The following is a 56,568-nucleotide window of genomic DNA, read 5'->3' as shown; positions in this document are numbered from 1 at the left end:
GCAGACGCCGCTGGTCGGCGGCGGCGGCATCGAGACCTTCATGAACCGCTCCTTCGCGCTGCCTTCGACCGGCATCGGCGTCAGCTCGCCGGAGAGCGTCGCCGACCGTCTGATCATCGCGCCGCCTTACCTTCTGGGCGGCGTCGCCGCGCTCAAGACCAAATATTTCGACCTCAAACTGATGGTCGCCGACCCGCGTAACGCTCTGCAGCCTCGCGTCATCCAACGGCCCTTCGAGCGCGGAATCGGCGCCGGGCTGATGCTGACCGTGCCCGTCGAGATCGGCGGACTCAAGGGCTTCCATACGGTTCGCGTCGCCTACAGCAACGCCAGGGGCTTCGATCTCGAGGATATCGACGAGACCCCGAGGATCGCTCAGCTTAAAGGAATCACCAAAAAGGGCTATCGCTTCGTTTCCTACGCCATTCAGCAATATCTGATGCAGAGCGCTACGGACCCCAAGGTTGGCTGGGGCGTGTTTTCGCTCGCGACTCTGTCGGACGGCAATCCCAACCCGGTCAGATGGAGCGTGGTCGCTGGCCTCGCCGGCAACAATCTGATGACGGGACGCGAAGATGATCGCTGGGGCGTCGGCTACTATCATTATCGACTGAGCCCGCTGCTTCTCTCCGGACTGCAAGCGCGGCGCATTAACCGTCGCAGCGAGAGCGGCGTCGAGGCCTTCTATAATTTCGCGGTGACCAAGTGGCTGCGCCTCTCAGGCGACGTCCAGATCATAGATCCGTGGAATCCGCTGCGGGCGCGGGCGAGCTATCTCGGCCTGCGTCTGCAGACGATATTCTAGTGGCTAAAGTCTGACGATTAAGTCCTTGGAGGGATTCCCGTCGTTCGACGCGCGTGCGAGTCCGCGCGATGCGCGCGGGAATCTCCCTAACCTGTCTTGGGCCGATCGGCGGCCCTCCCTGACGCATGACGACAAAAGGAACGGAACGACCACGCCGTTCGCGGCGCTCAACGCGCTCGATGGCAAAGTGCCGCGACATGCAGCGTCGCCGCCATCAGGAATTTGTCCGCTTCCTCAACGCCATCGAGGCGGAGGCTCCCGCCGGCAAGCTCGTGCATGCGATCCTCGACAATGACGCCGCTCACGAGATCACGCTGCATTTGGGCGGAATTGCCCCAATGCAGATAAATTGATCGATTCCCAAAGTTTAGAGCGCGCCAATGGCTCCAGCGCCACGAACGCTTCACCTCCCACTTGGGGACACGACCACCGGCGCCGTGCAATGGAACGATAATAGTCCTGAGGACCGAACAGATCAGAAATAGTATTAAATCACCGAGACTTATCCTGAATAAGCGAAAGAACTAGACCGTCGCGCCCGATTCGGTTACAAATGACTGTGGATACTGATGCGGTCAGGGAATCGGCTCTTGCAATCTGACGCGGCTGATCGATACGGAGCCATCTTTTCTTTCGTGGCGGAGTTTGGCGCACGCTCTCATGGAGTGACAAAAAACAGCCGGGTCAGGGGCGCGAAGAAATAGATGCGACAGAATTGCGTCCGCCTCGGCGGTGCTACCGTAGAATCCAAACGCGCGAATGGCAGAGCGATCGCTCCCGAAAGGTCAGGCGGGACATCAGGCCTTCCGCGACCAAATCCGCACGGTGAATATTGCGGGCATCTCGTCAAGCAGCTTTTTCCGCCAGAGCCACAAAAGCTCCAATCGCAGCGCGACATTGATGACTATGCACATCAAGCAACTCGGCGACAGGTCGCAATGACGAGCCGAGACGACGGACCTCAACTTGGTATTTTTCTTTGGGGCGCCGCAATGATCATCTTCTGGATTGCGCTTGCGTTTTGGTTTTTTTCTTGAGCGTAGCTCAAGACATGAGCGCACGTCGCTATCGACATCGCAAAGTTTCGGCCGTTGCCTGCGAGATCGGAATTCTTCGAAATCGATCCGTGTCTGTTCCAGTTCTATGGAGTCCACGAGCGCATCTCGGTTGGTTAGCATTGGCCGCCGCCTCTGGCATGTGGGGTTGACCGCGGGACCGGCGCGGCCTTGATTGTCGGCTACGTGCTCGCCCTGATCATCTTACCGGCGCGAGGTGGAGAAGATACGAGTGAGCGCAGATATCAGCCCTTCCGCCTTCTTCAAGGCTGCGTCGCATGCCTTCAGCGAGACGATAGGCTCCTCCCGCGGGGCGCGCCCAGAGCTCGTCGCGCTGCTCTGCGCGCAAGCTTTTGACAGCTTCACGCAAAACGTCGCCCTTCAGGCGGCAGGCGCGCCAGCGCTCGCCTGTCAGGGAGAATGCGCGGCCTGTTGCCGCCTTCGGGTCGTCGCGACGGCGCCGGAAATATTCCTGCTCGCGCGCTTCATTTCCGTCAACGCCGCCGCCTTTCGGCAGCGCGGCATAATGCTCGGTAAGCGCATCGCCGACGCCGATCAGGCCGTTGGCGGCCTGTCTGAAGAACAGCGACTGACCGCCCAGCATGCCTGCCCGCTGATCGAAGGCGAATTATGCCTCGCCTATAAAATTCGTCCGCTTGCTTGCCGCGGTCATGCGGCCTTCGACGAGGCGTTATGCCTTGCGGCGGTGAGAGGCGAAGCCGTTGAAGCGCCGATCTCCACGCCGCATCTCGTTGTCCGCAGCCTCGTTCAGAACGCCCTGATGGCGGCGCTGCGGCGCGCCGGACTGGCTTGGGGACTCTATGAGGTCAACAGAGCTCTCAACTGCGCGCTTTCCGCGCCACATGCGCTCGAACAATGGATATCAGGCGAAGATCCTTTGACGAAGGCGCGAATTCCCGACTTCGACCTTATCGAAGCGGCGGCGATTTTGGATGCCGCCGCCACCGCGTAGCGCGCGACGGCGCCCATCGACTTGCGGGAGATGCTGGAGAAAGGGCGCCAAGGCGCGCGACTTCAGTGCGGCGGCATCCAGATCCAGAGCGGAGGCGGCCCGGGAAAACGGACGTCTTTTGCGATCGTAGCGTCGTCGACATTGTCCGGTTTCAGATAGACATAATAATTATCGACGCGCTGAAATAACTCATTCGTGGGCGTGCTCTCGGGACTGACCAGCATGTTGTTGCTGAAGCGCACATGCATGTAGTGTGGCAATAACTCGGTGAACTTCGCGAGGCGGGCCTCAAAGATGAAGCGGTAGAGCTGCCGGCCAGTGACTTTCAGCACCGCGGCGGTCGCGTCGTCGATCGGCGTGAGCGGCGCTTCCTGCCAGCCGACTCCCACCTGCACGAAACCCTGCACACTCGGCGACATGACGTAAATGGGTTGTTCGGCTTTTGTGTTCTCCAGATAAATCGTCACCTCATAGCGGCCATCGCCGAGCTGCGAAATTGACGCGACGTCGCTCTGCAGGGTGGACGTCGCAAGTTCTTCGAGCGCGGCGAGTCGCTGCCGATCGGCGTCAAGCTCATATTGTTGATAGCGCGCCACCCCGTAATTTGCCGCAGACGCTAAGACGAACATCAGCGCCGCGGCGGCGAAGATGCGTCCCGCTGTCGCCCATAGCGTCTTGCCGAGTTTTTCGAAATCGCGAGCGCCGTCTGCATCGGCGCCGACCGGCGCGGGCGTTTTTAACGCGGACGCTTCGGGGCGCCGGATCGGCGCAGCGACGAAGCCGCGCGGCGCGTCGCTCGGAAGGAGAATTCCTTGCCGCATCTCGAACATGCGATCAGCGCGTTGCGCCAGCGCATGGTTATGCGTGACGAGCGCCACTGCGAAATTTTCTTCTCGTCGCAAATCGTCGAGCAGCGCGAAGATCTCTTCTTCCGTCTCCTCGTCGAGGTCGCTTGTCGGTTCGTCCCCGAGAAGCAATTTCGGTTCGTTGATCAAGGCCCGCGCGATGACGACGCGACGCTGCTCGCCGCCGGACATCTGTCCTGGGAAGGCTGTCATCCGATCGCTCAGGCCGACGCGGGCGAGAAGGCCTTGCGCGCGCGCATAGGCGTATTCTGGCGTCACGTCGTCACCCAGAAGGGCTGGCAAGGCGACGTTGTCGATGGCCCGAAGATTCGGGAGGAGGCTCGGGAACTGAAAGACAAAACCGATGCGCTCCCGCCTGACATCGGCGAGCTGCGCCTCGGACAGATCCCAGATCTCGTCTCCTGCCAGTTGAACGCCGCCCTCGGTCGGCGCCGTCAGCCCGCCGACCATGGCGAGCAGCGTCGATTTACCGGAGCCAGATCGTCCAACGATCGAAACGAACTCGCCTGCGCCAACGACCAAATCGGCAGAGATTACCGCGTCCACGCCAGGATCGCCGCCGTAGCGCTTCCGCAAACCCTTGGCGGAAAGAATCATCGCGCGCTTTCCATTTGGATCATCGCATAGGGTTGGAGACGCCGCGTCCGCCAAGCGGCGACAAAAGCTCCCCCGACGCCGATCGTAACGCCGCAGAGCGCGGCGGCGCCCGCGGCGATCCATATGACTCCGGCAGGCGGGGCGTCGAAAGGCACGCCGAGGGACGAGAAATAAAAGCCGAGAGAACGCGCAAAAACGAAGATCAGCGAGAAACCCGCGCCGATGCCTAACAGGCCGCCAAAGCCTGTGATGAGCCCCGCCTCGATCAGGGTGATCGATATGATCTGCGCCGGCCGCGCGCCCATGGCCCGCAACACGCCGATTTCGCGATAGCGCTCTTGGACGATGGCGGAAAACAACAACGACACGAGAAAGAATATCGCCAGCATCAGCAGGCCTGCGAAAATCGCCACGCCCCAGAAGAGGCTGCCCAGCGATTGACGCGCCGCGGTGAAGATCGGATTGCCCGTGACGATTTTGATTGCCGGGATCTGTCCAATGGCGAAACGCGCTTGCTCCGCCGAGGCGCCGGGCGACAGTTGCAGGAGAAATGCAGAGACACGATCCTGCGCGATTGATGGAAGGCATTCGGCCCGTCCTGCGGCGTGATCATGATGCGTCGCGTCGACCCCTTCCGAAGGCGAAGACGCAGGCGGATGAACAGGGACGTTCGCAGGGCGCGCCCGGATCGCCGCGGCGGCAAGATCGTCGAGCGCGGAGAAAGTGATGAAATAAGATTCGTCGAAGGGGCCCACGCCTGTTCGGCCCAATCGTCCCGTCACGACCAGCGACCGACCGCAAATCGTCAGGGCTTCGCCGGTCTTCAGCGCGACCCGCTCCCCGACAAGCAAGCCCCCTGTCGCAGCCACGGGTTTCTCGCCCACGGGCAACCAAGATTCGACGGTGAAATCGGTCGCCTGATCATAGGCGATCAGATTGATCGCGCGTCCTTCGACGCTCGCGCGGATGAGATGCTGCGCGGCGACCTTCGCCACGCCGGGAACGGCTCTGAGCTTGTCGCCCAGCGCGACATCCAGATCGAGATCCGTCGGCTGTATCGTGAGCAGCGTGCTGGTGATGTTCACCAAGGCGCCATGCGGCACGACAATGAGATCGGCGCCCATCCGCGAAAAGGTCGTCAAGATTCCTTCCCGCAGCGACCAGCCGGTGACGAAGCCGGAAAAGACAACGCCGACGGCGATCATCACCGCCAAGCCGAGCAACAGACTCCGCAGCAGCCGACGTCCGACGTTCTGAGCGCCGAGCCGCACCAGCAGGAAGCGCGAGCGATGGCGTTTCGTCATAGGTGGAACCGTTATCTGCAGTGCGATGCGGCCTGGTTTACGAGACGGGGCCGCGTCGTTGGGAAGCGCGATCGCTTGAGAGGCTCGTCGCCGGACGCAAGCGAGTCGTCTTTGCGGGTTCCGCCGATCCCGTCAGACGGTGGTGCAGCGGCTGTGGATCAATTCCTCATTGTTCCGCGGAACAATAACGCAGTCGTGATGACCGCCAAAGTTCGGGATATAACCAACCGGCTCCAGCGTATCCTGAGTGAAGACGAAGGTTCCTGCTTCGAGCCGCTGGAACCCGCTGAAGATCGCGAGCACATATTTGCCGTCATAGGTGACATGCATCGTCTGCAGGTCAACGCCGACATTCTCGAAGCGCTTGATCGTCGTCCACGTATTGGTGTCGACGACAACGATGGCGCTTTTCGCCGGCTTGCGATGCAGCTCGGAGACAAACATCTTTGAGCCGTCCATCGAATAGGTGATGTGGAACGGGCTCGGCGTCGAGCCAACCCAGTGCGAGTCCTTGAACTCGGCGATCCGCTTCCAGTTGCGCGGATCGCGGTCCGAACAATCGAACACGCCCATGCTGTTTTGCCGGGTGTTGTTCGTCATGGTGAACCATTTGCCGTGCGGTCCAAAGCCGCATTCGTGTCCCGAGGACACGACATTGTCCAGCTTGATGTCCCAAATGCCGTCGGCGATCTTTTTAACCGGAATGTTCTCCTTCGTCGTGCCGTCCGGGGACGAGATGCACGCCACCGGCTCCATCGTCGTGCGGTCGATGACGACGCCGGCGGCGAACATGCGAAGCGTCACCAGCGAGAGCGGATGGATCGGATGGTGGACGCAATTATCGGCGCCGGTGAGCGTCTTCACCGAGTCGCCCGGAAGCTGTCCCGAATAGGCGAGATATTCGCCCATGGGCACCATCTCCCAATCGAGTTTGTTTCCCTTGACGCCGCGATAATCATAGAGCCCGGTGTCAGGCGCCTTTAAGAGACGGGAAACGCGAACGGTGCCTCCCTTGAACCAATTGTCCTCGAGCACGCCGTCGGGCTCGTTTCCACGCCAGTCGAAACGAAAGGCGTCGATCACCGTTGTCTTCTGGTTTCCTGTGGCGCGATTGAAAAAGGCGACGACATCCTTTTGTCCGTCCGCGACCGTGAAGCCAGACGCATCCGGGAAGATGACGGTGTGCACGCCAAGTCCGATTCCCGTGGTCTCGGCGACATTCTCGAGCAAATTCATCTGCTGCCCGTCGAAGCCGACGCGATAGATCTGATTGCCCTGACCCCACAAAGGATCGAGCATTCCATGTTCCCGGATCTGCGTGGGGATGCCATAAATCAGGACGTTCTGCCCACCCTGGGTCGAGTTTACGAATTCGAAGCCTTTGCGCGGATCGGCCGAAGGAAAGGCCGCGAGATGATGAGCGATCGGGCAGCTGTCGCCGTAATTCCAATATTCGATCCAAGCCATTGTCTTGCCGGTCGCAAGATCCTGCACCTGAGCGCCCCCGCCGAGCTTCGTGGGGGTGAGCCAAACGTAGTCGCCAAGCGTGGCAAGACGCGGCGCATTCGCCTCCGCCGCCGACGCTGAGTCTCCCATCAGGCGTGAGAACAGCCCTGTCGCATTGGCGGATCTGCCGCCGAAAATGGTCCCGATGATACCGGCGGCGCCGGCGCGCAGCACCTCTCGACGTTCCACCCGGCCACGCTGATTGAGAGGCCGCACAACTCGCGGCGCGGCGAATTCCGATACCACTTTTCCCGACGGGAAGTTTTGATCGGCAGACATCGGTTTCTCCCTGAGAGCGCAGCAAGCTCGATCCAATCCATTGGATCGATAAGTCAGATAGGTCTGCGATAGAGTTCTTCGTTCGGCAAGCACTTTTGTGCTTCTTAGCCGCGCGAAGAACGATTGTCCCGGCGAGGGTGATTGCAGGTCGTTGGACGACACGTTAAATTGCGAAAGCTCTACTGACCATTATGAATGACTCGGCCCACGAGCTACGCGCCGGGACGATAATCCGATCTTTCGCCGGCGACCCAGGCGGCGGATACCGAAATATCCTTTGGATCGAACGCCACCATGTCGGCGCGATATCCCGGCGCGAGGCGGCCGAGCGAGCGTCCGAGACCCAGAAACTCGGCGGGGTGGCAAGAGGCGCAGCGCAGCGCCCGCTCCAGAGGCAGTCCGAGAAGCCGAACACAGTTGCGAACCGCGCTCGCCATCTCGATCGACGATCCCGCCAGCGCGCCCTCCTGCGTTCGGCAACTGCCGTCGCGGACCACGATCCGCGCGCCAAGGAGATCGAACTCTGCTTTTATCCCGCCGACCGGCGGCATGGCGTCGCTCACCAGCATGGGGCGCCCGACGCCGCGCATCGCCAATCCCAGCATGGCGGGGACGACGTGCTCGCCGTCGACGATGAGCCCGTAAGAGGCGTCGGGCGATTCGAGCGCCGCCGCGACAGGTCCGGGCTCGCGCGCGGAAAGCGGACGCATCGCGTTGAACAAATGCGTGAAGCCCGTCAGGCCCTCGGCCATTGCGGCGCGGGTTTGCTCATAAGTCGCCATCGAATGACCGAGCGAGACCTTCGCGCCCGCAGCGACAAGTTCGGCGATGAAGCCGTCGGGCGCCTCCTCTGGCGCGAGCGTCACGAGCAATACGCCCGCGTGAAACGCGCCGAGCATCTGGCGATGATGCGCTTGTGGACGGCGGATAAACTCTCGCCGATGAACGCCCGGCTTTTGCGGAGACAAAAAAGGGCCCTCGAGATGAATGCCGAGAATGCCGGGTTCGCGCGCCATGACTGCGCTGACGGCGTCAAGCGCCGCTGCCATCGTCTCATCGCGATCAGTGATGAGCGTCGGCAAAAGCGACGTCACGCCGAACTTGCGATGGGCCTTCGCAATCTTCGCCAAAGCGGCGGGCGTCGGATCGGCGTTGAAAAGGACGTCTCCTCCACCGTTGACCTGAATGTCGATAAAGCCCGGCGCGAGCCATGCGCCTTGCGGGACGTTGTAAACTTCAATCGAAGATGGGAGATCCGATCGCCGCGTCAGCGCCGCGATCCGCGTATCTTCAATCACGACGGCAAAGTCGTCATGCTTTTTTTCGCCGTCGAAGACGACGTCCGCGGCTACCGCGCGTCGAGAGCAGCCGTTCATCGCGTGCGCGTGATCTTGCGCAGGTGGCGCGGCTGGTCGGCGTTCTTTCCGCGCATCGCGGCCAAGCGGACGACCATGGCGTAGAAGCTCTGGATCAGACAGATCGCGTCGGTTTCGGGATGTTCAGGGGGCAATGCGGGAAGCCGGTCCGGGGTCTGCTCCTCCGATGAGGTGATAAAGACCGCCGCTCCCTTTGCCCTGAGATCCGCGGCGAGCTGCGTCATGCCCGCGGCGGCGGCGTCCGTCGGCGCAAACATGAGCACGGGATAGTGAGGCGCCACCAGAGCGACCGGGCCGTGGAGGAATTCGGCCGAGGAAAAGCATTCCGCGTGCAGATCCGAGGTTTCCTTCAGTTTCAGGGCGGCCTCGCGCGCGATGGCGAGCGTCGGACCGCGTCCGATCGTGACCAGGCTTTCCGCGCCTGCGATCTTCTCCAGGACGCAGCTCCAGTCGAGGTCGCCGGCGGCGGCGAGGCGATCTGGCAATCCTCTCAGCGCGGTCGCGAGCGGCTTGTCCTCGGCCCAAAAGGCGACCAGTCGGGCAAGCGCCGCCACCGATGCGATGAACGTCTTGGTCGCGGGGATGCTGAGCTCGGGTCCCGCCGCCATCGGCAACACGAATTCGCAGGCCTGCGCCAGCCCGCTCGCCGGGTCATTCGTGATGCAGGCGGTCACGGCCCCGCAAGAGCGCGCCGCAGCGGCCTGTTCGATGATGTCGCTGCTTTCGCCCGACTGTGAAATCGCGAGAAAGAGCTGATCCGCCAGTCGCAGGGGCTGATGATAGATCGTCGTGATGCTGGGCGCGGCGGGCGCCACCACAACGCCGAGGTATCGCTCGATCAGATGCTTGCCGAAGGTCGCGGCGTGCGCCGAACTGCCGCGCGCGCAGGTGACGACGACTTGAGGCGGCTTGCGCCGTAACCGATCCGCCAGAAGTGGGAGAACCTCGGCGAGCCCGTCCCCCTGCCGTCGCACGGCCGCCGGAGCCTCTCGCATATCGGAAATCATCTGCGCGTCGAGGACGGTCATTGGTTTCGGCGTCCGGTCAAACCCATCAGCACAGAGATTGAGCCGGATGCGCGGGAAAGCAAGTTCCAGCGCAGCTCCCGCGTCGGCGCCGACGTCATGAGCTGGCTGATAGGAAGCTTAGCTTGAACTCTCTCCGTCATTGGCCATATGCGGCTTATCAGCTGGAATTGCGCCGATGTGCCCGACGGAGACCGAACGCCAAAGTCCGCGTTATGCCAAGATCGACGTCTGGGAACCGGCCGAGATCCTGGATTCAATGATCGAAGGGCAATTTTCGGCCGTCGCCGCCGTTCGCGCCGCGCGCCCCGCGATCGAGCGGGCGGCGCTTGCGATTGAGCGACGGCTGCGCGGGCCTGGACGGCTCGTTTACGTCGGCGCCGGCACATCCGGTCGTTTGGCTGCCCAGGATGGGGCGGAGCTCATGCCAACCTTCGGCTGGCCGCAAGATCGGCTTCTGCTCCTCATGGCGGGCGGACAAACCGCGCTGCTACACGCTGTTGAAGGCGCCGAAGACCAGGACCATCAGGCGGTCGAACTCGTTCGGCGGCATGAGATTGGGGCGTCCGACGTGACCATCGCGGTGGCCGCAAGCGGCACGACGCCTTTTACGCTCGCCTGTTTGCGCGAGGCAAAAAACAGAGGCTCCCTGACGATCGGCGTCGCGAACAACCGCGGGACGCCGCTGCTCCAGGAGGCAGATCACTCGATTTTTCTCGAAACCGGCGCGGAACCGATCGCCGGCTCGACACGGATGAAGGCGGGAACCGCCCAGCGAATCACGCTTATTCTGCTCTCGTCGCTCGTCATGATCCTGCTCGGACGCGTCTACGACGGCCTCATGGTGGATGTGCAGGCTTCGAACAGGAAACTGGTCCGACGGAGCGAAAAAATCCTGTCGCGGCTGACCGGCCGCGCCGACGAGGAGATCCAAGAGGCCTTGCAGCGCGCCGGCGGGAGCGTGAAGCTCGCCTTTCTGTTGCTGCAGGGCTACGGCCTCGCCAAGGCGGCGGCGGCGCTGGATGAGGCAGAGGGCCATCTGCGCCGCGCCATGAGCTTGATGGTCGAGCGGACGAGGGCGGAGGACCTTCGAGAGACCCAGCCGTATATTCGGGAAGATGCGACGCACGAGTAGGGCGCCAGTTTGAGCGCTCCGCGCTTCAGCCGAATTTCAGCTTCCTTACGCGTTTGATGGACGCCTCGGCGTGGGCCCGCATGGACGCATCCTGCGCGCAGGCCGAGAGCAGCCGGCGAGCGAATTCCGCCGCCTGGTCTTGCTCGTCCTTCATGTTGTTGCCGATGAGGATCAAATCCGCGCCGGCGTGAACCGCCTTCGCGCAGGCCTCGCCCGTCGACATCAGCTTTTGCACGCCCTGCATTTGCAAATCGTCGGTCAGGATGCAGGCGTCCGGCGCCCAGGCGCGCATTTTATTCACCGCGACGGCGGAGAGGCAGACGGGCGTGTCTCTCTCCCATTGATTCACGATGCCATGGCTGAACAGGACCATCGGCACGCGCGAGATCAGCGCCTTGAACACGTTCACCTGCGCGTCGGTCAGGCAATCGGAAAGATCCATGACGTGGTCGTGGGGATTCACCTTCGCGCCGCCGGTTCCGGGAAAGTGCTTCAAGCAAAGTTTCAAATTCACCGAGCCAGCGACTTCCGCCAGCGCCTCCACGCATTCTTTGACAACCTTCGGATCGCTCGAGTAGCTGCGCTGGACGGACCCCACATCGGGGCTGTCGGGGTTGATGTCGAGATCGACGACCGGCGACAGGTTCACATCGATTCCGATCTGTCGCATCTGCGCATAGGAAGGGCGTAAAACATCCCGCCGCTCCGCAGCGGTCAATCGCCCGAACTGGCGGGCGCTGGGCAGCGGAATAAAGCCGCGCTCTTCCTTCAACCGACGGACCTTGCCGCCTTCCTGATCGATGAAAATGAGCGGACGCGAGGGGAGAGCGTGAAGGCCCTCGCAAAGCTCCTCGAGCTGAGCGGGGCTATAGACGTTCCGCTCGTATTTCTGATCTGTACAGTCATAGTCGAAAAGAATGACCCCGCCCAAACCGAAGCTACGGGCAAAATCCCGCAGCCAGCCAGGGATGAGCGGGTCGCGAAAACCCAAGATGAACAGTTCGCCGATCGGCTCCATGAGCGTAAAATGGTAATGGTGAGAGGACTGTCAAAGAGCGTCGCGCGACGCCATCCGCCTCGATGTTGCGCTGATCAGCTGATGTCAGACTCACTCTCATGGTCGGAACATCCATCCCAGGGCGTGGGCGACGAACGCCGAGATAGTCAGCCTCAGTCCTTCATTAGATAAACTAAAGCCACCAAAACCGCTTGCGTTGTTGCCAGTAAGGGTCGAACCGATCCCATACCCGACGCCTATACCAATGGTATATACGGACCCGGAGACGAGCCCCCCTTGGTATACCCTGCCGTTCCAAGAGCCTGCATATTCTTATAGTTTACCAGACAATTTGGGGGGCACATTACACTATTGGAACAACCCAACTGGTTGATCCGAAGATGGGGCAACCAATTGGTGATTCGATCCGGTGGGAAGTTCACGGTGCTTCGTGGCCCACGCAGATATATGCGGCTGCGAACTTTTCCGACTTTGCAGATTTCGGCTTCGGCGACTTTAGCGGCTTCGGCGATTTAGGCTTTGGTGTCTCGGGCGTAAGCTTCGACCAGGCGTCTTACGGCGACTATGGTTATTATGGCTCGTACTGGGATATGTCGATCGACGGGTGGGACTACGCGGACGACTATTCCTGGTATGAGCCAGTTGTCCTCGACCTCGATGGCGACGGAGTCGAGATCAACCCGCTGACGTCTTCCAACACCTTCTTCGACACGAAAGGCGACGGCTATCAGCATCGCACCGCCTGGGCCGGCGCCGGCGACGCTGTGCTGGCCTTCGACGCCAACAATGACGGCGTCATCAATCAGAAGAACGAGATCGTCTTCACCGAATGGGACCCGACGGCCGCCTCCGACATGCAGGCGCTGCTCAATGTCTTCGACACTAATCACAACGGCAAGCTCGATGCGGGAGACGATAAGTTCTCCCAGTTCAAGCTTGTCGTCACGAATCCCGACGGCACGCAAACCGTCCAGACCCTGGCGCAGGCGGGGATCGCCTCGATCGATCTGAAAGAGAATAATTACAACCAGACCTTTATCGACGGCTCCTCGATCGACGGCCAAACGATTTTCACCCGCGCCAATGGAACGACGGGAACCGCCGCGACGGTGACGCTCGTCTCCGAAGACGCCGGACACGTGCTGCAGACAACGACGACGACGGACGCCAATGGCGCGGTGATGGTCGACAATAAGGCGCTCAACCCGGACGGCTCGCTGGCGAGCGAAACGATTTCCGTGACCTCGGCGAACGGCCTGTCCCGCACGCTGTCGCGGGATGTCGACGGCGACGGCGTCATCGATCTCATTCAGACAGAAACAACCGTCGTCAACGCCGACGGCTCCAAACTCACGACGCTGACCGACAAGACCGGCGGCGGCGTCAATCTCGACAATCCCGCCACCAGGGTGAAAAAATCCCGTTTTACTTTCTCGAAAGCCGCTTGACGGCGTAAGCGGAGCAGTTAGAATTTCTAGGAATCGCAAACGCCAATAAGGGCGAGACGTTAGCTTTAGTCGTTTTGAATGTAAATGCCTCCGAATGGCGGATGAGGAGAGTCGATGAATTCTTTGCCTTCGTTTGAATTCGAGAGGCTGCGGCAAGCGCAGTTTCCTTCGCGTCGCGTTTCGCGAGAACCTCTGTTGTTCAGGAAACTCTGTCGGCGGATGAGCCAAAAGGGTCCGCCGTGACGATGGCGGAACAGCGCGAAAAGCTATCTGACGCGGATATTATTGGTCTTGTGACCGGTGCCTCCTTGGCGGCGACAGTTCCTCTCGCGGCTTTAATGAAAGCGCTTGTCCAAAGTGGCGCCGTCGACAAGGAAGCGCTCAAGCGGAGCCTCGAGGAAGAAACAAATCTCGACAGTTTTCCTCCACATCTGAAAGCGATGCTGGAACCGATCTGGACTCCTCTGCTGAAGATCTTCGATGACATAGACAGTCCAAATGCTTCCCATTGAGAGGAACGACCGCGCTGACATCGAACCACTTTGGGCCGTTCGTGCGAACGCCAAGCTTTGCGCCTTGCGATGGCCTAATATTTTGCTGTTCACAACGGGCGGCTTCTGGTTATTTCTGGCAATTTCTGGAGGAGCGAGACTGGAGCTGGCGATACTAGCGGGAATCATAGCATTATTATACCTGCTGTCACTATTGATGTTCTATTTTATACAGGGGATAAACTACATTTATGTTGGAAGTCGCCATGGTATATCTACTTGCCTTTGCAGGCGGGATGGCCAAGATCTGTTCGTAGTTAAACACTCTATGGAAAGCTATGATTACGATCTCATGACGTCTGTTAAGATATTTGAACTAGCGAGCGGTATTGCGATATCAATTGGGCAGGCATCTGCCGTAGCTAGGGAGGGATTATCGGGATTTCTTCGCGAGTCTCCGTCTAGCCCGCTATGTATCTACGATAATCCATATAAAGGTCTCGTATTTGAGTTGGACAAAACGGGCGTATGGATAAGTAAATCTGGTTTAGCAGCACAAGATGTTAGCATAGACCTGAGCGTGGTTCGCAGGTTTATTGCGTTAAAGTCAAATAGAATCAAGTATGTGCCATTCGTTTTTCTGCGAGAAACGATTTTTTGCTATAAAGAGCATGCGGAGATGATCGTTGAACGCATTTTGAGTTCTGATCGTAGCGTTGAGTTACAAAAATCTGGAGAGACGATATGACCAGTATTTGGGGCTCAGTCTCCGTAGCGGTTACAACCGGCGCTTCCGCAGGTATGGCCGGGGCACTCTATAGTGGCGTACACGCGGGGGTGGACCCAACTCACAAGCATCGGTGGCGCGATCTATTGCGTACTCGGCCATCGGAGTAACTGGAGGTTACATAATAGGGCTCGGCCTCGGAAGCCTTGGAGGGCCTTTGAGCGCTGTGGGTGTCGCCGAAGTATTCGGTGCCGTCGGAGGTGCCATCGGGGAATTTATCGCTGTTCTTCAAGACAATAACTTCAGTCCCGAGTCGCGTGCGGAAGCGTTTGGGGCCGCAATGCTGAACCTGGTATTTGGGGGTATTGGCGGAAAAGGGGCAGCTTTCTTAGGAGAGCAACTGCTTGGCCAGGATGCTCGTTCCGCCTCAGAGCTTCTTGGGACGATCGCCGGCAATATTGTAAGTGAAGCAGCTCGACAAAAGCCGGACGAAGACTCGGGCAAGTCTCTCCAAATCAACGATACAGTGGGAGCTAGGGGATCTAATGTCTCCCTTTCTAGTAGCCTAGGTGAAAGCACCACCGATATCGGACAATTCTTCGAGTCCGTCGGCCAAGACATGGGCTCATTGTTTAGCGATATTGGAAGCGGCTTCGGTGATTTATTTTCCGGCCTGAGCGACTTTAGTCTCTTTTCCGATTTCTCCTCAGGTTTTGGAGATTTCGGCCTCGGAGATTTCAGTTCCGGCGACTTTAGCGCCAGCTTCTATGACGGGTCTTACGGCGACTATGGTTATTACGGCTATGACGGCACTTACTACGCCGATTACGGCGACTATGATTATTACCCCTACGGGGCCGATTACCCTGTCGTCCTCGATCTCAATGGCGATGGGGTCAAAATCAATCCGCTGACGTCTTCCAACACATTCTTCGACATGGCGGGCGATGGCTATCAGCATCGCACCGCCTGGGCCGGCGCCGGCGACGCGGTGCTCGCCTTCGACGCCAATAATGACGGCGTCATCAATCAGAAGAACGAAATCGTCTTCACCGAATGGGACCCGACGGCCGCCTCCGACATTCAGGCGCTGCTTAATGTCTTCGACACCAATCACAAACGGCAAGCTCGATTCGGGCGACCAGAAATTCTCGCAGTTCAAGCTCGTCGTCACTAACGCCAATGGCACGCAAACGGTCGAGACACTGGCGCAGGCGGGCGTCGCCTCCATCGATCTGAAAGAGAACAACTACAGCCAAACTTTCATCGACGGCTCGTCGATCGACGGCCAGACCACCTTCACGCGGACGAATGGAACGACAGGAACCGCCGCGACAGTCGCGCTCATCTACGACGCGGCCGGCAATGCGCTGCAAACGACGACCAGCACGGCGGCGAATGGCGCGGTGACGGTCGACAACAAGGCGCTTAATCCGGACGGTTCGCTGGCGAGCGAGACGATCTCCGTGACCTCGGCGGATGGCTTGTCGCGCACGCTTTCGCAGGATGTCGATGGCGACGGCGTCATCGACCTCGTTCAGAGCGAGACGACGATCGTCAACGCCGACGGCTCCAAACTCACGACGCTGATCGACAAGACCGGCGGCGGCGTCAATATCGACAAGATCGTCACGACGACAAGCGCCGATGGAAAGTCGATCACCTTCCAGCGCGATATGGATGCGAGCGGAACCTTCGAGCAGACGGAGACTCTGGTCACCGCCGCCGACGGCTCGAAGAGCAACATCATTTCGATATTCGCCGATAATGGCGCGCTGATTACGAAAACGAGCCATGCGACGAGCGCCAATGGGCTGACCCGAACCGATCAAGTCGATGAAAATGGCGACGCTGTCTGGGACACGGCGTCGACCGACGCAACGGTTAATAATGCTGACGGCAGCCGCACGGAAACCGTGACGGTAACGAACGCCAATGGCTCGCTGCGCGCCAAGACGACGGTCCAGACGAGCGCCGACGGACACACCAAGACAACCCAGTCCGATCTCGACGGCAATGGGACGACCGATCTGACGACCGGTCAGGTCGTGACGTCAAACGCCGACGGTTCCTATTGGACGACCACGACGGATCGCAACAACAACAATTCGTTGAGAGACCAGACGAAGACGTTGCTCTCCGCGGATAATCTGTCGAAAACGACCTACATCGACGTCAATGGCGACGGTTTCTTCGAGCGGACTTCAACCGATGTGACCGTCGTCGCCGCCAATGGCGATCGCACGCAAACGACGACGCTTCTCAACGCCGATGGAACCAAGCGGGCTCAAACCATCGTCGTGAAGGGCGCCGACGGCCGCTCCCGGACCATTCAGTCCGACACGAATGGCGACAACGTCTTCGATTCGGTCGAGACGATCGCGATTGCAGCGAACGGTTCAAGCGTCGATACGATTTCAACTTACAGTCCAAGAAACAGCCTGATCGACAAGACTGTCGTGACGACGAGCGCCGATGGGCTGACGCGCACTTCACAGTTTGACGCGGACGCCAACGGGACATGGGATACGACCACGACCGAGGCGACGGTCAAGAACGCCAATGGCTCTTCGACGCAGACCACGACAGTGACGAATGCGAACGGATCGCTGCGCGGGAAATCCGTCGTATCGACGAGCGCCGACGGCCTGTCGATCTCGACACAGGCCGATCTCGACGGCGACGGCGCCTATGATGCGACCACGACCGATGTGCGGACCGTCGCGGCGGACAACAGCCATGTGCAAACCGTCAGCACAAACAACGCCGATGGCTCCTTGCGCGACAAAACGATCACAACAGTTACGGCGGATCGTCACACGACCACGATCAACGTCGATATTGACGGCGATAGCGTCAATGATCAAACAGAGACCGTTCAGCTTCAGTCAAACGCCGCCGTCGTCGATACGGTTTCGAATTTCCAGGCGGACGGCTCGTTGAAAAACACGCGCCAATCGACGGTCAGTGCAGATGGGCTGTCCAGCGAGGTCGTCTATAGCCAAATGACCCTTCATAGCGATCTGACGTGGCAGTTCATTTGGCCGTGGGGATGGTTTCCCGTCTACAACAACTACACGTCGCTCGACGCCGTTAGAACGGTAACCGATGTGACGACTCTCAATCTGGACGGGAGTCGAACACAAGCCTTTACTCAGTATAATGGCGCGATTACCGGAGCCGTTCTGGAACAGATCGTCACGACAACGAGCGCCAACGGGCTTACAATTTCTAAGCAATGGACTGGATGGAACGGCGCTACAGCCATAAATCAAACGTCGAGCGACATTACCACTTATTAATGCCGATGGATCGACGACTCGTATCATCATGGATCAATCGCCGAACGGCGGCGGGGCGCCGACTCTGCTCGACAAGGCGGTCGCGACGGTCAGCGCTTCCAAGCTGGTCACGAATTACCAGCTCGACGTCAATGGGGATGGGAGCTTCGATACGGCCGATGTTTTGACGATCGGCGTCGATGGCGCGAGCGTCGAAACGACGACGACGAAGAACCTCGATGGATCGCTGCGGGAAAAAGAGATCGTCGCCGTCAGCGCGGATGGCCTCAAGGCTAATGCGGTCCGCGATAGGAATGGCGACGGCGCCTATGATCATTTTGAAAATTCGCGGCAGGAGCTTAGCGGCGCGACGAGCCAAGTCGTTTGGGAAACCAAGACCGGCGGCGCGCTGACTGGCCGAATCGTTACGCTTGGAAGCGCCAATGGACTGTCGAGAGCCGAGGCGGTTGACGCGAATGGCGACGGCGCACTCGATTGGTCGCAGCAGAGCTTCACGCGCTTGAACGCCGACGGCAGCGAAACATTCACCCTTTCGGACCTGAACGCCAATGGCACGCTTCGCGGTCGGATCGTCACGACCGTTAGCGCGAACGGCCTGTCCAAGACCTCACAGATTGATCTAAATGGATTGGGCAATGCGGTCGAGACGGAGACCGACGTCACCGTCTTGAACGCCGACGGCACGACGACCCGCACGGTTACCGACCTCTATGCGGACAATTCCTTGAAGGGCAAATCGGTATTTACCGCGAGCGCCAACGGAAAATCCGCGACGACGACGATCGACATCGACGGTGACAATGTCACCGATAAGACAATCTCTGTGTCCGAAGGCGTCGACGGCGTAAAGGTCAGTACGGTCACCTTTCAGGACGGCTCGACGGTGACGACGACGACAAGCTTCGATGGCATGACCACGACGCTGACCACCTCGGGCGGCGTAACGCAGACCCGAACGGAGCTTGGCGACGGAACCGGGAGCTACATCTGGAGTTCGACAGATTCCCAAGGTAACTCCCTTGGCTCCTCCTCCCACACGATCGATGAAAATTCCATAGACCTGTATTCTTATTACGAGGCTGCGACCTCCTACTCAGGGACTTTTCGGATCGAGACCTCAGCATTGGATGACTATCTTGCCAAAGCCGAACGTCTCTATGACGCGGCCTTTGATCGCGACATGCTCGCCAATGAGAAGGAAGTGATCGGCAAGTATATCAATTCAACGACGAACGCGTTCGACGCCACCCAGCTGGCGAATGACCTGATGAACTCCACCGAGTTCTCGACGCGCTATGGCGGGGTCAGCAATCTGCAATTTGTGGAGCAAGCTTATCTAAACGCGCTTAATCGCAGCCCGTCCGCCGCCGAGCTTTCAGATTATCTGAAGCAGCTCAATGCCGGAACGCTGACCCGCGCAGACGTGATGCTCGCGATTTCCGAAAGCGCCGAGCATGCGGATGTCGGGAATATCCATGCGACGACCAATAATTCGGTTCAGTCGATGGCGTCGCTGTCGCTCGATCATACTGTTGATCTGCAGCAGGCGAAGGACATGATCACGCGCGTCTATCAGACCACTTTCGGTCGAGACCCGACATCGAGCGAGTTGGAAAGCGGCGCGCAACAAATCGCTACCGGATCTGCGACGGAAGCCCAGATCGCCGCGGGTTTCGTGGCTTCGGGATGGGTTTGGACGTGGTGGCCGTATTTTGGGTACAGCACGCCGAGTTCGATGGAGCAGGTGTATGGAGCCTTGTCGAACGCGGATTTCGTCACGCAACTGTTCCAGAATTCCTTCGGCCGAAACCCGACGGCGTCCGAGAGCGCCGATTGGGTGGCGATGCTGGATGCCGGCACGGTCAGCCGCGGAGACATGATTTACGCGCTCGCCGAAAGCCAGGACCATCTCGCCTATATCGGCTCCCAGGCCGGTCAGGCGGTGACCGCATCCAACCAGACGCTGAACTACGCCGAGAACGCAATCGTCCGGATCACCGGCGGCGGCAATACGATCATTGCGTCGAGCGGCGACGTCTTGACCGTCGGCGGCAATGACGCGAATGGCGCAACCAACACAGTCAACATGTCTAACGGCTCCGCAAGCCTGCGCGCCAGCTCACGTATGGATGTCGTTGGCTCGAACAATGTCGTGACCGCCGCGGTTGGAAGCACGCTGGGCGTCAATGGCGACGATAATTTAGTGTCCGCAGGCGGCGACGTTATCTCGATCAATGGCGGCGCGGGCAATGTGGTGAACGGCTCCGCGAATACAATTGCCGTTGCTGCGAACCTCGGCGCAAATCTCGTCGGCGACGGCAACACGATCAACGCCCAATCCGGAGCGAAAATCACGATTTCGACGAACGGACAGAATGGCGCCGGGGACATTGTGAACATGTCGAATGGCTCGCTCACCATGGCGGGCGGATCGAAAGCCACGATCAATGGTTCTGGCAACGACGTGACGTTGGAATTGGGAGAAAATCTCACGCTTTCGGGCAATAACAACGAGATTGTCTTAGGCGCCGGCAACGACGTCGTGACCGATTTTGGTTCGTCAGAGACTTTCGTGTTCAAGGCGAATTTTGGACAGGACACGCTCACGGGCTTCGACAGCACGGACCACATGCATATCGATAGCGCAATCTTCTCGGACTGGGCGCACCTCATCGGGGGCGCGCAACAAGTCGGCGCCGACACGATTATCACGGCGAGTGCGACAGATACGATCACGTTGAAGAATGTGGCGGTCTCGAGCCTGAGCCAGGGTCAGTTCCAGTTCGTCTAGCCGCGAACCATCCCGCCGCAAAGTTCGCCAGCCTTGCTGGGTGAACGTCTTCCTTGGCGAGGCCGGGATTGGCGTCGAGCGGCGTCTCCATGGCGTGTCCATGGCGCCGCCCCGCTCCGTCGCGCCTCCCAGCGTCCCCCCGCCGGGAGCGGGAGCCTTTCCTTTGCCCGCGCGCCGTGCGACAAGCCGGCGGAGCCCCCGCGGTCGGCCGGCCCGCCGCAGGTCGTCCATTTCGCCTTGCTCGTAGGGTCCGGGTCGCGCGCCCATGTCGGTCAGACATCCGATCATCTCCATCACCGGCTCGTCCGGCGCCGGCACCAGTTCGGTCAAGGCGACGTTCGAACAGATTTTCCGCCGCGAGCGCATCGAGGTCGCCTATGTCGAGGGCGACAGCTTCCATCGTTACGATCGCGGGGAGATGAAGGCCAAGCTCACCGAGGCGCATGCGGTGGGAAATCAAAATTTCAGCCATTTTGGCCCTCACGCCAATCTGCTGCCCGAGCTCGAGACGCTCTTTCGCGAATACGGCGAGACGGGCTCCGGCCGCTACCGCCATTACGCCCATGACGAAAACGAAGCGGTGAGGCTTGGCGTGCCGCCCGGGACGTTTACCGATTGGGTGGAGCTGCCGGCCGATACCGACGTGCTGTTCTATGAAGGGCTGCACGGCGCGGTCGTCACCGATGACGTTAATGTCGCGCGCTACGCGGATCTCAAGATCGGCGTCGTGCCGGTGATCAATCTGGAATGGACCCAGAAGCTGCATCGCGACCGGCATTCGCGCGGCTACACGACCGAGGCGGTCACCGAGACGATTCTGCGGCGCATGCATGATTATGTGCATTATATTTGCCCCCAGTTCTCGGAAACGGACATAAATTTCCAGCGCGCGCCAACGGTCGACACCTCGAATCCCTTCGTCGCCCGTTCGATTCCGACGCCCGACGAATCGATCGTCGTCATTCGCTTTCGCGATCCGCGAGGGGTGGACTTCCCCTATCTTGTGGCGATGATCGCGGGAAGCTGGATGTCGCGCGCCAATTCCATCGTCATTCCAGGCAATAAGCTTGATCTCGCAATGCAGCTGATCCTTACTCCGAGGATCCTCGAACTGGTCAGACGCAGGAAAGGCGTGACGTGAGCGACACTATATTGACGGCGGCCAAGGAGACCTCCGCGGCGGCGGCTGGCGCAAAATCCGATCCGACGCGCTACGCCAACGCCATTCGCGCCTTGGCGATGGACGCGGTCGAAAAGGCGAAATCCGGCCATCCCGGCATGCCGATGGGTATGGCCGACGTCGCGACCGTGCTTTTCCAGCGCTTCATGAAGTTTGACGCCGCTCGGCCGGACTGGCCGGACCGCGACCGTTTCGTGCTGTCCGCCGGCCACGGGTCGATGCTGCTTTACGCGCTGCTCTATCTGCTCGGCTATCCGGGCATGGGCCGCAAAGAGCTCGAAAACTTCCGCCAGCTCGGTTCTCCGACCGCGGGCCATCCCGAATATGGCCACGCCGCCGGCATCGAGACGACCACCGGTCCCCTCGGCCAGGGGCTCGCGACCGCGGTCGGCATGGCGATCGCCGAGCGCCTCTCGGCGACGCGCTTCGGCGACGATCTCGTCGATCACTTCACCTATGTGATCGCCGGCGACGGCTGCCTGATGGAAGGCGTCAGCCATGAGGCGATCGACCTCGCCGGACATCTGAAGCTCTCAAAGCTCATCCTCTTCTGGGATGACAACTCGATCTCGATCGACGGACCCACGAGCCTCGCGACGTCGACGGACCAGATCGCGCGTTTCGCCGCCGCCGGCTGGCATGTCGCCCATGTCGACGGCCACGATCCCGAGGCGGTGGCGCAGGCGATCGCCGCCGCGCAGGCCGATCCGCGGCCTTCGCTCATCGGCTGCCGCACGCTCATCGGCTATGGCGCGCCGACCAAGCAGGGCAAGGAAAGCTGCCACGGCGCGCCGCTCGGGGCGGCGGAGATCGACGCCGCGCGTGAAGCGCTCGTCTGGCCGCACGCGCCTTTCGAGCTGCCCGACGACGTGCTGGAGGCCTGGCGCGCGGCGGGGCGCCGCGGCGCCAAGGCGCGCGAAGCCTGGGAGGCGCGACGCGCCGCGTCCTCGAAGGGCGCCGCCTTCGACGCCTTCATGAAAGCCGACGTCGCGGCGCAGGTCGCCAGTCCGCTCGCCGAGTTTCGCGCCACGCTCGCCGCCGAAAAGCCGAAAATCGCCACGCGCAAATCCTCGGAAATGACGCTTGGCGTCATCAACGCCGCGACGCAGGCGACGATCGGCGGCTCGGCCGACCTGACCCATTCGAATTTCACCATCACCAAGGGCATGGGCGAGGTCGCGCCGGACGATTTTTCCGGCCGCTACATCCACTACGGCGTGCGCGAATTCGGCATGGCGGCGGCGATGAACGGGATCGCGCTACATGGCGGATTCGTGCCCTATGGCGGCACCTTCCTGGTGTTCTCCGATTACGCGCGCGGCGCGATCCGCCTCTCGGCGCTCATGGGTCTGCGCGTCATTTATGTGCTCACCCATGATTCGATCGGTCTTGGCGAGGACGGGCCGACGCATCAGCCGGTCGAACATCTGGCGGCGTTGCGCGCCATGCCGAATCTCCACGTCTTCCGCCCGGCCGACGCGATCGAGACCGCCGAATGCTGGGAGCTGGCGCTGGCCAGCCGCCACACGCCGTCGGTCTTGAGCCTGTCGCGACAGAATCTGCCGACGCTCGAGCGGCCGATTGGCGAAAACCTTTCCGCCAAGGGCGCCTATTTGCTGCGCGAAGCTGCCGGAAAGCGCGACCTCACGCTGCTCGCCACGGGATCCGAGGTTGAAATCGCCCTCGCCGCCGCCGACATTCTGGACACGCAAGGACTGAAGGCCGCCGTGGTCTCCATGCCGTGCTGGGAGCTCTTCGAGGCTCAGTCCGAGGCCTATCGCGCCGAAATGCTGGGCGACGCCCCGCGCGTCGCGGTCGAGGCGGCGGTTCGGCTCGGCTGGGACCGCTGGATCGGCGCGCGCGGCGCCTTCATCGGCATGAGCGGCTTTGGCGCGAGCGGGCCCGCCGGCGAGCTGTATAAGCATTTCGGCGTCACGGCGGAGGCTGTGGCTGAGGCGGCCCGTACGCTAGTTAAGACGTAAGAGATAGCGGAGGCGACAATGGCTCTCATCACCCTGCGGCAACTGCTCGATCACGCCGCCGAGCACGACTACGGCGTTCCGGCGTTCAACATCAACAATATGGAGCAGGGGCTCGCCGTGATGGAGGCGGCCGCGTCGGTCGACGCGCCGGTCATCATCCAGGCCTCGCGCGGCGCGCGCGCCTACGCCAACGACATTATGCTCGCCAAGATGATCGAGGCGCTCGCGGCGATCTGGCCGGACACGCCGCTCGTCATGCATCTCGACCATGGCAACGCCGAAGCGACCTGCGCCAGCGCCATCCGCTTCGGCTTCACCTCGGTGATGATGGACGGCTCGCTGAAGGCCGACGGCAAGACCCCCGCCGATTATGATTACAATGTGCGCGTCACCCGGAGCGTCGTCGATATGGCGCATTGGGTCGGCGCTTCCGTCGAGGGCGAACTCGGCGTGCTCGGTTCGCTCGAGAGCGGCATGGGCGAAAAGGAAGACGGCCACGGCGCCGAGGGCAAGCTCTCGCACGACCAGCTCCTGACCGATCCGGCGCAGGCCGAGGATTTCGTCGCCCGCACCAAGGTCGACGCGCTGGCGATCGCCATGGGCACCTCCCACGGCGCCTATAAATTCTCGCGCAAGCCGGACGGCGCGATCCTGGCGATGAAGGTCGTCGAGGAAATCCATCGCCGCCTGCCCAGCACGCATCTCGTGATGCATGGCTCGTCGTCGGTGCCGCAGGACTTGCAGGACGCCTTCAACGCCGCCGGCGGCGAGATGCCGCAGACCTGGGGCGTGCCGGTCGCCGAGATTCAGCGCGGCATCAAATATGGCGTGCGCAAGATCAACATCGACACCGACAATCGCATCGCCATGACCGCGGCGATCCGCGGCGTTCTCGGCAAGAACAAGGGCGAGTTCGATCCGCGAAAATATTTGAAGCCGGCGATGGAGGCGATGCGCGCCGTCTGCAAGCAGCGCTACGAGGAATTCGGCACGGCGGGGCAGGCGTCGAAAATCAAGCCGATCCCGCTCTCGGAAATGGCCAAGCGCTACGCCAGCGGCGCGCTCGATCCGCAGTTCGCCGGCAAGAAGGCGGCGGAGTAGGCTTGCGCCGCCGCTCTCGGCGAGGGCCAAGACCGTGAAGACCAAGGGCGCATCGCAGATGCATCCTTGGCCAACATGTCAAAGCCAGGCGCGACGATTCAACTTTCCCCAACGGATGGGTTTGGAGGAACAGCCTTCTCAGGCGCGCTCCGCGACAAGCAGCAGCGAGGCGGGCGTCCGCGCCGACGGCGCTTTGGGCTCCAGGATTCGTTTCAACGCCCACTTCCGCGAAATTGCCTCGACCCAAGAGCCGAGCGTTCGAGCAAAGTAAGGCATGGGAGTCCATCCGGCGTCGCCAAATCCGTCAAAGCGCTCGACGCGCCATCCGTCTTCATAGGGCGGCGCCAGCGCGACCGAATGAAGCGTTTGTATGAGCAACCGGGCTTTGGAATTTGAGATCGACGCGAGTGCATCGAGCAGCGCCTCCGCCTTATCGTCAAGCAGCGAAAAATTGCAGATGACCGTATCAAAATCTTTTCCGGCCCTCGCGGGCGTCTCGGTAAGCTCTGCGTAGCTTAGAACGAGGTAGCTCGCCCGACCTTTCTCGCGTGCGCGCGCGACGAGTTCGGCCGAAGCATCGACGCCAATGATCTCGATGGCCTCTCGATGCAATTCCCGGCAAAGCCACCCCTCGCCACAACCGACGTCAAGCAGCTTTCCGAGCCGACCGGCGCGCGCCGCGCGGAGGATCGCGGCGTCGGTCGCATCGCGACGGCTCGCGATCATTTGACCGCGCACGGCCGCCGTCCACCTTTCGGCGTTTTCGGACCAGCTGGCGACCTGCGACTGTCTCGGATCCGTCATCGAAGCGCTCCCTAAACCGCCGCTTCAGCTTTACGATTCACTGTATCGCCCCAGAATATCGCCGCGGCCGTTTTTCGTCGCGCCGCGCCGGCCCGATCATGCTAATGATCGGACAACCCCAATCAAGCAGCCGCCATGTCCGACATTCTCATTGCGCCCTCGATTCTCTCGGCCGACTTCGCGCGGCTGGGAGAGGAGACGCGGGCGATGGCCGACGCCGGAGCCGATTGGATACATCTCGACGTGATGGACGGGCATTTTGTGCCCAACATCACCTTCGGGCCAAGCGTCGTCGCGGCGCTGCGGCCGGTGACGACCCTGACGTTTGATGTGCATCTGATGATTTCGCCGGTCGACCCCTATATCGCCGCTTTCGCCGAAGCGGGCTCCGACGTCATCACCGTCCACGCCGAGAACGGGCCGCATCTCCACCGCTCGCTGCAGGCGATCCGCGCGCTCGGCAAGAAGGCCGGCGTGTCGCTCAATCCGGCGACGCATGAAAGCGCGCTGCAATATGTGCTGGACGATATCGATCTCATCCTGGTGATGAGCGTCAATCCGGGTTTCGGCGGCCAGAGCTTTATTCCTTCGCAGCTCGACAAAATCCGCGCCATACGCGAGATGATCGGACGACGCGCGATCCGTCTCGAGGTCGACGGCGGCGTGACGCCGCTGACGGCGCCGCAGGTCGTCGAAGCCGGCGCCGATGTTCTCGTCGCGGGCTCGGCCGCTTTCCGCGGCGGGCAGCTCTGCTATGCCGACAATATCGCGGCGCTGCGGCGGGCTGCGGCGAGCGCCGGCGCGATCGCCGTGTGAGCGGCTTCGCCGCGCCGCCCGGCAGTTGATTGTCGCGGCGGGGCGCGCTATCGCCTCACCTGCGCATTGGGGCGTCGCCAAGTGGTAAGGCAGCGGATTTTGATTCCGCCATACGGAGGTTCGAATCCTCCCGCCCCAGCCAATAATTTCGATGAGTTATGTTTCTGCCAAGCGCTGTGGCGCCGATTGCCGATTGTGCGTCGCTTCAACGCCGCCGGCCTGGAAGGCCCAGTCAATCATTGGACGGACGGCCCGAAGCCGCGCTGTCGGCGGCGCATTGTCCGAGTTGGCCAAAATCGTCGAGACTGGATCGCGAGCGGGATGGCGTCGTGCGCTGGCCCGAACCGGAGAACACGGATATCTGATCATGGCGCTCGGGTGCTCGCCTTACGCCTTTTGCATCAATGCAACAATGCGGGCATTTCCGCTACGAGATGGTCTATGGCGCATCTGACGCGCACAGGCATCTGAGGACCCTGCGGCCAGAGCAGCATGACGTCATAGGTCGGACGGTTGGCTTGCGGCAGGACTTCGATCAGTTCTCCGTCCTCGACTGCGCCTTTCACCAGCCATGACGGGAGTTGCGCCAAGCCGAATCCCGAAATTGCCGCCTCCGCCAAGGCGTCAAGATCGTCGAACCGCACGCGCCCTGCCGCGCCGACAACATGGATTTGGCCTTGCTCGCCGGCAAGGCGCCATTGGCGCGCGCCGTCAGCATGGCCATAAAGCAGAAGTTCGTGTGCTTCGAGATCGTCGCGCGTTTCCGGCGCGCCGCGTCGGGCCAGATAGGATGGAGCCGCGCAAATCTTCATATGCTGTTCGCCGATGCTGCGGCCGGCGACGCTGCTTGAATCGATGGTCGCGCCGATGCGCACGGCCAGATCGTAGCCTTCATCGATCAGGTCGATCGGCCGATCCGCAAAGGACATCGACATTCTGAGTTGAGGGTGGGCCGCGGCGAATTTCAGGAGCAGAGGCGCGACGACGTGGCGGCCCAGGGTGAGAGGGGCCGTAACCCGCAACGTTCCTCTCGGTTCGCGACGGCCCGACGCCAAGGCTTTACGGGCGGCCTCAAACTCCGCCAACGCACGGTGCGCATAATCATAATAGAGCTGCCCATCGTCTGTCAGACTTTGGCTGCGCGTTGTGCGGTGGAAGAGGCGAACGCCCAACTGTGTTTCCAGGCGCGCGACTGCCTTGCCGACCGACGAACGCGACAGGTTAAGCTTTCGGCCAGCTCCAGAGAAATTGCCGGCTTCCGCGCATGCCAGAAAGATCGGCGTGAGAGCGAGAGAATCCATTGCTGCGCCCCGATTGGTTCAGAATCAGATACAGTATGTGGGCGTATGAGAGCAACTGTATCGGCAGGGGAGCGTCTATTGTCGCTGCGCCGCCAATACAGGAGAGCCAAATGAAGGCTTGGATAATCGAATCCGTCGGCCGCGAGCGGCTGCAAGTCGCCGAAATTCAGCAACCGGAGCCAGGACCCGGGGAGGTTCTGATTCGTGTCGCGAATGTGTCCTTGAACTATCGCGACCTTCTTGTCCTTGACGGAAAGATGGGCGATGGCCGGGCCTTTCCCTTCGTGCCCGGATCCGATCTCGCTGGCGCCGTGGTGTCGTGCGGCGACGGAGTGACACGCTTTCGTTGCGGCGATCGCGTGATGTCAACCTATGTGCCTGGCTGGGTTGAGGGTCGGCGATTGGGCTCGGCGGCGCAGCCGAACGGCATGACTCTAGGCGGGCCGCTTCCCGGCGTTCTTGCTGAATTCGTGGCGCTTCCCGAAGATTGGCTGGTTCGCTCGCCAGACAGCCTGTCGGACCCAGAGGCGAGCACATTGCCGATTGCCGGCGTCACAGCTTGGTTCTCGCTCGTCCAGGAGGGGAGGCTCTGCGCTGGCCAGACTGTGCTCGTGCAGGGCACGGGAGGTGTCGCCCTGTTTGGCGTTCAGGTCGCGAAAGCGCACGGCGCGAAAGTGATTGTCACCTCAAGTGACGAGGGCAAGCTCACGCAAGCCAAGGCGCTTGGAGCCGATTTCGGCATCCGCCGCGACAGCGATTGGGTGAAGGGGGTGATCGACGCGACGGACGGTCATGGCGCCGATCACATTCTGGAGATTGCCGGAGGCCCCAACCTAGGAAAATCGGTCGAGGCGGCTGCGGTTGGCGGCCAGATCGCGGTCATCGGGATCATTGAGGGGCTTGAGCTTGCAGCGCCAGCGTTCCCGCTCCTGCTCAAACAAGTCGTCGTTCGCGGAATTTTCGTCGGCCACCGGCGCGCGGCTGAAGATTTCGCGAAGGCGATTGACGCCATCGGTCTCAAGCCGGTGATCGACCGGCGCTATCCGCTGGCGGCGCTTCCCGATGCGCTTGCGCATCTCGAGCGAGGTCCGTTCGGGAAAGTTGTCATCGACGTCTCGGAGTAAATGGCCATATTTCTTATTCTTCTCAGCTACACGAAGCCCCTTGATGAAGTCGATCGCTGGCTCGACGATCACAAGGCATGGGTGAAGCAAGGCTTCGACGATGGGGTTTTCGTCCTGTCTGGAGGGCAACGGCCGCGCGTCGGCGGCGCGATCATCGCCGTCGGCGACACCCGGGAACAGGTGGAAACCCGCGCAGCCCAGGATCCTTTCATTGATCGAGGCGTCGCTACGGCGCAGGTGATCGAAGTCAGGCCATCGACGGTAGACGAGCGCGTTAGCCTACTGCGGGATGGGTAACGAGACTAGTCGTGCAATCAATCAACGCGCCTGAGGTTTGGCATCCCGCCATTCCATGGAAAAGATCGCACCATCAAATCCCGCGTTGGGCGCCAAACTCAAGCTTTGATGGAGCGAGGCGGCAATCTCGCTATTCGTCGTGCTGGGATTCCTATAATTTTGATATGACCACCCCCAAGCGCCGGGCGGGTCATCGCGCCATGACGGTCCGCTTCAAACGCCGTTGTTCAAACACACGATTCTTGACGACCCGGCAGCACTCAAGAGGACTGTATTCGTTACGCGCGGAGCAGTATTCTCGTAGAATTGGCCCGTTTGCGAAAACAACTGTGGGAAATTCAACGCGCGCCTTTGCGTGTTGAAATCGTCCAGTCGGGCGACGAAGCCTGGGGAGAGCGCTCGCTTCGGTACAACAATGTCGCGCGGCTCGCATCATCATTGGCGGCGCCCGCTGGTCAGCAGGTTGATATTGCACTAACATTTCGACTTGGCCTCCCCGGGAAAGACCGATCGATGATAACTATCAAAAGATTACGACGGACAAGGCTTCAATGACGCAGCTGGGGCGGAAAGCGAATTTCGGACTTAAGGCCGCCCATGAGGAACGGGCGCGACGCAATGAACTTGCGCTGCGCCTAGCGCTACACACGGTTCCCATGATCAGCTTTGAGTGGGACGTCGTGCGGGATATCGTGCGGCGGTTTGATCCGTTTGACTCCGACATGTCCGCGAGCACAGGCATGTTCAGCCGGTTTGCCGCAGTCCGGGATGCCGTCCATCCAGAAGATCGAGCGCGATTTTGCGCAGATATCGAAGCAGCGCTGCTCGGCGAGACTGAACGGTTTGAGACCGAAATCCGAATTCTTGGTCCAGATGGAATAGTAACGTGGTTCCGCGAACGAGGGGTCGTCGAGCGAGACCAGCGTGGGCGTCCGCTTCGCATGATCGGGGTCGCCCACGATGTCACCGCGCAGCGCGGCAAGCCTTCATTGGAAGCGGCGTCCGCCCGCATGGCCGCGAACGTAACCCCGTCGCTCAGAGCTCTCGTGATTGATGAAAATCGTGACGCCGCTGACGCGCTTGCGCTGCTGCTCGGAACAGTCGGGGCCCGTGTCCGGCTTGCTTACAGCGGCGCGGGCGGCCTTGCCGCGCTGAATGAATTTAAGCCGCCACTGGTGTTTCTTGATATAGCCATGCCCTATTTGGATGTCGTTGATCTGATCCGTCGCATTCATGTCCCCGAAGGCGACAGAATCTCTCTCGTCGCCCTCAGCGCTTCGCGCGCCGAGCGCAGGGTTCAGCTCATTAAAGATGTCGGCTTCGACGGCCTATTGACTAAGCCGGTCCGATTTGAAGCGCTTCTCGATTTAATGGAGGAGTTGTCTTGCCATGAGACGAAGCGAGGCTAAGGCGCGACCCCAAACCTGGAGATCAGCGGCATTGCTGGCGTTCCTCCCCAAGCCTTGAGCCGACCGGACGTCTTCAAAGCGATCGGTCCCGCTCGGCTGGCGGCGCCGAGCCACGCCGGGCGAATTGGTTAACGGCGCGGATTTAGCTATATTGGCGGAAGCAGCCGAGGACGGGGATCGCCAATGCCTTCCAAATTCCGTCATATCCTGATTATATTTGCCTCAGCAGCGGCTGGGGCAGGCCTTGCCGGATGCGTCAGCACGCAGACGCCTTCGACCCTGAGCGCCTCCGCCGTCGCGCCCACGCCTCGCACCGATCCTGCCGGGCCGCCAGGGCGCATCGACGCAGTCGCCGTCCAGGGCGGCAATCTCTACGGCGAGATGAAGGACGCCGGCTTCATCGTTCCAGCCGTCAGACCCGGCCTCGTCGATGCAGCATTCCATCGCGCCAACGTCGCCTACTCGACCAGAGAAACTCCAGGGACGATCGTGGTCGATCCCGCCGGGCACTATCTCTATTACGTGGAGGCGGGTGGCCGGGCGACCCGCTACGGCATCGGCGTCGGACGCGACGGGTTCGCCTGGTCAGGGGAAGCGACGATCAAGAGTAAGCAGGAATGGCCGGACTGGTATCCGCCGAAAGAAATGATCGAACGCAGGCCCGACCTTAAGCGGCAGTTGGTTGAGCTGCAAAGCGGTCTTGGCATGCATGGCGGTCCCGGCAATCCGTTAGGAGCCCGCGCGATGTATCTCTGGCAAGGGGACCGAGATACGCTCTTTCGCATCCACGGCACGAATGAGCCATGGACAATCGGGAAGAGCCAATCGTCTGGCTGCATCCGGATGATCAATCAGGACGCGATGGATCTCTATCAAAAAACCGCCGCTGGAACCCGCGTCGTCGTTCTTCCCGCCAAAGTGGCGCGCCGATGAGAGCCTCCCCGGCTAAAGCCATTCCAGCCAGCCGAATGCGGATGGGATTTCGAGGGCGCCCCTGGTGATCGCGCGCGTTACCCCGCTATCTGTCTGGCGCTCATGCTCGCAACGGCATTCCCCTCGGCTGGCGAACCCCGCTCATCCCGCCAGGGCCGGATAATCCGTGTAACCCTCGGGACCCTTCGTATAGAAGGTCGCCGGTTGGGGTTTATTCAGAGCGGCATGCCTGCGAAGACGCTCGGGCAGGTCCGGGTTGGCGATGTAGAGCTTGCCAAACGCCACCGCGTCGGCGTCGCCCCCGAGGATCGCGGCTTCGGCGGCTTGAGCATCATAGCCCTCATTGACGATATAGGCGCCGCCGAATTCCTCCTTGAGCACGCGCCCGAGCGCGTTGGATCCGGCATGTTCGCGGGCGCAGATGAAGGCGACGCCCCGCTTGCCGAGTTCACGCGCGACATATCCGAAGGTCGCCTCTGGGTCGGAATCGCCCATAGAGTGGGAATCGCCGCGCGGCGCCAGATGCATGCCCACGCGGCCTGGTCCCCAGACGGCGATAGCGGCGTCGGTCGCTTCAAGCATGAGGCGCGCGCGGTTTTCGACCGGGCCGCCATAGCGATCTGTTCGCCTGTTCGCGCTGTCCTGGAGAAACTGGTCGAGCAGATAGCCATTGGCGCCGTGCAACTCGACGCCGTCGAAGCCGGCCGACTTGGCATTTTCAGCGGCGCGCCGATAGGCCTCGACGATTTCCGCGATCTCGGGAAGCGTCAGGGCGCGGGGAATCGGATAGGGCTGGTAGGGGCGCAACAGGCTCACATGTCCGGCCGGCGCGATCGCGCTTGGCGCGACAGGAGATGCGCCGTTGAGATAGATGGGATGCGACACGCGCCCGATATGCCAGAGCTGCAGCATGATCCGTCCGCCAGAATCGTGAACCGCCGCCGTGATCCGCCTCCATCCTTCGGTCTGCGCCTCCGACCAAATCCCTGGCGTGTCGGGATAGCCGACGCCCATCGGCGTGATGGATGTCGCTTCGGTGAGGATGAGGCCGGCGGAAGCGCGCTGCACATAATAGTCCCTCATGAGCGCGTTGGGGACGCGCCCCTCGCTGGCGCGGCAGCGGGTGAGAGGCGCCATGATGATACGGTTCGGCAATTCCATCTCGCCGAGACGCACGGGCTGAAACAAGATCGACATTCGGATGCTCTGCCTACGGGAGGACGTATTTTGATCGGAAGGGGTTCACTTGCTCGGCGCCGCGCGCCGATCTTTACAAACGTCAAACATCGTCCCAGCCTTCTGTTTTGAACCGCTGAGACAAGCTTGAAAGGTTCTACGGGATTTTCCGATACTGACAATGCCACGCGAGGTGTTTGATCTGGCGAACACCGAGAGACTGGAGCGAAAGATGAGCACGACCCCTCTCAGCGACTGGACTCTCGCCGCATTCAAACAAAGGGAGGAAGAGCGTCGTCGAGAAGAAAATCTTCGTGGGAGAGAGCAGGTTGACGCGGCTCCGTTCGCGCCAGCCGAGGCGGCGCCGCGTGAGAACGAGATGCTGCGCAGCGAGTGGACGATCGCTGCTTTGCAAAAAAGATTTGCCGCTTTGGAGCAAAGACTCGCCGCTGTGGAACAAAGAGAAGAAGAGCGCCGGCGTTCTGAACGCGTCGAGGCCGCGGCGCGCGCCCGGCGAGAGGAAGAGCAGGAACAGGTCGTTTTGGGCGCCGCGAACGACGCAGCTCCGGATCAGAGTCATGCGCATTGGAATGCGATCGAACAACCGCAATTTGTCCAGGCAGCGTTTGAACCGCCAGAGGCAGGAACGATCTCGCGCGCCCACGAGCAAGTATTTGAGCAAATTGCTCCCGAGATTGTAAGAGACAGTCAAGGACACAAAAGTCTGTTAGAAGTCCGTCCGGCGCGCAGTCGCGGGACGATCGTGTACAGGTTCGTTTCCGTCGGCATCACGGCTTTGATCGCCGCAGCGATAGGTTTCGGGATCGCCATCTTCACGGTGCCGATCGAGAAAGCGACGCAATTCCATACCAACGTTAATCGCGCGCTCGCCGGTTTGCACCACAAATACCGAGTCGAGCGGCGGACGCCTCCCACTCCTCCACCCGATCAGGGACGTTCGTCATCCCCTGGCGGATCTCGCTGAGATGGGCAAGGAGAGAAGATAAAGGAGGATCGCGTCAGCGTGCGAATTTCGCGCCGTCTTAGTCGGCCGCTTGGAGCAATGCAGCTTCAAGCGCGGCGTCGAGATATCGGCCGACCTCAGTCACGCGTTCATCGTCGAACTGCCCGAAGAGCGACGACGGCTGGTCATATTCAAAGACCGACCTCCCATCTTCATCTTCGAACAGCACGACACGTAGCGGCGCATAGAGAGCTGCGGCGAGACGGTGACGCGTCATTTTGGAGGCGGTTAAGGGATTGCCAATCTCGTATTGAATCGCGTTGCTGCGTCCTCCAGCGATTTGCAATAACGCGCCATGGTCCCGGACAAGGAAGATCGATAGCTCGGGCCCGGCGTCTCCGTAAACTTTGGCCGCTTGCTCGTCGCCCTGGTTTAATTGTTCGACGATTTGCGCATCGAGCTCCGGCAGCGCAGCTTCGAGTTTTTCACGAACCTGCCCAAACGTGTTTGCCGAGCGAATCTTGATGTGCTTGATGGCGACTGTTTTTGCCGTGACCTCTGCTTTCGTCATCATGCCTTCTCCTGCTTCGTGATGCGTTGCAGTTGGAATACCAACATCATCAAATTTGGAGGCTGAATTAACCCGGTCCGCCGTCTAAGTTCCGAAAGGATGCGTGCTGGCATTCGCCCTGCCACGCTCGGAGCGGAGCCAATGCCTAAAACCTACGACGCCATCGTCATCGGCGCAGGACAGAACGGTCTCACTTGCGCCTGCTATCTCGCCAGAGCAGGGCTTTCGGTGCTGGTTCTCGAGCAATATGGCGCCATCGGCGGCATGACCATTTCCGAAGAACTCACGCTGCCGGGCTTCCAATCCGATGTGCACGCAACCGGTTACCAACTCGCCAATATCTCGCCGGTTCCGGCGGAACTCGACTTGGCGGCGCATGGGGTCGAGCTGATAGAACCCGAGCGGGTCTATGCGCATGCATTTCCCGACGGGCGCGCCATCGTCGTCGAACGCGACTTGGAGCGCACCATCGCAGCGCTTGAGCCCTGGTCGCAGCGTGACGCCGCCGCCTGTCGGCGTCTTTTCGAACTCTTCGGCCGTGAGCGCGCAAATCTCGTGCAAAGCATGTTTGATGCGCCGCTGACCTTCGCGGCGACCGCTCAGGCGCTTGCGTCGACGCCGGGCGGGATGGCCCGCGAGCGCTTCTCGCTGCAGAGCGTGCGCTCATGGGCGAACGAAACCTTCGAAACCGAAGTGGTGCGTAGCCTCTTTGGGGCTTTTGGCCTATTCGTCGGTTCCGCTCCAGACGACGCCGGCGGCGCGGAAATCGCGTGGCTCTTCGGCGCATTGTTGCAGCAGACCGGCAACAATCTGGTGCGCGGAGGCATGCATCAGGTCAGCCGCGCCTTGGCGTGCGCGCTCGCCGAACATGGCGGCGAGACCCGCACCAGCGCGAGCGTCGATCGAATTCTTGTCGATGACGGTCTCGCGCGCGGCGTGCGGCTTGCGACGGGAGAAGAGATCGACGCAAGGCAGGTCGTTGTCTCCTGCGCCGATCCCGGTCAGCTGGTGAGCCGCTTCCTGGGCGCTGAGGCGGTGGGCGCAGAGATCGCAGACGCGATGGCGACCTATGAATGGGGCGACGCGACCATGGTGATGTATGTCGCGCTCGACCGACCCGTCGAATTCGCCGCCGGACCCGAGTTGCGGCAGGCTGCGCATGTCCATCTCAGCCCGCCTTCGATCGGCGCGATGGCGGAGGCGGTCAATCAATGCCGCGCGGGACAGCTTCCCAATGCGCCATTGGTCGTCGCCTGGAACGAATCGACCATCGATCCCAGTCGCGCGCCGGAAGGGAAGGCGCTCATGAAATTTGTCGTGCTCGGAACGCCCTGGAAGATCTCCGGCGATGCGACCGGCAAAATCGCGGCGCGCGACTGGGATGCGGCGAAGGAGCCTTATGCCGCGCATCTCCTCGAATCGATCGAGCGCGCCTATCTGCCAGGATTGCGCCGGCACATCCTCAAATGCGCCGTTCATTCGCCGGTAGATATGAATCGCAAGCTGAGTAGCGCCGTAAGGGGCACGATCAGCCATGGGGCCATGCTTCCCTATCAGAAGGGCTCGATGCGTCCGGTTCCAGGCCTGGGGCAATACCGCACCCCTGTTGCGAACGTCTATCTCGGCGATTCCGGATGCCATCCTGGCGCCGGCGTCTCCATGGCGCCGGGCCACAACGCCGCGAAGACAATTCTCGCGGATCTTGGCCTTGGGTAATCCGCGAGAAATTATCCTGGCATCTATCTCGTGCAGCGTTCGGACAGAAACTTCGCGTCGATCGTAAAGCCCGAGCGACTGCCCTTGGCGGTCATCCTCGACTGCGCGCGATACCAGTTTTGGAAGTTGCCGGTGAACAGCAGACTCGTGACGTCGCGCGCATCCTTCGGGCCGCATTCGATCGTGACGATGATCTGATCATTCGCGTGCGTAACGGAAGGCTTCGCGCAACTTTCATCCTGGGCGCCGATGATGCTGTCGCCCTCTTCGATGCAGACGTCATTGGTCTGCAACCCGATCTCCGCCGAGATCGTCGAAATGCGCCATAGGCCCGGCCTGCGCTTTGGTAATTCAGCGTCGCTCGCCACGGCAGGCGAATGCGCGCCCGCCAAAAACAAGAGAGCGACGACGAGACCGGGGAAAACAATTTGCGCGCGTTGCATCTTCATTCCTTATCTCGAAAGCGGATGGCGATCTACGTTCTACCGGCGCCGTGACCGAAGGCTGCCGCTATTTCCCTGCGTGCCCAGGAGATTGTCCTGTTGCGTCTTTGCGCCGCCGTACATAGCTTTGCAAAGCCATATGCCGGGGATTCGAATGATGAGGTCGCCCAATCTGAAGTGGATCGGTCGCGACCTTTTAATTGCCGCGAGCGCGCTACTTTTCGTCGCCGCGCCCCTGCGCGCCTTAGCTGCGGAGATTACTCGCGCAGAGATCGAACAAAAGCTCGCCGAAGCGCATGGTGAGCCGATCGATCTTTCAAATCTCGATCTCTCAGGCGTCGATCTGTCCGGCCTTAACCTGCACGGCGCAGACTTCTTTTCCACCAAGCTCGCGGGCGCAAAGCTTGCAAAGGCCGATCTGTCAGCGGCGAATTTCACGCGCGCCGATTTGCAGAACGCCGACTTCTCGGGCGCTCAGATGAAAGCCGCGACGCTTTATGCCGCGCTTCTCGACGGCGCGAATTTTGACGGCGCCGATCTCTCGAACGCGCGCATCATTGGCGGCGGCAAGGGCGTGAACTTCCACAATGCGAAGCTGATCGGCGCGGATCTCGGCGCCGATCCCGCCAATCAAGGTATGGTTCCCGTGCGCGCCGAACTCCCCGACGCCAATTTCGACGGGGCGGACCTTACGCGAGCCAATCTCACGCATGCGGTTCTTACTGGCGCCAATTTCACCGCGGCGATCGTCACCGGCGCACGTTTCGACTACGCCGTCCTCGACGGCTCGAATCTTTCCCTCGGGCGCTGACGCCTGCGGCGTCGTGCCGAAATGTCCTGTTCCGTCCGGGAATATCTCCGCGAGACGCAAAGAGAAGGTTGCATTAAGTGCGCCGTATCCGACAACAACGCGTCCGCATCATGAGCGCCAAAGGTCCGCTATCGTATCTGGCGATGCCAATCGCTCTGCTCGCATTCTGCCTGATCGGTCCTGCAGTCGACGCGGGCGATATCGAACGCGGCCGCTATCTCGTGGACGCGCTAGCCGCCTGCGATAACTGCCATACGCCGCGCGGCGCCGCGGGCTACGATCTCTCCAATCGCTTTAGCGGCGGCGCGCAGACATTTTCCGACAAATCCTATGTTGTGCGAGGTCAAAACATCTCTCCAGATAGAGAGACTGGCGTCGGGGCATGGACCGACGAAGAATTGCGCGCCGCGATCGTCGACGGCATTGGCCGCAATGGTCGCCTTGCGCCCGTCATGCCGTCGGACTCATATAAGCCGCTAACGCCGAGCGATCTTGACGCGATCATCGCTTTTCTGCGCTCGGCGACGCCGATCCGCGCGCCGCTTCAGTCGCCACAGCAGCGCAGCGGCGAATGGGCGCCTCGTCTGATGCCCGGAGCGGCGGCGACCTTCGATGAGACGTCTCTTGCCGACAAAAACACGCGGGGCCTCTATGTCGCGTCGCTCGCCCGCTGCATGTCTTGCCACAGCGAGGAAATCGACGGCGCGCCTGATTATCAAAATCGTCTCGGCGCGGGCGGAAAGACCTTCCGCAACGCCGCCGGCGTCGTCGTCGCCTCCAACATCACGTCGCATCCGGTAAAGGGCGTCGGCGCCTGGTCGGACGATGACTTGAAGCGCGCGATCACACAAGGCGTGGCGCGTGATGGCGCGCCGCTGAGGCCGCCGATGTCGACGCTCTCCAAGGCGCATTTTTCGAAAATGTCGCCCGATGATCTCAACGCGCTCGTCGCCTGGATACGGACGATTCCGCCAAAAGAATGAGCTAACGCGGCTTCGACGCCGCGTCACGGATCGCCTCGGCGAGTTCGCCTTCGAAAAGCATCGCCGAACCGAAATGCGTCTCGATATCGAAGGGCCGCTTCTGATTCATGTCGAGCGAAGCGCTATGCATGGCGATCAGACGGCCGTCTTCGGTGAACAGGCCGGAACCCGAGCCGCCATAGCCGTCATTGCAGTCGTGACGCACGCGACGAGCGTGACCTTCGGTAGGTTCGTCGACGCGATAAACATCGCACGACTCAGTGGTGGCCGCGAGGCGGGAATTGGAATGTCCGGCCGGCGAGACCATCACGACCTTGAAGCGCGCGCCCGTGGCGATATCGCTCGCGTCCGGCGCGGGCTGCGGTTTCACGGTTTCAGGCGTTGGCTGAAGCAGGCGCAGCAAGGCCCAATCGTCTGTGATGTGCAGGGCTTTCGATTCGACGGATGCGCCGATGCGCAGGCTGTCCTCATTGAAATAGTAATCGCCGCCCGCGATCCTGAAGAAGCAGTTCGTCACCGGATGCGTTGGGGCGAGACGCCGGTCGACGAAATTATGCGCGTTCATCACGACGAGGTCATGTGAACCGACGAGCCAGGCAGCCGCCGCGCGCTCCAGCGTTCCGAAATCGGAGTAGCACATGAGCACGCCGGCGCCGGCAAAGCGACTGGCGTCAGCCTCGGTCATCGCTTGCCGCCTATCGTCGGGGTAAAGCGCGGCGTGGGCTGTTTGCGGGCCGATGCGCGCAAGCGTCGCGCCGAGCAGCATGAGCATGATCAGGGCCGCCGGAAGAGCGGACGAGCGCAGATTCGCCGGAGTGAACAGGCGATGGCGGCGCGCAGGCGAATACATTGGCGCGAGAGGTTTTGGCATTCGATGCTTCTGATGCGGAGGAGATGATCGCCCTTCAACAAAATCTGTGCGCGATTTTGCGTCAAGCGCCACGACGTCGGGAAGCATAGGTAACAGACATGCCAATCTTTCCCGAGACACATTACCGATAAATCGTGAAGACTCGGCCTTGCGCTTAAACTTATATGCCGGCGGATCGTCTCTCGAATTTGCGCGCGAACGCGCAGCGAGAATAAGCGACCGTCAATGAACCATGGCGGCTTGCATTTTGCCGTCTATTTGCGGGGCGACGTCGCCATCGAAGACGCCGTAAAGGCGTCCGGGCGAGGTTGCAGGAGGACTCGTCGATGAGGAAATTGCTGAATTCCGTGTCCCTGTTGTCCGTGCTGATCGCGGCGCCGATCGTGACGATGTCCGCTGCGACTGCCGAGGATAAGCTCGAAGCTCTGACGAAGAGCGAAGACAACTGGGCCATGCAGGGCAAGAACTACAGCTCCAACCACTACAGCACGCTGACCCAGGTCAACGCCGATAACGTCAAGAACCTCAAGGTCGCCTGGTCGTTCTCGACCGGTCTGCTCAGCGGTCACGAAGGTTCGCCGATCGTCATCGACGGCAAAATGTATGTTCACACGTCTTTCCCCAATAATACGTTCGCGCTCAACCTCGACGATCCGACTCGCATTCTCTGGCAGCATAAGCCCAAGCAGAACGCCGCGGCGCGCGCCGTCGCCTGTTGCGACATCGTCAATCGTGGTCTCGCCTACTGGCCCGGCGACGGCAAGGCGCCCGCGCTGATCGTGAAGACGCTGCTCGACGGCCATGTCGTCGCGCTGAACGCCAACACCGGCGAGGAATACTGGAAAATTGAAAACTCCGATTTCAAGGTCGGCTCGACGCTGACCGTCGCGCCGCACATCTATAAGGACATTGTGCTCATCGGCAGCTCGGGCGCGGAACTGGGCGTGCGCGGCTATATGACCGCCTATGACGTGCGCACCGGCGAGCAGAAGTGGCGCGCCTATGCGACCGGTCCAGATTCGGATGTGCTGATCGGCGACGACTTCAACAAGGCCAATCCGCACTACGGCCAGAAGGGCCTCGGCACGGCGACCTGGGAAGGCGACGCCTGGAAGATCGGCGGCGGCACCAATTGGGGCTGGTTCGCTTACGATTCGGGCACCAACCTCGTCTACTACGGCAGCGGCAATCCGGCGCCGTGGAACGAGACCATGCGTCCTGGCGACAACAAGTGGACGATGACCATTTGGGGCCGCGATCTCAATACGGGCGAGGCGAAGTTCGGCTATCAGAAGACGCCGCACGACGAATGGGACTACGCCGGCATCAACTTCATGATGCTCAGCGAGCAGAAGGACAAGGACGGCAAGCTGCGCAAGCTGCTGACCCATCCCGACCGCAACGGCATCGTCTACACGCTGGATCGTACCGACGGCACGCTGGTCTCCGCCGACAAGATCGACGACACGGTCAATGTGTTCAAGAAGGTGGATCTGAAGAGCGGCCTGCCGGTGCGCGATCCGGAATATGGCACGCGGATGGACCATCTCGCCAAGGACATCTGTCCCTCGGCGATGGGCTATCACAACCAGGGCCTCGACTCCTATGATCCCAACAAGGAGCTGTTCTTCCTCGGCGTGAACCACATCTGCATGGACTGGGAGCCCTTCATGCTTCCCTATCGCGCGGGTCAGTTCTTCGTCGGCGCGACGCTGAACATGTTCCCGGGTCCGAAGGGCGATCGTCAGAAGGCTGAAGGCCTCGGCCAGATCAAGGCCTACAACGCCATCACCGGCAAGTTCAAATGGGAGAAGATGGAGCGCTTCGCCGTTTGGGGCGGCACCGCCGCCACCGCCGGCAATGTCGTCTTCTACGGAACGCTCGACGGCTTCATCAAGGCCCGTCACAGCGACACCGGCGAACTGCTGTGGAAGTTCAAGCTTCCGTCCGGCGTCATCGGCCATCCGATCGTCTATCAGCACAAGGGCGTCGAATATCTCGCCATCTTGTATGGCGTCGGCGGTTGGCCGGGCGTTGGCCTCGTGTTCGATCTCCAGGATCCGACGGCCGGTCTCGGCGCGGTCGGCGCCTTCAAGCAGCTCGCCAACTACACGCAGATGGGCGGCGGCGTGATGGTGTTCTCGCTCGACGGCAAAGGCCCCTATGACGATCTGAGCGTGGGCGAATACAAGGCGAATTAATCGCCGCTCGTTCCATCGATCTCATCCGCCTGAGGCGGTTACGAGACGCCTGTTCGGACGCGCCCATGCATCCGAACAGGCGATCGAAATGATCACGGAAAGAAAACCATGTCGCGATTCACTCGCTTGCCCGTGGGCGCATGCTGCGCGCTCGTCATCGCTCTTGCGGCCATGAGCGCAGAAGGCGCTTCGCTCGGCGTTTCCGGCGACGCAGTCTCGAACGCCGCGACCGCTTCGACGGCAGAGCCGTCAGATCCCAATACGCTTCGCATCTGCGCGGCGAAGAACCAGCCGCCGCTCTCGATGGAAGACGGCTCGGGACTTGAGAACAAGATCGGCGCTGCGCTCGCCGACGCCATGAAACGCAAGGCGCAATTCGTCTGGTCGCAGCGGCCGGCGATTTATCTCGTGCGCGATTCTCTCGACAAGAAGCTCTGCGACGTCGTCATCGGCCTTGATACCGGCGATCCGCGCGTCGCGACGTCGAAGCCTTACTATCGGACCGGTTATGTCTTCGTCAGCCGCGCCGATCGCGACCTCGACATCAAATCCTGGTCCGATCCACGCTTGAAGAAGCTCGGCCACATCGCCGTCGCCTTCGGCTCTCCGGGCGAAACGCTGCTCAAGGACATGGGCCAATATGAAGATAACATGGCCTATCTCTATTCGCTGGTGAATTTCAAATCGGCGCGCAACCAATACACGCAGATTGATCCAGCCCGCATGGTCGGGGAGGTGGTCAGCGGCGCCGCCGATGTGGCGGTCGGCTTCGCCCCCGACGTCGCGCGCTACGTCAAGGCGTCATCGGCGCCGCTGCGGATGACGCTGATCGAAGACGATGCGGCGAAGAGCAATGGCGAAAAAGTGCCGCAGCGATTCGATCAATCGGTCGCGGTGCGGCGCGATGACAAAGCCTTGCTGGCCGAAATCGATCGGGCGCTCGTCGCCGCTCGGCCAAAGATCGACGAAATCCTCAAAGCGGAAGGCGTTCCTCTTCTTCCCGTCACCCAATGATGCGCCGCGCGCAAACGAAAACAGGACGAAATACGTGTCGAATAGCAAAAGAAGCGTTTCCCTGTCCCTCATTGGCGCTGCGGCCTGTTTGGTTGCTCTCGGCGCCATGGCGCAGACCGCAGGGATCACATTCCGCAACACGATCACGGGCGAGGTGCTGAACTTCAATGACGCGCTGCCTGAGGGAAGGGACACCCAGGGCGTCAAGCAGTTCATGGCGTCCGGCAAGAATCCCTATAACGAAGATGCAAGCTGTCTCAAACAGGGCGAACAGCTCTTTCTGTCCGCCTGCTCCGGCTGTCATGGCCACCTCGGCGAAGGAAAGATCGGCCCTGGCCTCAACGACTCCTATTACAGCTATCCGCAGAACGAAACCGACGAAGGATTTTTCTCGACGATCTACGGCGGCGCGCAAGCGTCCATGGGGCCGCAGTATGAGAATCTGACGCTCGACGAAATGCTGAAAGTGATGGCCTGGGTCCGTCATCTTTTCAAGGAAGAGCCGGAAAAGGCGAGTTGGCTGACCGCCGAGCAGCGCAAGCAGTTCAAGCCCTACGCCGGTCACGAGACGCTGCCGGATAATCCGCCCGGTCAATGCCAGCCAAAAGCGAAGTAGTTTTCACGTCTCCGTCGCCCGGGGGCGCAAACAAGGAGGCGCGAGCCTCGTAAAGGGAGGAAACTGATGCGTAAGATGCATTTCGCCGCGGCGCTTGCCGTCGGCATTTTGTTCGGCGCCGGCGGCGCGCTCGCCTATGACGGCACCAAGTGCAAGGCGCCCGGAAATTGCTGGGAACCCAAGCCCGGCTTCCCGGACAAGGTCGAGGGGTCGAAATACGACCCCAAGCACGACCCCAAGGAAATCGCCAAGCAGCAAGCGTCAGTTCAGGCTATGGAAGAACGCAACAGGAAGCGGGTCGAGAACTTCAAGAAGACCGGCAAGTGGGAATATGACGTGAGCAAGATTGCTCAATAAGTTTCATCGCGACGAAAGCGCGATGATCGAGCGGCCACGATCTGGAGCCGGCGTATTCGACAACAGCGCGTCGGTCCCATTCCCGAGATCGTGGCCGCCTCTTTTTGTTTGGCGCGCTAAGGTCAGGCCTTGAACGAAACTCTGCACGTCGTCCAGAAGCTCTCCGATTGGCGCGCGCGCGCCCTAGAGTTTGAACAGGAAATTCAAAAGGCGGTCATCGGGCAAGCGCGCGTCGTCAGGCTCGTGACGATCTGCATTTTCGCGCGCGGCCATGTGCTGATCGAAGGCGATGTCGGGGTCGGCAAGACGACGCTGCTGCGTTCCGTGTCGCGCGCGCTTGGCGGCGATTTCGCGCGCGTCGAAGGCACGGTCGATATGATGCCGAGCGACATTCTTTATCATACCTATCTGGGCGAAGACGGTCGGCCGCGCGTCGATCCATCCGAGCTTCTGCGCCTGGCGGAGACGCTGCCGGTCTTCTTCTTCAATGAGATCAACCGCGCACGCCCGCAAGTTCATTCGCTTTTGCTGCGGCTGATGGCCGAACGCAGCGTATCGGCGTTCAATCGCGAGCATCACTTCCCGTATCTAAATGTGTTCGCTGATCGGAACATGGTGGAGCGGGAAGAAACCTTCGAACTACCGGCGGCCGCGCGCGACAGATTTTTCATGGAAATTCTTATGGCCGCGCCGGACGATGAGGATGCACGCCGCAGGCTGGTTTTCGATCCGGCGTTCCATGATACGGAAACGCTGCTCGAGAGGGTGAACCCCGGAACGCTGGACTATCGCGAGACGCCTGCTGTTGCGCGCGCGATCCAAACACATGTGAGATCGAGCGAAGCGCTTGAACGTTATGTGCTGAACCTCTGGCGGGCGCTTGTCGACCCAAGTTCGGCCGGCGTGTCGCTGGAAGACGTCGACCTCGACAGTCTCGTCAAGGGCGGCGCGAGTCCGCGTGGATTGGCGGCGCTGGTGCGCGCCGCGCGCGTGCGCGCCTGGCTCGAGGAGCGCGATTATCTCATTCCAGAAGATGTGCGCGATGTCTTCATTGAAGTCATGGCGCACCGCATCTTTGTCGATCCGATCCACGCTTTGCGCGGCGACGATATCGTCAAGCGGCTGTGCCGCGCGGCTTTCGACGCGACGCCCGTTCCATGAATACGGTCGTCGATATCCTATATCGACCGCGCGGTCGCTTTGCCGCCAACCACGTCGGCGCTCACACGTCGAGTGAGGTCGGCGGCTTTGGAGTCTTTCGCGACCAGGCGCCTTTCATGCGCTATCCGGACGCCCGCCGCATCGACCTTCGCGCGACGCTGCGCGATCCGTTCGGCGTCACCTATGTGCGCCGCTTCGAGCAAAGGGCGGCGATCGACGTTTACGCGCTCGTGGACCTTTCCGCCTCGATGGGGTTCGCCGGAGCCGTCAACCGATTTCAGGTCGCCGTCGATCTTTGCGGCGCGCTGGCGTATTCGGCGACGCGCAACGGCGATCGCTTTGGCGCGTTCGCTTTCAAGGAAACGCTGATCGGCCGCGCGACGCTGCCGGCGACCCGTTCGAGAAGGACGGCGCTCGCCGGCGTCGAAAGGCTCGGCGTCGAAACGCCCGGCGGATCGAGCGCCAAAGGCGTGCTCGACGCCGCGGCGGCTCTCGGCGCCACACGCAAGCTGGTGCTTCTCATTTCCGATTTTCGCTGGCCCGCGCAATTGATCGAGCAGGCGTTCGAGGCGCTTTCACTACATGATGTCGCGCCGCTCGTTCTGATCGACTCTCTCGAAGCCGCGCCGCCGAAATGGGGCGCGCTGGAGCTTTGCGACAGCGAGAGCGGCCGCCGGCAGCTTCTCTTGATGCGGCCCGCGCTCCAGCGGCGCTGGGTCGAAGCCGAGCAGTTCCGTCGGCGCAGTCTCGCCCGCGCGTCTTCAAGACGCAGCCGCGCGCCAATTTTTATTCAGGACAGTTTTGACGCCAATGATCTCAGCATGCGGCTGACGGCGGCGTGAGGCCTGCGATGCGCATGGCATGTATCGCCCTCATGCTCGCCGCGACGTTTCCTGCATTTGCGCAGGAAACGACGGTGCGCATCCACTCAGCGCGCCCGTTCGGCTATTTCGTGGGCGATCTCATCCATGCGCGCATCGACGTCTCCGCGCCGGCGGACGCCGTGCTTTCGCGCGCGTCCCTGCCCAATCCAGGTCCGCTCACCGGTTCGCTCGATCTCCGGGGGGTCAAACTTAGCGAGACGTCAGAAAATGGCGGGCGCCTATGGCGTCTCGATCTCACATATCAGAATTTCTATGTCGCGCTCGATGCGCGTGAGATCGAGATTCCTGGGTTCGAACTCTCCATTTCGACGGCGACAGGCGCGCAGACCGTCGCCGTTCCCGCATGGAGGATTGGCGTTTCTCCTTTGCGGGAGGTCGCGCCGCGGAAGCAAGAGCAGGCGTCGGATTATCTGCGTCCCGACGGTTCGCCGTCATTCGTTGACGAGGCGACGCCACTCAGTCTGGTTTTCGGCGCAGGCGCCGCCGCCCTGCTGGCGCTCGCACTCGTCGCGCGGGACCGCGCCTGGCCGCCCTTCCAGCAACGGAAGGCGCGAATCTTCTCAGCGCTTGCGCGTCAAATCTCGACGCGGCGCGGCGCCGATGACGCGAATCTGGCCGCGACGATTCAATCGGTGCATCGCGCGCTCGATCAGGCCAATGGCGCAATTCTGCTGTCAGGCGACGTTCCGGAGTTCCTCCGCAGACATCCGGGATTCAAACCGCTGCGCGTCGATTTCGAGCGATTTTTCGAAACTTCGAAGCGGCGTTTTTTCGGCGGCGAAAGCTCCAATGACGACGACTTTGCCGCCGAGCAGCTCGCGCAATTTGTCGGCAAGCTCGCCAGGCGGGAGCGCTCAGGATGAGCGCCGTCGGCTTTGATCACCTCGAGGCGCTGTTCCTAGCGCCTCTGGCGCTGCTTCCACTGCTGCGGTCCGTTCTGCGTGGCGCGACGATACCCTCGCTCCTCGCGGCGCCCGCCGACAGTCTTTCCGCCGTAGCCGGCAGTGTCATGAAGCTTGGCGGCATCGTCGCGATTGGCGCGAGCCTATTCGGCGCGGCCGGCCCCTATGTCGCAGGCGCGGATGTCGAGCGCTTTTCCGAGGGCGCGCAGATCGTCATGCTGATCGACCGCAGCGGCAGCATGAACGAGACCTTCGCGGGGCGAACGCCGTCTGGGGGCGAAGAGTCGAAGGCCGCGGCGGCGAGGCGCATTCTCAAGCGCTTTGTCGAAGCGCGCCGTCACGATCTCGTGGGCGTTGCGGCGTTTTCGACGGCGCCGATGCTGGTGACGCCGATTTCGGACCACATCGGCGCCACCGAAGCCGCAATCGACGCAATCGACCGCCCGGGCCTCGACTATACGAATATTGCGCGTGGGCTCGCCATGGCGCTCTCGATGTTCAAAACGAGCCAGGCTGATCTGTCGCGCGCGGTCCTGCTGATATCCGACGGCGCGGGCGTCATCGATCCAAAGCTGCGCGACGATTTGAAGGCGGAATTCCGCAAGACGAACGTCAGCCTTTACTGGCTGTTCTTGCGCACCCAAGGCAGCCGAGGCATCTCCGATCAGCCGGCCGGCGATGATGAATCGCCACAGGCCGCGCCGGAACGCCATCTCGATCTCTTCTTCAAATCGCTCGGCGTTCCTTACCAGGCCTTCGAGGTTGAAGGCGTCGAGGCGACGGAGGAGGCCTTAAAGCAGATCGACAGGCTCGAACGCCATCCCGTCCGATATGTCGAAAAATTGCCGCGCACGGATCTGAGCGCGTGGGGCTTCGGGCTGGCGCTCGCCGCGACGCTGCTTCTCCTCGCGGCGAAGCTCGCAGAGGTCAGGCTGAGCGTCGGGGACAACGCGCGATGAGGGCCTTCGCGACGAGGATCACGATTGTGCGCAACAAGGCGCGCGCGCTTTGGCGCGAAACGAAATCGTCGCTTCTGGTCGCGATCTTTCTCGCGCTTATCCTCACGACGGCTGCATTGCTCGCCGAATGGCGCGTCGCCATCGACGCCAACGATACGATAGAGGCCCTGCGCGAGGGCCGTGACGTCGCCGTCGCCGCAAACGATAGGCCGGAAACGATTCTCGCGCGCGTCGCCTTTCTTGCGGCGCGAAGCGAAGTTGATCGCGCCCGAGCCTTGGTGGAGGCGCTCGATCGTAGCGGGAGCATCGAGGCGCGCGCGCGGGGTCATTATCTTTTGGCGAACGCGCTTCTGCGCAAGGCGTTCGATCATATCGAACGCTCGCAACTCGAAGCGGCCAACCCGTTTGTCAATCTCGCCAAGCGCGAATATCGACGTGCGCTGCAGCTCGCGCCCGACTATTGGGACGCGAAGTTCAATCTCGACGTCGCGGCGCGGCTTGTCCGGGATTTTCCGGATTTCGAAAGAAAGAGCGGCGACGAATTGAGCGCCGATCCCAAGAAGCTCTGGACCGATATTCCCGGCAAACCGAAAGGACTGCCATGATGCGCCCGGATGTGCGCGATCCTCGCGTCGCTCTTCTCGCGTTAGCGACGCTGTCGCTCGCAGCCACGTTTTTCGCGCCAAAGATTATGATCCGGCGGCCGTCATTCGATTTTCTCGCCATCGTCGACATCACCGGCAGCATGAACGTTCGCGATTACGCCGCCTCCGGCCGGCCGGTCAGCCGTCTCGACGCCGTGAAAGCCGCGCTTCGCGCCATGCTCGCGGAATTGCCCTGTCCATCACATGTCGCACTCGGCATTTTTACCGAACGCAGGCCATTCCTGCTGTTCGAACCGATCGACGTGTGCGCAGATTTCACGCCTCTGCAAGCTTCGATTGAGGCGCTCAACTGGCGCATGGCCTGGGAAGGCGACAGCCGAATATCCGCAGGACTTTTCCGCGCGATCGCTATGGCGAGGGAATTGAAAAGCGACCTGCTGTTTTTCAGCGATGGCCAGGAGGCCCCGCCGCTTCCCGCGCGCGGCGCGCCGACCTTCGAAGGGCGAGCGGGCGAGGTGCGTGGCCTGATCGTCGGCGTCGGCGGCGATGAGCTTTCGCCCATTCCGAAATTTGACGATAGGGGCCGCGAGGTCGGATTCCTCGGCGCCGATGACGTTCCGCACGAGAGCCGTTTCGGCTTGCCGCCTGAAGGCGCAGAGCGGCGCGAGGGCTACAACGCCCGCAACGCGCCTTTCGGCGCGAGTGCGGCGATCGGCGTCGAGCATCTGTCTTCGGTGAAGGAAGACTATTTGCGTTCGCTCGCCGAAAAGACCGGGCTTTCCTACGCCCATCTCGAAGACGGCAAGCGACTGTGGAAGGACTATGCCGCGGTCGCCTCCGTCCGACCGCGTCAAGCAGCGCTCGACCTGCGCCCGTTCTTTGGCGCTGCGGCTGCGGTTCTCACGTCCGTGGCCGCCGCCGCAACTTTTCTCGCGCAGGCTTTCCTTCAGATGCGCCGCGCCGCGCCGTTCTACCGCTTTCCACAACCAAGGAGATCCAAATGAGGAAGCTGCTGGGGCTCTTCGCCCTTCTGATTTGCGCGCCCGCGCTCGCGCACGGTCCGACGCCGATCAAAGTCGACGAGTCGATCGTCATCGCCGCCGATCCCAAGGCCGTGTGGGCTGTGGCCGGTAAGTTCGACGGGCTCGCGAACTGGCATCCTGACGTTCAGAGCGTAGCCGCCAAGGGTGGAGACGCCGCCGGCGCGGAGCGCGAAATAACGCTCAAGAAGGGCGGCGTTCTGAAGGAAGGACTCGACGAATATGACGTCTCGGCATTCAAGCTGTCCTGGCGCATGTCTGATCCAAATCTCGATGCGCTGCCCGTGAGTTCCTACACCGTCACCTTCACGATCGAACCTGCGTCGGCGGGAGGAAGTCTGGTGAAATGGTATGGCCGTCTCTATCGCGGCGACACCAGCAATGAGCCGCCGGAAAACCTCAATGATGACGCCGCCCGCATGGCGATGGCGAGCTATTTACGCAACGGTCTTCAGGGCTTGAAGAAGAAAGTGGAAGGGAAGTAGCGCCGCGATGCGCTTTCGCGAAGCGATCATTCTTGCAGGCGTCTGCGCGCTCTTCGCCTCATGTGGCGAAGAGCGGCGCGCCGCTGAGAAGGATGATCTGATCGAGTCCGAGGCTCGTAACGGCGCCGACGTCTGGTTGCGCGCCACCGATCGCACGGAACCTGCGCTCTGGCTGGCGCAACGCGAAGCCGGCGGCGCTGTCGGCCTGCGCGAACCTGCGGTCGAGCGCATACGCGCGGCGCTGCTCTCGGCGCAGCCGCATTTCCTCGAGTCCGACCGCATGCTCGCCAACCGCACCGCTCAGGTCGGGCAGATGCTCGCGGTCGACGGCCATGCCGAGCACTTTGCGCAGCTGATCAACTCGCTCGTAGAGGTTGCCGTGACCGCCGGCCAAAAGCAGACCTATGGCGAGGTCTGCCAGCACTATTACAATCTGCGCCACAGCGGAGTTGAACGGGAGGACGCGCTGAGGATGCTCGCCGCCCGTTATCGAACGCAGAAGCAATTCAGATAGCGGCGCCTAGAGCGCTTCCCGATCACATGGAACATGTGATCGATAAGGAATCGCTCAAACAAGGAATGTTGGAGCAGGTTTTCATCGAAAAAGTCTGTCAACTTTTTCGGAACCTGCTCTAGACAAGTTTCATCGCAACCTTGTTTTCGACGGCGATACGCAGAAGATCCGCTTTCGAACGCGCGCCGAGCTTGCGCTTGAGCAGAATGCAATTATTCGCGACGGTCTTGTAGGAGACCTTCAGAATATGCGCGATCTCGGTCATATCCTTGCCGTCGGCGAGATTGCGCAGGATCTCGATTTCCCGGCCGTTCAGCGCGTCGAGGGGGTTGCTCGCGCGGCTCTGGTCGGCGAAGGCGAGCTTCAGCGCGAGAGTGTTTGACAGATAGCGCTCGCCCGCCGCGACGGCGCGGATCGCCTTGATAAAGACGCGTGGGTCCTCATTCTTCGCGACATAGCCGCGCGCCCCGCCCTCGATCGCCCGCGCCGCGAATACCGGATCGTCGTTCATGCTGAAAACGATGATTTGAGCGTTCGCGTCCCGCTTCAAGATGCGGCGCAGCAGTTCGAAGCCGGAGACGCCGGGTAGATTAATGTCGAGCACCACGACGTCGGGCGCTGCGGACGCGTAGGAGTCAAGCGCCTCGTTGGCGTCATGAGCCTCGAGCACTTCGATGTCTTTTTGTCCCGAAAGCATGCCGCGGCAGCCCTCGATCACCATGGGGTGGTCGTCGACGATGAGAATGCGCATCCTTATTCGCTTGTTTGAGAGCCTGAACCTATGTTGTGAAAACCGCGAGTCTTGTCAATCGACTGTAAATGGACCTCAACGGTTAAGCATGGAGACGAGGGCGTTCATCATGCGCGGGGTTTCGCTCAAAGCCAGACTGGGCGGATTGATTGGCGTCGTGCTCATCGCGACGTTGCTGATCAATCTTGCAATCCAGCTTCTTCACGCCGGCCCGCGCGTGCGCGCGGAAGCGGGAAGTAATCTCAGATTGATGCGGGAGGTTGTCCTAACAACGATTGCAAATCTTCCCGAAAACGAAGATCCGCTCCCCGCATTGCGGCGTCTCTACGCGTCGCTGGGGAACCTTCGCCATGCCGATGTTGAGATCCTTGCCCCAAACGAGACTGCGCCTCACGATTGGTTAGACAAGATCCGTCGTTCCGATCGCGGAGTTCCTGAATGGTTTGTGAAGCTCGTTGGCGCCTCGCCGCGCGTGTTGACAATTCCCGTGATCGTCGGCGGGCGCGCCTACAGCAATATTGTGGTGATTTCGAACCCCTTCGACGAACTCGAAGAGATCTGGTCCGACATGCTATGGCTTGCGGCGATCAGCCTCGCGGTCACGATCATCTTCCTGACGCTCGTGCTCCTGTTCCTGCGCTCCTCGCTTGCGCCTTTCGATGCGCTGAAGTCCGGCCTGGCGCAATTGGAGGCTGGCAAGAACGGGGTGCGCCTGTCGGTCAGCGGCGCGACGGAATTCCGATCGATCGCCGCCGCCCTGAATTCGCTCGGCGCGACGCTCGATCGCGTCAAGCAGGAGAATCGCGAACTCGTCGATAGGCTTTTTCAGGTGCAGGAAGGCGAGCGCAAGGATATCGCGCGCGATCTGCATGACGAAGCCGGTCCTTGTCTGTTTTCGATACGCGCAACGTCTGCCGCGCTACAGGAGCTTCTCTCGCATCCCGCTCCCGATCTGGGCCGACTGAGACAGATGAGCGTAACGATCGACAAGGCGAGCGAGTCGCTTCAAGCGCTGTTCAGAGGCCTGCTTGGACGGCTGCGGCCAAAAGGCCTCGAGGAACTTGGTCTGGAACCGGCGCTTAAGGCGCTCTTCGCCTCATGGGCGCTTACCCATCCCGAGGTCGATCTGCGGCTCGTCGCTCGCCACGATCTCTCGTCCCTCGACGAGGAGACGGCGCTGGCGGCCTACCGTGTGGTGCAGGAGGGCGTAACCAATATCTTCCGCCACGCGGGCGCGGATAAGGGCGAAGTCACTCTGGAATTCGGCTTGGACGCGTCAGCGGACTCCTCCGGGTTCGACGCGGAAGCGCCGCCCCAACTGAAAATCACGATCGCGGACAATGGCGTCGGCGTTGCGGAACGCTTTGCTCCAGGCATGGGTCTGCTTGGCATGAATGAGCGCGTGCGCGCGCTCGGCGGCGCGCAGCGAATCGAAAGGCGGGAGTGCGGCGGCACGCGGATTACGGTGTCGCTTCCGCTGCGGGACGACGGCGAGTGATTTGAGACAAGGAGCATATGCGCCCGACCCCCGTCCGGAGCGGGAAATTTTGGAAGCGTGGATGGTGAAATTTTGAAGGTGTAACGATACGCGCCCTTCATTATTCTCTGCCGGAGCCGTCGTGTCGGGCGGACTACGTAAATTGGAGGAGCAACGCCATGGCCTGGTCGCAACCGATCATCGTCGAAATCTGCGTCGGTATGGAAATCACCAGCTACGAATCGGCTGAGATCTGATCAGCCTGTCGCGCCAGTTCGATATCGGGCTCGCCTAACCTGAAGCAGCAGGCCGCGCCTGGTCGACCGAGTAAACTGAGCGGCGCCGTCGCTTGCGACGGCGCCGCGGTTTTCTGCCTGCCTTCCGAACGCAGACTTCTCTGAGCTGCGCCGGCATTGAGCGCTGCATTTTTGGCACTCACGCACGGCTGCTGATAGCATATTGTTTTTTCAGGCCTTTGCCTTTCCTGGCGCTTGCGCTCCGAGGATTTGCTCCTAATCTGAAAGGAATCAGATCGTCAAGGAGCAGGCCATGGCGTCCAGCGGCTTCCGTTTGCAGCTTCAAGGCTACGGCCTGACGACGGCGAATATTCTCTATCGTCTGCCGGACTATCCGAAGATCATCCAATCCTACATCTGGCAGGAATATGACCTTCATCCCGAGTTTCCAGAGCTGCGCAAATTTCTCGATTTCTGGATGCGCAGCCTCGATGGCCCGCTGCATTCCGTCACCGTCGCGCATTCGAACCTCATCAAACCAGCTGAGTTGAAGCTCCTAGACAAGGAATTCAAGGTGCACTGAAAAACTAATATGGCCGCCGTCTTGCGCAACGCGCTTGGTCGAGACAAAATCGACGCGGGTTGGAGCGAGGGCGCCGTGAGGGACGAGAGCGATACGAAATCATGGATGGGAGTCTGGGAAGCGGCCGCGCTGATCGTTATCGTGGCGACGGCTTTCCTTCTCGCGAGGCAATATCGGGAAAGCCTTAATGTCGATGAGCCGCTGGAGCCTCTTTCGCTGGCTTTGGAGCGCGAAGCCGCGGAGGTGAACGCGACGCTTCCAGAAATGGTCAGCGAGGGCGTTCGTCTCGATAAGGCGACCGCGGGTCCGGGCAACGCCTTCAATTACAGCTATACGATCGTTGACGATGACGCGGCGAGAACTCTGATCGGCAATGCCAAGAAGCTCGCCGAATTGAAGACCCAGCTGCAGGAGCGCGTATGTTTGACGATGCCGAATCACCGCTCAAGCGGCGCCATCATCAGATATTCGCTGAAGGACAATAAGGGCGAGATGATCGCCGACGTCTCAATTGATGCGGGCGACTGCTGAAAGGGCGAGGCGCGCCGGCCTTGGCGCGCGGCGCTCGCTGAGGACCGACGGCACGCCACGATTGTCGCTTTTTGGCAAATCGCCGAACTCCTCGCCAGGCGCCGAGGCGCTCAGAACTTTTTTACTTCGACGCCATGCTTTTGCAGCGCGTAACCGATCTGACGAGGGGTGAGTCCAAGCAGCCGCGCCGCCTTCGCCTTGACCCAGCCCGCGCGCTCCATGGCGTCGACCAATCGTTCGCGATCGGAAGGCCCGTCACGCTCCACGGCGGTGCAATTTTCGGCGCCGGGACAGGTCTCGGGCGAAGAGTCGGCGTTGGGGCGCTCACTGGTCGTCATAGGCGGCGGCGGCGGCGCAGGCTGACGGTCGCGCGGCGGCGGCACCAGGGTCGGCAAGATTGCGACCGGCGCATGAGGCGCTGAACGCTCCAGCGAGCCGCTCCAAAGCACCGAAGAGAGACAGCCGTCGTTGCGACAGGAGAAGTCCTTGTCGGTGATGACATTCCCTTGCGCCAAAGTCGCCGTCCGAAACACGCAGTTTTCCAGCTCTCGGATGTTGCCCGGAAAGGCGCAGGCGGTGAGCACATGCAGGGCCGACTCCGAAAAGCTCAGCCGTCCGCCTTGCTCCGCATTAAAGCGACGCAGAAATTCGTTGGCGAGAGGTTCGAGATCGCCCTTGCGGTCGCGCAGCGGCGGCACGAAGATGGGCACGACGCTGATGCGATAGTACAAATCGGCGCGAAATTCATTGCGCTTGACCGCCTCTTCGAGATTTTTGTTCGTCGCGCACACGAGTCGAACGTCGACCTTCTGCGTGCGCGTGCCGCCCACCCGTTCGAATTCGCCTTCCTGTAAAACGCGCAGCAGCTTAGCCTGAAACGCCGGCGTGATTTCGCCGATCTCGTCCAGAAACAATGTGCCGCCGTCGGCCAGTTCGAAACGGCCCTTGCGCATGTTCACTGCGCCGGTGAAAGCGCCGCGCTCATGGCCGAAGAGCTCCGACTCCAGCACGCTCTCGGGGAGAGCCGCGCAATTCAGCTTGATGAATGGTTTTGAGCGGCGCGGCGAGAGATTGTGTATCGCCGCGGCAAACAGCTCCTTGCCGGTGCCCGATTCGCCGCGCAGAAGGACGGTGGACTTGGCCTTGGCGACGACGCGAATCTTATCGATCACCGCGCGCAGCGCCGGGCTGTTGCCGACAACGCCGTTGATGCCGCTGATCTTGGCTTCAATCTGCGGAAGGCGGTCGCCTTTTTCGAGCCAGGCTTTTTCCTGCATCAAACGTTCACGGTCGCGTGCGATGAGTTTGTGCAGTCGAAGGGTCTGGCCGACGAGATTGGCGATCATCGTCAGGAAGCGCACGTCATGGTCGAACAGCGTCACCGAACGATCGTCGTAGACGCGATCCACCGTCAGCGTGCCGACAACGGCGTCGCCCTCCTTGATAGGGACGCCGATCAGTGAGAAAGGCCGGCCGTCGGTCGGTCCCCATTCGGAAAAGTCGGAGCCTTGGAAGAGCGGTGAGGCTGCGACGTTCTCGACGACGAGCGGCATTTTCGTCGCGACGATCTGCCCCACGGCGCGTTCCGGCAGCCGGTCGAAGAAACGCTTAGCGGAATCTTCGCTCCAGCCCGAACCGACCACAACCTCGGGCCCGCCCGCCGCGTCGAGCAGCGCGACCAAGCCATGGCGCATATCAAGAAAGCTCGAAAGCAGCGCCAGCACGCCCGCAAGCGTGGTTTCCAGACGGTTTGGCGACGCCAGGAGCTTCGATATTTCGTAGATGCCGACGAGAGCAGTGTCTCTCACATCGAATTCGCGCGCCTTCGGCGCGCACGCGCCGCCTGCCAGCTGCAAACCCATACTTTTTAGCCTCACGACATGCGTGGGTGTTTTCGACAGTTTTGACGCAAACATCGTGCCATGCCGCCATTGTTCCCCTTAGCATCATGAAAACAACGGCCTGCAATTGCCTCGAAATCAGCGTCGGCGCGCATGCTTGATCAACTCTTGCGCCTTCTGCCGTCTCCTCCGGCGCCGCCGCCCGATTGATCGGCGATCGGCTCATCCAAACCGTGCTCTCGCCGCAACCGACACTGACGCCGCCTTGCGGACGCCCGCGTAAAGATTTGCGACGCGCTAAGCGCCGCGCGCATCGTAACAAACCGGTAGCGGAATTGCAGGGTTTCCGCGCGTTATGCGGCATTTCGCCGCCATAGCGCGGTTTTGTCGCGCTCGGTGCATTTCTAGCGCGCTCGCGCCGCTACGCAGCGGCGCGACGTATTGAGCGCGATCTATGATGAACGGGGCGCGGAGGGCCGGACACGCGACCGATATCTACGAGGATTGTTCCTTGAGAGCGCTGCTGCCTAGATTTACAACAGACTGAATAGTTATTGGTCGTTTATGCAGCAGGCGTTTGGTATGCGCCGCGCGTCGCCGATGATATAGACGCGATCGTGCAGTCCCATTTCATCGAAGGAAACCTGGCTAGAGCGGCTGATTATTACGCCGCAGCCGTAACGACGTCGGGCGCCGTCGAGGGGAGGCCATGGAGATAACCGCTTTTCTTAGGAGCCGACGGTATGAAGATTTCCGCGCGTAACTGCCTTCCCGGGACGGTCAAGCACATCCAGAAGGGCGCAACCACGGCGCATGTGACGATTGACGTCAACGGATTGACGGTCACAGCTTCAATCACCAACGAATCCGTCGAGGAGCTTGGACTCCGCGAAGGGTCCAAGGTCAAAGCGGTCATCAAGTCGTCGGATGTGATGATCGCGGTCGACTAACGCTCGTGGGCGGCCGATGGACGCTATTGCGCCGGAACGCGCGACGGCTTTCCATCGGCGTCGACGAAGGGAAACAGCCCCGACTGGAAACATTGCGTCATGTGGGCGGCTTTGGCGATCGCCTGCTCGGCCTGCGTCTTCGAGCTATGTTGGATTTTGGGTGACGGCGAGAATCAAGCGGCGGATTTCTTCTCGGACGCGATTTCGATTCCGTCGCGGAATGTTACACCGCTGACGACCTTCGGCAACTGATTTTGTCCTTGCAGCCGTCGCCAGCTTTT

General features: G+C 61.1%; 52 protein-coding genes, 1 tRNA gene and 1 pseudogene (1 of these 54 only partly in view). 40 read left to right on the top strand and 14 right to left on the bottom strand.

The window, feature by feature from the left end:
• The 3 genes and pseudogenes from ACR65T_RS00300 to ACR65T_RS00290 all read left to right on the top strand — a co-directional run.
• A protein-coding gene (locus ACR65T_RS00300; RefSeq protein WP_434494619.1) for a carbohydrate porin crosses the window boundary here: on the top strand, nt 1-805 show its 3' portion. It extends 440 nt beyond the left edge of the window; only the last 805 of its 1,245 coding nucleotides appear in the window; its start codon lies off the left edge, out of view; its stop codon occupies nt 803-805.
• A gap of 106 nt (nt 806-911) precedes the next feature.
• Nucleotides 912-1,113: pseudogene (locus tag ACR65T_RS00295) on the top strand (IS630 family transposase); the annotation flags it as partial.
• 979 nt (nt 1,114-2,092) lie between these two features.
• Entirely contained in the window at nt 2,093-2,833 is a 741-nt protein-coding gene (locus ACR65T_RS00290) for a YkgJ family cysteine cluster protein (protein ID WP_434494618.1), read from the top strand.
• A 62-nt stretch (nt 2,834-2,895) separates the two neighbouring features.
• Here the strand turns inward: ACR65T_RS00290 and ACR65T_RS00285 are convergent, their stop codons facing one another.
• From ACR65T_RS00285 to ACR65T_RS00265, 5 genes are all read right to left on the bottom strand, one after another.
• Nucleotides 2,896-4,296, bottom strand: a complete 1,401-nt coding sequence (locus tag ACR65T_RS00285; protein ID WP_434494617.1) for an ABC transporter ATP-binding protein — start codon at nt 4,294-4,296, stop codon at nt 2,896-2,898.
• A complete protein-coding gene (locus ACR65T_RS00280; protein WP_434494616.1) occupies nt 4,293-5,600 on the bottom strand; it encodes an ABC transporter permease in 1,308 nt (435 codons plus the stop codon). The genes ACR65T_RS00285 and ACR65T_RS00280 overlap by 4 nt, the downstream gene beginning before the upstream one ends.
• A gap of 132 nt (nt 5,601-5,732) precedes the next feature.
• On the bottom strand, nt 5,733-7,385 hold the full coding sequence (locus tag ACR65T_RS00275; protein WP_434494615.1) for a hypothetical protein: 1,653 nt from the start codon (nt 7,383-7,385) through the stop codon (nt 5,733-5,735).
• A gap of 212 nt (nt 7,386-7,597) precedes the next feature.
• Nucleotides 7,598-8,761 carry an N-acetylglucosamine-6-phosphate deacetylase gene (gene nagA, locus ACR65T_RS00270; protein ID WP_434494614.1) on the bottom strand — a complete coding sequence of 388 codons (1,164 nt, stop codon included), beginning with the start codon at nt 8,759-8,761 and terminating at the stop codon, nt 7,598-7,600.
• Nucleotides 8,758-9,789: an SIS domain-containing protein gene (locus tag ACR65T_RS00265; RefSeq protein ID WP_434494613.1), complete on the bottom strand. Its 1,032-nt coding sequence runs from the start codon at nt 9,787-9,789 to the stop codon at nt 8,758-8,760. Before ACR65T_RS00265 ends, nagA begins: the two co-directional genes overlap by 4 nt.
• Before the next feature lie 175 nt (nt 9,790-9,964).
• Here ACR65T_RS00265 and ACR65T_RS00260 point away from each other — a divergent pair, with 175 nt between their 5' ends.
• The gene (locus tag ACR65T_RS00260; RefSeq protein ID WP_434494612.1) at nt 9,965-10,921 is read left to right on the top strand and encodes an N-acetylmuramic acid 6-phosphate etherase; all 957 of its coding nucleotides are present in this window, start codon (nt 9,965-9,967) and stop codon (nt 10,919-10,921) included.
• A gap of 25 nt (nt 10,922-10,946) precedes the next feature.
• Here ACR65T_RS00260 and ACR65T_RS00255 read toward each other — a convergent pair whose 3' ends face one another.
• A complete protein-coding gene (locus ACR65T_RS00255) occupies nt 10,947-11,939 on the bottom strand; it encodes a glycoside hydrolase family 3 N-terminal domain-containing protein (RefSeq protein WP_434494611.1) in 993 nt (330 codons plus the stop codon).
• 380 nt (nt 11,940-12,319) lie between these two features.
• Between ACR65T_RS00255 and ACR65T_RS00250 the strand changes: the two genes are divergently transcribed.
• From ACR65T_RS00250 to fba, 9 genes are all read left to right on the top strand, one after another.
• Entirely contained in the window at nt 12,320-13,387 is a 1,068-nt protein-coding gene (locus ACR65T_RS00250; RefSeq protein WP_434494610.1) for a hypothetical protein, read from the top strand.
• Nucleotides 13,388-13,626: 239 nt separating this feature from the next.
• Nucleotides 13,627-13,899, top strand: a complete 273-nt coding sequence (locus ACR65T_RS00245) for a hypothetical protein (RefSeq protein WP_434494609.1) — start codon at nt 13,627-13,629, stop codon at nt 13,897-13,899.
• Nucleotides 13,886-14,626, top strand: a complete 741-nt coding sequence (locus tag ACR65T_RS00240; RefSeq protein WP_434494608.1) for a hypothetical protein — start codon at nt 13,886-13,888, stop codon at nt 14,624-14,626. Before ACR65T_RS00245 ends, ACR65T_RS00240 begins: the two co-directional genes overlap by 14 nt.
• Nucleotides 14,627-14,822: 196 nt before the next feature.
• Nucleotides 14,823-15,782 carry a hypothetical protein gene (locus ACR65T_RS00235; RefSeq protein WP_434494607.1) on the top strand — a complete coding sequence of 320 codons (960 nt, stop codon included), beginning with the start codon at nt 14,823-14,825 and terminating at the stop codon, nt 15,780-15,782.
• Nucleotides 15,703-17,907: a beta strand repeat-containing protein gene (locus ACR65T_RS00230; RefSeq protein WP_434494606.1), complete on the top strand. Its 2,205-nt coding sequence runs from the start codon at nt 15,703-15,705 to the stop codon at nt 17,905-17,907. The genes ACR65T_RS00235 and ACR65T_RS00230 overlap by 80 nt, the downstream gene beginning before the upstream one ends.
• Nucleotides 17,908-17,935: 28 nt before the next feature.
• A complete protein-coding gene (locus tag ACR65T_RS00225) occupies nt 17,936-20,698 on the top strand; it encodes a DUF4214 domain-containing protein (RefSeq protein ID WP_434494605.1) in 2,763 nt (920 codons plus the stop codon).
• 265 nt (nt 20,699-20,963) lie between these two features.
• On the top strand, nt 20,964-21,839 hold the full coding sequence (locus ACR65T_RS00220) for a phosphoribulokinase (protein WP_434494604.1): 876 nt from the start codon (nt 20,964-20,966) through the stop codon (nt 21,837-21,839).
• A gap of 98 nt (nt 21,840-21,937) precedes the next feature.
• Nucleotides 21,938-23,860 (top strand): transketolase, encoded by a 1,923-nt coding sequence (tkt, locus tag ACR65T_RS00215; protein WP_434494636.1) that lies wholly within the window; start codon nt 21,938-21,940, stop codon nt 23,858-23,860.
• Between the two features lie 18 nt (nt 23,861-23,878).
• A complete protein-coding gene (fba, locus tag ACR65T_RS00210) occupies nt 23,879-24,961 on the top strand; it encodes a class II fructose-bisphosphate aldolase (RefSeq protein ID WP_434494603.1) in 1,083 nt (360 codons plus the stop codon).
• Nucleotides 24,962-25,099: 138 nt separating this feature from the next.
• Here fba and ACR65T_RS00205 read toward each other — a convergent pair whose 3' ends face one another.
• Nucleotides 25,100-25,765: a class I SAM-dependent methyltransferase gene (locus ACR65T_RS00205; RefSeq protein WP_434494602.1), complete on the bottom strand. Its 666-nt coding sequence runs from the start codon at nt 25,763-25,765 to the stop codon at nt 25,100-25,102.
• A 135-nt stretch (nt 25,766-25,900) separates the two neighbouring features.
• Between ACR65T_RS00205 and rpe the strand changes: the two genes are divergently transcribed.
• Both rpe and ACR65T_RS00195 read left to right on the top strand, forming a co-directional pair.
• Complete coding sequence (gene rpe / locus ACR65T_RS00200) at nt 25,901-26,581, top strand: ribulose-phosphate 3-epimerase (RefSeq protein WP_434494601.1); 681 nt, start codon at nt 25,901-25,903, stop codon at nt 26,579-26,581.
• Between the two features lie 67 nt (nt 26,582-26,648).
• Nucleotides 26,649-26,723, top strand: a tRNA-Gln gene (locus ACR65T_RS00195).
• A gap of 259 nt (nt 26,724-26,982) precedes the next feature.
• Here ACR65T_RS00195 and ACR65T_RS00190 read toward each other — a convergent pair.
• Nucleotides 26,983-27,882, bottom strand: coding sequence for a LysR substrate-binding domain-containing protein (locus tag ACR65T_RS00190; RefSeq protein ID WP_434494600.1), 900 nt, complete (start codon nt 27,880-27,882; stop codon nt 26,983-26,985).
• A gap of 110 nt (nt 27,883-27,992) precedes the next feature.
• Between ACR65T_RS00190 and ACR65T_RS00185 the strand changes: the two genes are divergently transcribed.
• The 4 genes from ACR65T_RS00185 (at nt 27,993) to ACR65T_RS00170 (ending at nt 31,645) form a co-directional block, all read left to right on the top strand.
• Entirely contained in the window at nt 27,993-29,006 is a 1,014-nt protein-coding gene (locus ACR65T_RS00185; protein WP_434494599.1) for a zinc-dependent alcohol dehydrogenase family protein, read from the top strand.
• The gene (locus tag ACR65T_RS00180) at nt 29,007-29,303 is read left to right on the top strand and encodes a YciI family protein (RefSeq protein WP_434494598.1); all 297 of its coding nucleotides are present in this window, start codon (nt 29,007-29,009) and stop codon (nt 29,301-29,303) included.
• Nucleotides 29,304-29,959: 656 nt separating this feature from the next.
• Complete coding sequence (locus tag ACR65T_RS00175) at nt 29,960-30,712, top strand: PAS domain-containing protein (protein WP_434494597.1); 753 nt, start codon at nt 29,960-29,962, stop codon at nt 30,710-30,712.
• Nucleotides 30,713-30,895: 183 nt separating this feature from the next.
• Nucleotides 30,896-31,645: a L,D-transpeptidase gene (locus ACR65T_RS00170; RefSeq protein ID WP_434494596.1), complete on the top strand. Its 750-nt coding sequence runs from the start codon at nt 30,896-30,898 to the stop codon at nt 31,643-31,645.
• Between the two features lie 141 nt (nt 31,646-31,786).
• Here the strand turns inward: ACR65T_RS00170 and ACR65T_RS00165 are convergent, their stop codons facing one another.
• Nucleotides 31,787-32,842, bottom strand: a complete 1,056-nt coding sequence (locus tag ACR65T_RS00165; protein WP_434494595.1) for an alkene reductase — start codon at nt 32,840-32,842, stop codon at nt 31,787-31,789.
• Between the two features lie 211 nt (nt 32,843-33,053).
• Between ACR65T_RS00165 and ACR65T_RS00160 the strand changes: the two genes are divergently transcribed.
• Nucleotides 33,054-33,806, top strand: a complete 753-nt coding sequence (locus tag ACR65T_RS00160; RefSeq protein ID WP_434494594.1) for a hypothetical protein — start codon at nt 33,054-33,056, stop codon at nt 33,804-33,806.
• Between the two features lie 58 nt (nt 33,807-33,864).
• Here ACR65T_RS00160 and ACR65T_RS00155 read toward each other — a convergent pair whose 3' ends face one another.
• Nucleotides 33,865-34,359 carry a DUF302 domain-containing protein gene (locus tag ACR65T_RS00155; protein WP_434494593.1) on the bottom strand — a complete coding sequence of 165 codons (495 nt, stop codon included), beginning with the start codon at nt 34,357-34,359 and terminating at the stop codon, nt 33,865-33,867.
• 138 nt (nt 34,360-34,497) lie between these two features.
• Here ACR65T_RS00155 and ACR65T_RS00150 point away from each other — a divergent pair, with 138 nt between their 5' ends.
• Nucleotides 34,498-36,072, top strand: coding sequence for a phytoene desaturase family protein (locus ACR65T_RS00150; RefSeq protein ID WP_434494592.1), 1,575 nt, complete (start codon nt 34,498-34,500; stop codon nt 36,070-36,072).
• Nucleotides 36,073-36,095: 23 nt separating this feature from the next.
• On the opposite strand, the gene ACR65T_RS00145 is transcribed toward ACR65T_RS00150, so the two are convergent.
• Nucleotides 36,096-36,521 carry a DUF3617 domain-containing protein gene (locus tag ACR65T_RS00145; protein WP_434494591.1) on the bottom strand — a complete coding sequence of 142 codons (426 nt, stop codon included), beginning with the start codon at nt 36,519-36,521 and terminating at the stop codon, nt 36,096-36,098.
• Nucleotides 36,522-36,669: 148 nt separating this feature from the next.
• Between ACR65T_RS00145 and ACR65T_RS00140 the strand changes: the two genes are divergently transcribed.
• Both ACR65T_RS00140 and ACR65T_RS00135 read left to right on the top strand, forming a co-directional pair.
• A complete protein-coding gene (locus ACR65T_RS00140) occupies nt 36,670-37,326 on the top strand; it encodes a pentapeptide repeat-containing protein (RefSeq protein ID WP_434494590.1) in 657 nt (218 codons plus the stop codon).
• Between the two features lie 110 nt (nt 37,327-37,436).
• Complete coding sequence (locus ACR65T_RS00135) at nt 37,437-38,309, top strand: c-type cytochrome (RefSeq protein WP_434494589.1); 873 nt, start codon at nt 37,437-37,439, stop codon at nt 38,307-38,309.
• 1 nt (nt 38,310) lies between these two features.
• On the opposite strand, the gene ACR65T_RS00130 is transcribed toward ACR65T_RS00135, so the two are convergent.
• Nucleotides 38,311-39,180 carry a trypsin-like serine peptidase gene (locus ACR65T_RS00130; protein ID WP_434494588.1) on the bottom strand — a complete coding sequence of 290 codons (870 nt, stop codon included), beginning with the start codon at nt 39,178-39,180 and terminating at the stop codon, nt 38,311-38,313.
• Between the two features lie 326 nt (nt 39,181-39,506).
• Between ACR65T_RS00130 and ACR65T_RS00125 the strand changes: the two genes are divergently transcribed.
• From ACR65T_RS00125 to ACR65T_RS00070, 12 genes are all read left to right on the top strand, one after another.
• Nucleotides 39,507-41,381, top strand: a complete 1,875-nt coding sequence (locus tag ACR65T_RS00125) for a methanol/ethanol family PQQ-dependent dehydrogenase (RefSeq protein WP_196400992.1) — start codon at nt 39,507-39,509, stop codon at nt 41,379-41,381.
• A 108-nt stretch (nt 41,382-41,489) separates the two neighbouring features.
• Nucleotides 41,490-42,395 carry a methanol oxidation system protein MoxJ gene (gene moxJ / locus ACR65T_RS00120; RefSeq protein WP_434494587.1) on the top strand — a complete coding sequence of 302 codons (906 nt, stop codon included), beginning with the start codon at nt 41,490-41,492 and terminating at the stop codon, nt 42,393-42,395.
• Nucleotides 42,396-42,429: 34 nt separating this feature from the next.
• The gene (moxG, locus tag ACR65T_RS00115; protein ID WP_434494586.1) at nt 42,430-43,011 is read left to right on the top strand and encodes a cytochrome c(L), periplasmic; all 582 of its coding nucleotides are present in this window, start codon (nt 42,430-42,432) and stop codon (nt 43,009-43,011) included.
• 66 nt (nt 43,012-43,077) lie between these two features.
• Nucleotides 43,078-43,368, top strand: coding sequence for a methanol dehydrogenase [cytochrome c] subunit (locus ACR65T_RS00110; protein ID WP_434494585.1), 291 nt, complete (start codon nt 43,078-43,080; stop codon nt 43,366-43,368).
• Nucleotides 43,369-43,497: 129 nt separating this feature from the next.
• Entirely contained in the window at nt 43,498-44,529 is a 1,032-nt protein-coding gene (locus ACR65T_RS00105; protein WP_434494584.1) for an AAA family ATPase, read from the top strand.
• The gene (locus ACR65T_RS00100; protein WP_434494583.1) at nt 44,526-45,371 is read left to right on the top strand and encodes a DUF58 domain-containing protein; all 846 of its coding nucleotides are present in this window, start codon (nt 44,526-44,528) and stop codon (nt 45,369-45,371) included. The genes ACR65T_RS00105 and ACR65T_RS00100 overlap by 4 nt, the downstream gene beginning before the upstream one ends.
• 14 nt (nt 45,372-45,385) lie before the next feature.
• The gene (locus ACR65T_RS00095) at nt 45,386-46,276 is read left to right on the top strand and encodes a nonribosomal peptide synthetase MxaA (protein ID WP_434494582.1); all 891 of its coding nucleotides are present in this window, start codon (nt 45,386-45,388) and stop codon (nt 46,274-46,276) included.
• Nucleotides 46,273-47,274, top strand: a complete 1,002-nt coding sequence (locus ACR65T_RS00090; protein WP_434494581.1) for a vWA domain-containing protein — start codon at nt 46,273-46,275, stop codon at nt 47,272-47,274. The genes ACR65T_RS00095 and ACR65T_RS00090 overlap by 4 nt, the downstream gene beginning before the upstream one ends.
• A complete protein-coding gene (locus ACR65T_RS00085; RefSeq protein ID WP_434494580.1) occupies nt 47,271-47,879 on the top strand; it encodes an MxaK protein in 609 nt (202 codons plus the stop codon). The genes ACR65T_RS00090 and ACR65T_RS00085 overlap by 4 nt, the downstream gene beginning before the upstream one ends.
• Complete coding sequence (locus ACR65T_RS00080; RefSeq protein WP_434494635.1) at nt 47,879-48,883, top strand: vWA domain-containing protein; 1,005 nt, start codon at nt 47,879-47,881, stop codon at nt 48,881-48,883. Before ACR65T_RS00085 ends, ACR65T_RS00080 begins: the two co-directional genes overlap by 1 nt.
• Nucleotides 48,880-49,404, top strand: a complete 525-nt coding sequence (locus ACR65T_RS00075) for an SRPBCC family protein (protein WP_434494579.1) — start codon at nt 48,880-48,882, stop codon at nt 49,402-49,404. Before ACR65T_RS00080 ends, ACR65T_RS00075 begins: the two co-directional genes overlap by 4 nt.
• A gap of 7 nt (nt 49,405-49,411) precedes the next feature.
• Entirely contained in the window at nt 49,412-49,918 is a 507-nt protein-coding gene (locus ACR65T_RS00070; protein WP_434494578.1) for a hypothetical protein, read from the top strand.
• A 118-nt stretch (nt 49,919-50,036) separates the two neighbouring features.
• On the opposite strand, the gene ACR65T_RS00065 is transcribed toward ACR65T_RS00070, so the two are convergent.
• Nucleotides 50,037-50,669 carry a response regulator transcription factor gene (locus tag ACR65T_RS00065; RefSeq protein ID WP_434494577.1) on the bottom strand — a complete coding sequence of 211 codons (633 nt, stop codon included), beginning with the start codon at nt 50,667-50,669 and terminating at the stop codon, nt 50,037-50,039.
• Between the two features lie 109 nt (nt 50,670-50,778).
• Here ACR65T_RS00065 and ACR65T_RS00060 point away from each other — a divergent pair, with 109 nt between their 5' ends.
• The 4 genes from ACR65T_RS00060 (at nt 50,779) to ACR65T_RS00045 (ending at nt 53,496) form a co-directional block, all read left to right on the top strand.
• On the top strand, nt 50,779-52,167 hold the full coding sequence (locus ACR65T_RS00060; protein WP_434494576.1) for a histidine kinase: 1,389 nt from the start codon (nt 50,779-50,781) through the stop codon (nt 52,165-52,167).
• Between the two features lie 158 nt (nt 52,168-52,325).
• Nucleotides 52,326-52,403: a pyrroloquinoline quinone precursor peptide PqqA gene (pqqA, locus tag ACR65T_RS00055; RefSeq protein WP_083858813.1), complete on the top strand. Its 78-nt coding sequence runs from the start codon at nt 52,326-52,328 to the stop codon at nt 52,401-52,403.
• A 292-nt stretch (nt 52,404-52,695) separates the two neighbouring features.
• On the top strand, nt 52,696-52,965 hold the full coding sequence (locus ACR65T_RS00050; protein ID WP_123174873.1) for an usg protein: 270 nt from the start codon (nt 52,696-52,698) through the stop codon (nt 52,963-52,965).
• A gap of 9 nt (nt 52,966-52,974) precedes the next feature.
• On the top strand, nt 52,975-53,496 hold the full coding sequence (locus tag ACR65T_RS00045) for a hypothetical protein (RefSeq protein WP_434494575.1): 522 nt from the start codon (nt 52,975-52,977) through the stop codon (nt 53,494-53,496).
• Between the two features lie 110 nt (nt 53,497-53,606).
• Here the strand turns inward: ACR65T_RS00045 and nifA are convergent, their stop codons facing one another.
• On the bottom strand, nt 53,607-55,358 hold the full coding sequence (gene nifA, locus ACR65T_RS00040) for a nif-specific transcriptional activator NifA (protein WP_434494574.1): 1,752 nt from the start codon (nt 55,356-55,358) through the stop codon (nt 53,607-53,609).
• A gap of 722 nt (nt 55,359-56,080) precedes the next feature.
• On the opposite strand from nifA, the gene ACR65T_RS00035 reads away from it, so the two are divergent.
• On the top strand, nt 56,081-56,287 hold the full coding sequence (locus tag ACR65T_RS00035; protein ID WP_014892067.1) for a TOBE domain-containing protein: 207 nt from the start codon (nt 56,081-56,083) through the stop codon (nt 56,285-56,287).
• The last annotated feature ends 281 nt before the right edge of the window (nt 56,288-56,568 follow it).

The organism is Methylocystis sp. (assembly GCF_051061285.1).
Taxonomy (GTDB): Bacteria; Pseudomonadota; Alphaproteobacteria; order Rhizobiales; family Beijerinckiaceae; genus Methylocystis.
Note: the sequence above shows the minus strand (reverse complement) of the source record. Positions and strands in the feature narration are given on the sequence as shown.

What these genes read in the sequence shown, in the direction of transcription:
- ACR65T_RS00285 (WP_434494617.1), bottom strand. Translation starts at nt 4,296, where the DNA reads ATGATTCTTTCCGCCAAGGGTTTGCGGAAGCGCTACGGCGGCGATCCT.
- ACR65T_RS00280 (WP_434494616.1), bottom strand. Translation starts at nt 5,600, where the DNA reads ATGACGAAACGCCATCGCTCGCGCTTCCTGCTGGTGCGGCTCGGCGCT.
- ACR65T_RS00275 (WP_434494615.1), bottom strand. Translation starts at nt 7,385, where the DNA reads ATGTCTGCCGATCAAAACTTCCCGTCGGGAAAAGTGGTATCGGAATTC.
- nagA (WP_434494614.1), bottom strand. Translation starts at nt 8,761, where the DNA reads ATGAACGGCTGCTCTCGACGCGCGGTAGCCGCGGACGTCGTCTTCGAC.
- ACR65T_RS00265 (WP_434494613.1), bottom strand. Translation starts at nt 9,789, where the DNA reads ATGACCGTCCTCGACGCGCAGATGATTTCCGATATGCGAGAGGCTCCG.
- ACR65T_RS00260 (WP_434494612.1), top strand. Translation starts at nt 9,965, where the DNA reads ATGTGCCCGACGGAGACCGAACGCCAAAGTCCGCGTTATGCCAAGATC.
- ACR65T_RS00255 (WP_434494611.1), bottom strand. Translation starts at nt 11,939, where the DNA reads ATGGAGCCGATCGGCGAACTGTTCATCTTGGGTTTTCGCGACCCGCTC.
- ACR65T_RS00250 (WP_434494610.1), top strand. Translation starts at nt 12,320, where the DNA reads ATGGGGCAACCAATTGGTGATTCGATCCGGTGGGAAGTTCACGGTGCT.
- ACR65T_RS00240 (WP_434494608.1), top strand. Translation starts at nt 13,886, where the DNA reads ATGCTTCCCATTGAGAGGAACGACCGCGCTGACATCGAACCACTTTGG.
- ACR65T_RS00230 (WP_434494606.1), top strand. Translation starts at nt 15,703, where the DNA reads ATGTCTTCGACACCAATCACAAACGGCAAGCTCGATTCGGGCGACCAG.
- ACR65T_RS00225 (WP_434494605.1), top strand. Translation starts at nt 17,936, where the DNA reads ATGGATCAATCGCCGAACGGCGGCGGGGCGCCGACTCTGCTCGACAAG.
- ACR65T_RS00220 (WP_434494604.1), top strand. Translation starts at nt 20,964, where the DNA reads ATGTCGGTCAGACATCCGATCATCTCCATCACCGGCTCGTCCGGCGCC.
- tkt (WP_434494636.1), top strand. Translation starts at nt 21,938, where the DNA reads ATGGACGCGGTCGAAAAGGCGAAATCCGGCCATCCCGGCATGCCGATG.
- fba (WP_434494603.1), top strand. Translation starts at nt 23,879, where the DNA reads ATGGCTCTCATCACCCTGCGGCAACTGCTCGATCACGCCGCCGAGCAC.
- ACR65T_RS00205 (WP_434494602.1), bottom strand. Translation starts at nt 25,765, where the DNA reads ATGACGGATCCGAGACAGTCGCAGGTCGCCAGCTGGTCCGAAAACGCC.
- rpe (WP_434494601.1), top strand. Translation starts at nt 25,901, where the DNA reads ATGTCCGACATTCTCATTGCGCCCTCGATTCTCTCGGCCGACTTCGCG.
- ACR65T_RS00190 (WP_434494600.1), bottom strand. Translation starts at nt 27,882, where the DNA reads ATGGATTCTCTCGCTCTCACGCCGATCTTTCTGGCATGCGCGGAAGCC.
- ACR65T_RS00185 (WP_434494599.1), top strand. Translation starts at nt 27,993, where the DNA reads ATGAAGGCTTGGATAATCGAATCCGTCGGCCGCGAGCGGCTGCAAGTC.
- ACR65T_RS00180 (WP_434494598.1), top strand. Translation starts at nt 29,007, where the DNA reads ATGGCCATATTTCTTATTCTTCTCAGCTACACGAAGCCCCTTGATGAA.
- ACR65T_RS00175 (WP_434494597.1), top strand. Translation starts at nt 29,960, where the DNA reads ATGATCAGCTTTGAGTGGGACGTCGTGCGGGATATCGTGCGGCGGTTT.
- ACR65T_RS00170 (WP_434494596.1), top strand. Translation starts at nt 30,896, where the DNA reads ATGCCTTCCAAATTCCGTCATATCCTGATTATATTTGCCTCAGCAGCG.
- ACR65T_RS00165 (WP_434494595.1), bottom strand. Translation starts at nt 32,842, where the DNA reads ATGTCGATCTTGTTTCAGCCCGTGCGTCTCGGCGAGATGGAATTGCCG.
- ACR65T_RS00160 (WP_434494594.1), top strand. Translation starts at nt 33,054, where the DNA reads ATGAGCACGACCCCTCTCAGCGACTGGACTCTCGCCGCATTCAAACAA.
- ACR65T_RS00155 (WP_434494593.1), bottom strand. Translation starts at nt 34,359, where the DNA reads ATGATGACGAAAGCAGAGGTCACGGCAAAAACAGTCGCCATCAAGCAC.
- ACR65T_RS00150 (WP_434494592.1), top strand. Translation starts at nt 34,498, where the DNA reads ATGCCTAAAACCTACGACGCCATCGTCATCGGCGCAGGACAGAACGGT.
- ACR65T_RS00145 (WP_434494591.1), bottom strand. Translation starts at nt 36,521, where the DNA reads ATGAAGATGCAACGCGCGCAAATTGTTTTCCCCGGTCTCGTCGTCGCT.
- ACR65T_RS00140 (WP_434494590.1), top strand. Translation starts at nt 36,670, where the DNA reads ATGATGAGGTCGCCCAATCTGAAGTGGATCGGTCGCGACCTTTTAATT.
- ACR65T_RS00135 (WP_434494589.1), top strand. Translation starts at nt 37,437, where the DNA reads ATGAGCGCCAAAGGTCCGCTATCGTATCTGGCGATGCCAATCGCTCTG.
- ACR65T_RS00130 (WP_434494588.1), bottom strand. Translation starts at nt 39,180, where the DNA reads ATGCCAAAACCTCTCGCGCCAATGTATTCGCCTGCGCGCCGCCATCGC.
- ACR65T_RS00125 (WP_196400992.1), top strand. Translation starts at nt 39,507, where the DNA reads ATGAGGAAATTGCTGAATTCCGTGTCCCTGTTGTCCGTGCTGATCGCG.
- moxJ (WP_434494587.1), top strand. Translation starts at nt 41,490, where the DNA reads ATGTCGCGATTCACTCGCTTGCCCGTGGGCGCATGCTGCGCGCTCGTC.
- ACR65T_RS00110 (WP_434494585.1), top strand. Translation starts at nt 43,078, where the DNA reads ATGCGTAAGATGCATTTCGCCGCGGCGCTTGCCGTCGGCATTTTGTTC.
- ACR65T_RS00100 (WP_434494583.1), top strand. Translation starts at nt 44,526, where the DNA reads ATGAATACGGTCGTCGATATCCTATATCGACCGCGCGGTCGCTTTGCC.
- ACR65T_RS00095 (WP_434494582.1), top strand. Translation starts at nt 45,386, where the DNA reads ATGGCATGTATCGCCCTCATGCTCGCCGCGACGTTTCCTGCATTTGCG.
- ACR65T_RS00090 (WP_434494581.1), top strand. Translation starts at nt 46,273, where the DNA reads ATGAGCGCCGTCGGCTTTGATCACCTCGAGGCGCTGTTCCTAGCGCCT.
- ACR65T_RS00085 (WP_434494580.1), top strand. Translation starts at nt 47,271, where the DNA reads ATGAGGGCCTTCGCGACGAGGATCACGATTGTGCGCAACAAGGCGCGC.
- ACR65T_RS00080 (WP_434494635.1), top strand. Translation starts at nt 47,879, where the DNA reads ATGCGCCCGGATGTGCGCGATCCTCGCGTCGCTCTTCTCGCGTTAGCG.
- ACR65T_RS00075 (WP_434494579.1), top strand. Translation starts at nt 48,880, where the DNA reads ATGAGGAAGCTGCTGGGGCTCTTCGCCCTTCTGATTTGCGCGCCCGCG.
- ACR65T_RS00070 (WP_434494578.1), top strand. Translation starts at nt 49,412, where the DNA reads ATGCGCTTTCGCGAAGCGATCATTCTTGCAGGCGTCTGCGCGCTCTTC.
- ACR65T_RS00065 (WP_434494577.1), bottom strand. Translation starts at nt 50,669, where the DNA reads ATGCGCATTCTCATCGTCGACGACCACCCCATGGTGATCGAGGGCTGC.
- ACR65T_RS00060 (WP_434494576.1), top strand. Translation starts at nt 50,779, where the DNA reads ATGCGCGGGGTTTCGCTCAAAGCCAGACTGGGCGGATTGATTGGCGTC.
- pqqA (WP_083858813.1), top strand. Translation starts at nt 52,326, where the DNA reads ATGGCCTGGTCGCAACCGATCATCGTCGAAATCTGCGTCGGTATGGAA.
- ACR65T_RS00050 (WP_123174873.1), top strand. Translation starts at nt 52,696, where the DNA reads ATGGCGTCCAGCGGCTTCCGTTTGCAGCTTCAAGGCTACGGCCTGACG.
- ACR65T_RS00045 (WP_434494575.1), top strand. Translation starts at nt 52,975, where the DNA reads ATGGCCGCCGTCTTGCGCAACGCGCTTGGTCGAGACAAAATCGACGCG.
- nifA (WP_434494574.1), bottom strand. Translation starts at nt 55,358, where the DNA reads ATGGGTTTGCAGCTGGCAGGCGGCGCGTGCGCGCCGAAGGCGCGCGAA.
- ACR65T_RS00035 (WP_014892067.1), top strand. Translation starts at nt 56,081, where the DNA reads ATGAAGATTTCCGCGCGTAACTGCCTTCCCGGGACGGTCAAGCACATC.